This is a genomic window from Aliiruegeria haliotis (genome assembly GCF_003003255.1).
In the GTDB taxonomy this organism is placed as follows: domain Bacteria; phylum Pseudomonadota; class Alphaproteobacteria; order Rhodobacterales; family Rhodobacteraceae; genus Tropicimonas; species Tropicimonas haliotis.
Window position 1 is genome coordinate 113,300 of the sequence record NZ_PVTD01000011.1, and the last position, 40,394, is coordinate 153,693.

General features: G+C 62.4%; 32 protein-coding genes and 1 pseudogene (1 of these 33 cut by a window edge). 9 read left to right on the top strand and 24 right to left on the bottom strand.

The window, feature by feature from the left end:
- Positions 1-76 carry the start of a D-ribose pyranase gene (gene rbsD, locus CLV78_RS19950; RefSeq protein WP_106207419.1) on the bottom strand. It extends 347 nt beyond the left edge of the window, so the window shows 76 of its 423 coding nt (coding positions 1-76); its start codon is at positions 74-76; its stop codon lies beyond the left edge, outside the window.
- A 179-nt stretch (positions 77-255) separates the two neighbouring features.
- Here rbsD and CLV78_RS19955 point away from each other — a divergent pair, with 179 nt between their 5' ends.
- The gene (locus tag CLV78_RS19955; RefSeq protein WP_106207355.1) at positions 256-1,509 is read left to right on the top strand and encodes a DNA polymerase IV; all 1,254 of its coding nucleotides are present in this window, start codon (positions 256-258) and stop codon (positions 1,507-1,509) included.
- A gap of 117 nt (positions 1,510-1,626) precedes the next feature.
- Here CLV78_RS19955 and CLV78_RS19960 read toward each other — a convergent pair whose 3' ends face one another.
- Positions 1,627-3,882, bottom strand: a complete 2,256-nt coding sequence (locus CLV78_RS19960) for a cyanophycinase (protein ID WP_106207356.1) — start codon at positions 3,880-3,882, stop codon at positions 1,627-1,629.
- Between the two features lie 105 nt (positions 3,883-3,987).
- Positions 3,988-6,729, bottom strand: a complete 2,742-nt coding sequence (gene cphA, locus CLV78_RS19965; protein WP_106207358.1) for a cyanophycin synthetase — start codon at positions 6,727-6,729, stop codon at positions 3,988-3,990.
- 251 nt (positions 6,730-6,980) lie between these two features.
- On the opposite strand from cphA, the gene CLV78_RS19970 reads away from it, so the two are divergent.
- Positions 6,981-8,120 carry a succinylglutamate desuccinylase/aspartoacylase family protein gene (locus CLV78_RS19970; RefSeq protein ID WP_106207360.1) on the top strand — a complete coding sequence of 380 codons (1,140 nt, stop codon included), beginning with the start codon at positions 6,981-6,983 and terminating at the stop codon, positions 8,118-8,120.
- Positions 8,121-8,123: 3 nt separating this feature from the next.
- Here CLV78_RS19970 and CLV78_RS19975 read toward each other — a convergent pair whose 3' ends face one another.
- The 4 genes from CLV78_RS19975 to CLV78_RS19990 form a co-directional block, all read right to left on the bottom strand.
- Positions 8,124-8,558 carry a universal stress protein gene (locus CLV78_RS19975; RefSeq protein WP_106207362.1) on the bottom strand — a complete coding sequence of 145 codons (435 nt, stop codon included), beginning with the start codon at positions 8,556-8,558 and terminating at the stop codon, positions 8,124-8,126.
- Complete coding sequence (locus tag CLV78_RS19980) at positions 8,555-11,173, bottom strand: TRAP transporter permease (protein ID WP_106207364.1); 2,619 nt, start codon at positions 11,171-11,173, stop codon at positions 8,555-8,557. Before CLV78_RS19980 ends, CLV78_RS19975 begins: the two co-directional genes overlap by 4 nt.
- Before the next feature lie 89 nt (positions 11,174-11,262).
- On the bottom strand, positions 11,263-12,231 hold the full coding sequence (locus CLV78_RS19985) for a TAXI family TRAP transporter solute-binding subunit (RefSeq protein ID WP_106207366.1): 969 nt from the start codon (positions 12,229-12,231) through the stop codon (positions 11,263-11,265).
- A 99-nt stretch (positions 12,232-12,330) separates the two neighbouring features.
- Positions 12,331-13,215, bottom strand: a complete 885-nt coding sequence (locus CLV78_RS19990; RefSeq protein ID WP_106207368.1) for a MurR/RpiR family transcriptional regulator — start codon at positions 13,213-13,215, stop codon at positions 12,331-12,333.
- A gap of 154 nt (positions 13,216-13,369) precedes the next feature.
- Between CLV78_RS19990 and CLV78_RS19995 the strand changes: the two genes are divergently transcribed.
- The 3 genes from CLV78_RS19995 (at position 13,370) to CLV78_RS20005 (ending at position 17,440) form a co-directional block, all read left to right on the top strand.
- Positions 13,370-15,760 (top strand): GcvT family protein, encoded by a 2,391-nt coding sequence (locus CLV78_RS19995; RefSeq protein WP_106207370.1) that lies wholly within the window; start codon positions 13,370-13,372, stop codon positions 15,758-15,760.
- A gap of 124 nt (positions 15,761-15,884) precedes the next feature.
- Positions 15,885-16,088 (top strand): hypothetical protein, encoded by a 204-nt coding sequence (locus CLV78_RS20000; protein WP_106207372.1) that lies wholly within the window; start codon positions 15,885-15,887, stop codon positions 16,086-16,088.
- Entirely contained in the window at positions 16,085-17,440 is a 1,356-nt protein-coding gene (locus CLV78_RS20005; RefSeq protein WP_106207373.1) for an aspartate aminotransferase family protein, read from the top strand. Before CLV78_RS20000 ends, CLV78_RS20005 begins: the two co-directional genes overlap by 4 nt.
- A 447-nt stretch (positions 17,441-17,887) precedes the next feature.
- Here CLV78_RS20005 and CLV78_RS20015 read toward each other — a convergent pair whose 3' ends face one another.
- From CLV78_RS20015 to CLV78_RS20085, 15 genes are all read right to left on the bottom strand, one after another.
- Entirely contained in the window at positions 17,888-18,616 is a 729-nt protein-coding gene (locus CLV78_RS20015; RefSeq protein WP_106207377.1) for a sulfite exporter TauE/SafE family protein, read from the bottom strand.
- 28 nt (positions 18,617-18,644) lie between these two features.
- Positions 18,645-20,075 (bottom strand): lactate racemase domain-containing protein, encoded by a 1,431-nt coding sequence (locus CLV78_RS20020; RefSeq protein ID WP_106207379.1) that lies wholly within the window; start codon positions 20,073-20,075, stop codon positions 18,645-18,647.
- A gap of 39 nt (positions 20,076-20,114) precedes the next feature.
- Positions 20,115-20,411 carry a putative quinol monooxygenase gene (locus CLV78_RS20025; protein WP_106207381.1) on the bottom strand — a complete coding sequence of 99 codons (297 nt, stop codon included), beginning with the start codon at positions 20,409-20,411 and terminating at the stop codon, positions 20,115-20,117.
- Between the two features lie 16 nt (positions 20,412-20,427).
- Positions 20,428-21,108, bottom strand: coding sequence for a nickel pincer cofactor biosynthesis protein LarB (gene larB, locus CLV78_RS20030; protein ID WP_106207383.1), 681 nt, complete (start codon positions 21,106-21,108; stop codon positions 20,428-20,430).
- Complete coding sequence (gene larE, locus CLV78_RS20035) at positions 21,105-21,932, bottom strand: ATP-dependent sacrificial sulfur transferase LarE (RefSeq protein WP_106207384.1); 828 nt, start codon at positions 21,930-21,932, stop codon at positions 21,105-21,107. The genes larB and larE overlap by 4 nt, the downstream gene beginning before the upstream one ends.
- Positions 21,929-23,242 carry a nickel pincer cofactor biosynthesis protein LarC gene (gene larC / locus CLV78_RS20040; RefSeq protein ID WP_106207386.1) on the bottom strand — a complete coding sequence of 438 codons (1,314 nt, stop codon included), beginning with the start codon at positions 23,240-23,242 and terminating at the stop codon, positions 21,929-21,931. The genes larE and larC overlap by 4 nt, the downstream gene beginning before the upstream one ends.
- Positions 23,239-24,678: an FGGY-family carbohydrate kinase gene (locus CLV78_RS20045; protein WP_106207387.1), complete on the bottom strand. Its 1,440-nt coding sequence runs from the start codon at positions 24,676-24,678 to the stop codon at positions 23,239-23,241. Before CLV78_RS20045 ends, larC begins: the two co-directional genes overlap by 4 nt.
- A 9-nt stretch (positions 24,679-24,687) precedes the next feature.
- Positions 24,688-25,356: a class II aldolase/adducin family protein gene (locus CLV78_RS20050; protein ID WP_106207389.1), complete on the bottom strand. Its 669-nt coding sequence runs from the start codon at positions 25,354-25,356 to the stop codon at positions 24,688-24,690.
- A 2-nt stretch (positions 25,357-25,358) separates the two neighbouring features.
- Complete coding sequence (locus CLV78_RS20055) at positions 25,359-26,534, bottom strand: TIM barrel protein (RefSeq protein WP_106207391.1); 1,176 nt, start codon at positions 26,532-26,534, stop codon at positions 25,359-25,361.
- A complete protein-coding gene (locus tag CLV78_RS20060) occupies positions 26,531-27,511 on the bottom strand; it encodes an ABC transporter substrate-binding protein (RefSeq protein WP_106207393.1) in 981 nt (326 codons plus the stop codon). The genes CLV78_RS20055 and CLV78_RS20060 overlap by 4 nt, the downstream gene beginning before the upstream one ends.
- A gap of 32 nt (positions 27,512-27,543) precedes the next feature.
- Positions 27,544-28,317, bottom strand: a complete 774-nt coding sequence (locus tag CLV78_RS20065) for an ABC transporter ATP-binding protein (protein ID WP_106207395.1) — start codon at positions 28,315-28,317, stop codon at positions 27,544-27,546.
- A gap of 4 nt (positions 28,318-28,321) precedes the next feature.
- Positions 28,322-29,077 (bottom strand): ABC transporter permease, encoded by a 756-nt coding sequence (locus CLV78_RS20070; RefSeq protein WP_106207397.1) that lies wholly within the window; start codon positions 29,075-29,077, stop codon positions 28,322-28,324.
- 350 nt (positions 29,078-29,427) lie between these two features.
- A complete protein-coding gene (locus CLV78_RS20075) occupies positions 29,428-30,168 on the bottom strand; it encodes a GntR family transcriptional regulator (RefSeq protein WP_158263617.1) in 741 nt (246 codons plus the stop codon).
- A 201-nt stretch (positions 30,169-30,369) separates the two neighbouring features.
- Positions 30,370-31,572: a mandelate racemase/muconate lactonizing enzyme family protein gene (locus CLV78_RS20080; RefSeq protein ID WP_106207401.1), complete on the bottom strand. Its 1,203-nt coding sequence runs from the start codon at positions 31,570-31,572 to the stop codon at positions 30,370-30,372.
- On the bottom strand, positions 31,569-32,636 hold the full coding sequence (locus tag CLV78_RS20085; protein ID WP_106207403.1) for a LacI family DNA-binding transcriptional regulator: 1,068 nt from the start codon (positions 32,634-32,636) through the stop codon (positions 31,569-31,571). Before CLV78_RS20085 ends, CLV78_RS20080 begins: the two co-directional genes overlap by 4 nt.
- A gap of 121 nt (positions 32,637-32,757) precedes the next feature.
- Between CLV78_RS20085 and CLV78_RS20090 the strand changes: the two genes are divergently transcribed.
- The 4 genes from CLV78_RS20090 (at position 32,758) to CLV78_RS20105 (ending at position 37,559) form a co-directional block, all read left to right on the top strand.
- Positions 32,758-33,780, top strand: a complete 1,023-nt coding sequence (locus tag CLV78_RS20090; protein WP_106207405.1) for a TRAP transporter substrate-binding protein — start codon at positions 32,758-32,760, stop codon at positions 33,778-33,780.
- A 67-nt stretch (positions 33,781-33,847) separates the two neighbouring features.
- A complete protein-coding gene (locus CLV78_RS20095; protein ID WP_106207406.1) occupies positions 33,848-34,423 on the top strand; it encodes a TRAP transporter small permease subunit in 576 nt (191 codons plus the stop codon).
- Between the two features lie 3 nt (positions 34,424-34,426).
- Complete coding sequence (locus CLV78_RS20100; protein WP_106207408.1) at positions 34,427-35,761, top strand: TRAP transporter large permease; 1,335 nt, start codon at positions 34,427-34,429, stop codon at positions 35,759-35,761.
- 4 nt (positions 35,762-35,765) lie between these two features.
- Entirely contained in the window at positions 35,766-37,559 is a 1,794-nt protein-coding gene (locus CLV78_RS20105; protein WP_106207410.1) for an IlvD/Edd family dehydratase, read from the top strand.
- Positions 37,560-39,113: 1,554 nt separating this feature from the next.
- Here the strand turns inward: CLV78_RS20105 and CLV78_RS23715 are convergent.
- Both CLV78_RS23715 and CLV78_RS20115 read right to left on the bottom strand, forming a co-directional pair.
- On the bottom strand, positions 39,114-39,677 hold the full coding sequence (locus tag CLV78_RS23715; protein ID WP_146136738.1) for a hypothetical protein: 564 nt from the start codon (positions 39,675-39,677) through the stop codon (positions 39,114-39,116).
- A gap of 593 nt (positions 39,678-40,270) precedes the next feature.
- Positions 40,271-40,394: pseudogene (locus tag CLV78_RS20115) on the bottom strand (IS5/IS1182 family transposase); the annotation flags it as partial.

Below are 40,394 nucleotides of genomic sequence, written 5' to 3' on the forward strand. Positions count from 1 at the left end.
TGCACAGGGTATCCGTGTGGCCCATAAGGGCAACGGCGCGGGCAATAGGGGCGTTCAGCAGAACAGCCTTTCGCATGATCTCCTCCATCATGTGGCTGCGATTCGTCTATGATCCTACGCCTGCGAAAACGTTTGCGCAAAGGTTTTCTATTCCCTTGTCGTTGCTTTGTTGACGCAGGGGGCGCTGGTGCCCCGGCTGTGCCTGCAATCGTTCACGGCCCTTTCGGCGTTGGCGGACACGGGGTAGATTGCCCCATGCCCAGCCTCTGTCGCGATTGCCTGAAGGACTTTGACAACGGTGCGCGTTGCCCACTCTGCGGCTCACCGCGAGTGGTGTCGCATCCGGAGTTGTTCGCGCTGTCGATCGCCCACATGGATTGCGATGCCTTCTACGCCTCGGTCGAAAAACGCGATGATCCGAGCCTTGCCGACAAGCCGGTGATCGTTGGCGGGGGAAAGCGTGGCGTGGTCTCTACCTGTTGCTACGTGGCGCGCACCTACGGCGTGCGATCCGCCATGCCAATGTTCAAGGCGCTGAAGCTCTGCCCCGATGCGGTCGTGATCAAGCCGCGCGGGAAGGCCTATGTGGAGGCATCGCGGGCGATCCGGGCGATGATGGAGGAGATGACGCCGTCGATCGAGCCATTGTCGCTCGACGAGGCTTTTCTGGACCTGACGGGGACCGCCCGCCTTCACCATGCGCCGCCTGCTGTCATGCTGGCACGGCTGCTCCAACGAATGGAGGAGGAACTGGGGCTGTCCGGTTCCGTTGGCCTCAGCCACAACAAGTTCCTCGCAAAGGTCGCATCCGATCTCGACAAGCCGCGCGGCTTCTCGGTGATCGGAAAGGCGGAGACAGAGGACTTCCTGCGCGACAAGCCCGTGCGGATGATCTGGGGTGTGGGGGAGGCCTTCCAGGAGTCTCTCTCCCGCAGCGGCATTCGCACATTCGACGATCTGCGCCGCTGGGACCGCAAGGAACTTCACGCCCGCTTCGGCGCCTCGGGCGAGCGGCTGTGGCACCTGGCCCGCGGGGAGGATCACCGAAGGGTTCACCGAAATGCACCGGTGAAGTCGATCTCCAATGAAACCACCTTCTTCGAGGACACCTCGGACCCTGACATTCTCGATGGGCACCTCTGGCGCCTGTCCGAGAAGGTCACCGACCGCGCGAAGGCCAAGGGGATCGCCGGGCGCGTGGTCGTGCTCAAGCTAAAGCGGGCCGACCATTCGCTGATCAGCCGACGAAAATCGCTGGAGGACGCCACCCAGATCGCCGATCGGCTCTATCGGACGGCGCGGGGGCTTTTTGACCAGGTCGAGGAAACGGCACCCTACCGTCTGATCGGGGTTGGCCTGTCGGACCTCGTGCCCGACAGCGCCGCTGACCTGTCGGGCGACCTGCTGGACCCGCAAGCAGGCAAGAGGGCAAAGGTGGAGCGCGCCAGCGACGCGATACGGGAGAGGTTTGGCTCGGATGCAATTCTCAAGGGGCGGGCACTTCGCTAGCCGCAGCAGCGTCCGACCGTCATGTGCAGTCAGCTTTGCCACGCGCAAGAACGCGGCCCGCCAGGTTTCCTCGAAAGGTCAGTCGTTTACACCAATGGAAAGGCTTTTCCGCCGGCGCTATCGGATCGCGGCGGTCATCCGTGCACGGTGGCAAGAGATGTCCAGCGAACAGGCACCGGCTTCGCGAAGGTGCGCGCGCAGCAGGACATCCCGTCCGAGCCAGGAAATTCCCGCCCCTTCCGGCTCCCGTGTGGCGCCGATCTCTTCTGCGAAGTGATCCACCAGCGCAAGAATAGCGTCATGTGCCGCCTCTCCCGTCGCCGGCCGGCCGCCTGCGCGCAAGGGAACGATATAGATATCGCGGATATCGAGATCATGCTGGGCCGATCGCACCTTGTCCGGCTCCACCCACACCTGGATCGACATTTGCCCGGAGCCGTATTCCATCCGGCCCTTCGCGGCATCGAAGGTCAGGACACTGTCGCGCTGCAATCCCCAGCCGACGCGCCGCCGCTCCGCGCATGCGATCAGCAGCCGGCCAATCCCGACGCCGGCTTCCCCGATACCGGGATGCACGATGCCCGGCACCAACCCGAGGGCCGGCTCCACAACGACGCCCTCGACGCCGGCGTCCGACGACACGCCCCAGCGGATTGCGGCGCTGGCATCCCCGTAGGTGATAGCTTCCTCCCCGAACGCCGCCGCGGCTTCGTCGGCACCGAAGATCGCAGCGCCGGATTGGAGTGCGCCCTGCAGGGCATTTCGATAGGGTCCACTTTCGCCGAGCCGTGTGACCCGGTGAGTGATGTGATCGCGCAGGCGGGTTTCGACCACGATCTGCCGGGCTGTCGACACCTGGAGCAGCGCGGCGGACCCTGTATTGCCCCTGGTGTCTGGACGGTGAGTGACGACCGGCTCTGACACCCTTCGAAAGCTGACCTCGACCGGCTCGGGCTGCAGGGGCGCCATTGCATTGCACCCGGCGATTGCGACGGTGCCGTGACCCGCTTTCGGTGGAAAGACGGGCCGCGCGAGAACGCCGGGAAGGGGTGAGGAACCCTTGCGAAAGCTTGCGTCCGGCGCCTTGGCGGGATCTGCCCCAAACCCGGCCGCGACCGGCGTCGAAGGTAGATCGTTGCGGGGCTCACGCACAGCTTCGACATGCGGTGGCGTCCCCGCTGGCTGCCGCACGTCCTCGACAGCAAGCGACAGCAGGAAATTGTGCATCGACAACCGCTCCTGCGCGTCGCGATACACAAGCGAAACCCTGGGCCGGCGGCGCAATGTCAGGGTCACCCGTCGCCCGTTGCGTGGGTCGCGTACGCTGGCCTCCTCCCGGTCATAGACCCTGGGGTCGCCCAGAGCGAGACGCTGCCACAGCTCGTGCAGGGCATAGGCCCCGAAGACATCGCGCGGCATATCCGCAGGGGTCCGGAAGGCGCCTGGTCGGTTCGGCCGCAGCCGTTTCTTCCCGGCCCCGGGCCTCGCCTTGCCCCGCATCAGGTCGAACCGGTCGCCATCGTCGAGGTAGGACACGCGAATGTTCGAGAGCGCCCCCTCCGCGGGGCCCTGCACGGCGTGTTTCATATCGACGACGACCAGACCGGTCTCCCCGATCACTTCGGCAATACCGTTTCGCACGAGAATGCCGGTGTTCTCGTCGATCCCGAATCCGAACCGTTGTCCCGTCAGCCGGACACCCGCCACGAGCCGCCCGATCCGGGCGCGTTCAATGAAATGCTGATCGATCAGGCCCAAAGGGAAAAAGCCGAGTCCCGGACCGACGGAAATTCCGGGTGTGTCCGGATCATCCACCGGCCCGATGGTCAGCGCATCGAGCGAGGAACCGCCGAGCAGCATCGGGTCCGATTGCATTGCCGCGCCGGCCGAGGAGCCGGCGATCAGCCCCCCCCTCGCATTGAGGGCACGCAGTGCTGCAAGAACCGGCGTCTCCCGTCCGTCCCGGATCAGGCTTTGCGTGATACGCAACTGGTCGCCGCCGGTGAAATAGACACCGCCGCATTGGGCCACGCGTGCCACCAGCCCCGGATCAAAGGCCATCCGATCGCTGTTTTCCAGCGTCAGATCGACATATTCCGCCGACGTGCCACGCTGGCGGAGATCCTCCACCATGCCCATGCCGACTTCCTCGGGAAAGCCTGAAGCGGTCGCAAAGACCAGCACATTGCCGCCGGAATGGTCATGGATCGCCTGAAAAAGCCGGTGGTTGTCGTCTTCGAAACGGCCACCGATGATGAGCAGCGGGCCAGTTGCCCAGCGCTCCACCTTCGCCAATCTCGTTGCCCGACGTGCCATGTCGCTGGCCATGCTCCCTGCGCCTTCGCGGCTGCCGGATTCGCCATCGCCGGTCATGCCTGATCCGGCGGACTCTCACCTGACCGGGCGCGGAATGGCAACACCCCGCGACCCGTTTGGCGCACGCAGCCCTGCCCGCGTGGCAGAGGCGTCGCGCTGCCTTCAGCCAGTGGCGACAAGCCGGACGCCGCGATCATCACTGACCAACTTGTAGCCCTCCGGCACATCGAAGCCCTGCACCTCCGCCATCTGCTCAGGCGGCACGGGCTGCGGTGCTTCTTTTGGCTGGAAATAGATGATCTTTTTCCAGGACCGGGTGATGCCATCACAGAAGATCAGCACGAGGTCATGCGGCCGCGCCATTTCCAGCGCGGTTTGCACCGATTGCTCTTCCTCGGGCACGATCTGGATCTGCGCTTCGGGTACGCCCGCCTCCATCAGCGTGGCTTTCAACATTTCCGGCACCTCGGTGGCCGTGCGCCCGCGTGGATTGTCGTCGCTGTGACAGATATAGTGGTCGAACCGGCCCGCCGCCTTCATGGCGATAGCGTGGATGTCCTCGTCGCGCCGATCTCCGGGACAGGTCAGACAGACGATGCGCTTGCCCATCGGTTGCAGCCGGTCCACGAGATCCACCATCGCGCCCACGGCTGCCTCGTTGTGTCCGTAGTCGAGGATCACCCGGAAACCGTGCTCGTCAAAGACGTTCATCCGGCCGGGACTCTGGTAGAAGGAGCTGTCGAAGGTGCGCAACCCATTGCGGATCTGGTCCAGCGTCAATCCCATCGAATACGCCATGGCAGCGGCGAACATGGCGTTCTGCACGTTGTGCGTGGCCTTGCCCTCCAGCGTCGCGGGAATGAGATGGGTCCAGATCAGCTGGATCTGCTGGCCATGGTCGTAGATGACGATCTGGTCGCCATTGAGCCCATGCTCCAGCACCACCGCGTGCTTTCCCAGATTGATATGCTGGCGCACGAGGGGATGACCGGGATCCATCGTGACATAGCAGATCCGCTCGGCCGGAGTGTGATCTGCCATCTTGAGGGTCTGAATGTCGTCGGCATTGAGAACAGCGACCTCCTTGGCCACCTCCACCACCAACCGTTTGACCTCGGCCAACTCCTCCACCGTTTCCACACCGCCAAGCCCAAGGTGGTCGGACGTGACGTTCAGAACGGCGCCCACATCGCAATGGGAGTAGCCCAGACCGGCGCGCACGATGCCGCCACGCGCGGTCTCCAGCACTGCCATGTCGACGGTAGGGTCCCGCAACACCATGGACGCCGCCGTCGGCCCGGTCATGTCCCCCCTCACGGTCATGTTGCCGTCGATGTAAACCGCGTCGGTTGAGGTGTTCCCGACCATGTGGCCCGCCATCTTCAGGACATGCGCCAGCATCCGCGCCGTCGTCGTCTTTCCGTTGGTGCCGGTCAGGGCGGCCACGGGAATGCGGCTCGGCGCGCCCTCTGGGAAGAGCATGTCCATGATCGCACCGCCCACATCGCGCGGCTCGCCCTCGCTGGGCGATATATGCATCCGCAATCCCGGTCCGGCATTGATCTCGCAGATCGCACCGCCGGTCTCCCGGTAGCTTTGAGTAATATCGGTGGTCAGGAAATCCACGCCCCCGATATCCAGACCAACGGCAAGGATGGCACGTTCCGCCATCAGCCGGTTGTCGGGGTGGATCACATCGGTGACGTCGATCGCGGAACCGCCGGTTGAGAGGTTTGCGGTTCTGCGGAGGTAGACCACTTCCCCGTCGGGCGGGACACTTTCCTGCGTGTATCCCTTGTCCTCCAGCAGCTTGTCCGCCGTATCATCGAGTTCCAGCAGGGTGAGCATGTTCTCATGGCCCCGCCCCCGCCGGGGATCCTCGTTCACCACATCGACAAGTTGCCTGATCGTGCTGGCCCCATCGCCCACGACATGGCCAGGCATCCGCTTGGCCGCTGCCACCAGCTTGCCATCGACCACCAGCAGCCGGTGGTCGTCCCCGGGGATCATGCTTTCGACCACGACGCCGCTGCCCTCCGCCTCGGCGATCGCATAGGCCTCCATGGCCTCTTCCTCGGTCTGCACGTTCACGACCACGCCGCGACCGTGGTTGCCGTCAACTGGCTTGACCACGACCGGAAAGCCGATCCGGTCGGCAAGGTCGGCGGCATCCTCCGGATCGCGGGCGAAGCGCTGGTCGGGCACCGGCAGGCCCAGATCGCCCAACAGCCGCATGCAGAGTTCCTTGTCCGCCGCAATCTCGACCGCGATCTGGGAGGTCTGGCTCGACAGCGCCGCCTCGATCCGTTTCTGATATTTGCCCTGCCCCACCATGATCATGCTGGCGTGGTTCATGCGCACCCAGGGAATGTCTCGCTCCTCGGCGGCCCGGACCAGTGCCAACGCCGATGGCCCCAACGCACGGCGATCAGCGTAGTATCGGAAGTCCTCCAGCATCTCCTCGATGCCGTCTTCGCTGGTCTCGTCATCGGGCGCGATCAGGTCCAGGATCAGGTCGCGTGCAACGTCGCCCGCCTCCAGCCCGATTTCTTCCGATTCATAGCCCAAAAGTACCTCGACCTCGTCGTCATGCGTCGACGGCCGGACGAAAGCAGTGGTGGCCGGGGCGCCGGCGTGGATCTGCAACGCCAGTGCAACCTGCCCCATCAACTCACCGAGCGAGCAATCAGGCGCCGAGCGCGCACGTTCGAGGAATGGCGTTCCGTCTTCCGCAACCGCGTGCTCCAGTGGCGGTACATATTTCAGGAGCGGCGCGATCACCTCGTCTGCATAGTCCGCGACCGGCCTTCCGGCCCGCCGGTGCAGATCGACGGTCAGACGGATCAAAGGCTGTTTGGAGTAGATGTTCGGCCCGACGTAAACGGCAGTATTGACGATCTGCATGCGGTCTCCCCGGTGGCGTCCCGGCCGCGGCATGGGCGGGATGGTCAATTGCATTGGTAGCGCGCCCCCCGGCATACGGGAAAGTTTTTCTGTTCCCGGAGAAGCTATTGCTTCCAAATCAGGGCGGAAAGGCGGGGTTGTGCGTGCGGGAGAGGCTTGACCGCGATGACACCTGTGCCAAGAGAGACCATCGCCCAGGCAGCAACACACCGAGTCGCACCATGCCCCCCATCGACACACCGGACACTCCCATGGCACCGAAGCCGTCACCCGCCGCACGCGAAGAGTTTGCCCTGCCGCAGGTCGCGTCCGGAACCAGCCGCGCGCTGAGCGTCCAGCGCTTTGGCTTGCCCGGCGCACGCCCGAAGGCCTACCTTCAGGCCGGACTGCACGCCGACGAGTTGCCGGGGATGCTGGCGCTAAGGGAGCTTGCGCAGAGCCTGCGCGCGGCCGCAGAACGCGGGGAGATCCTTGGCGAAGTCATCGTTGTCCCCGTCGCGAACCCGATCGGGTTCGCCCAGCATCACTACGCGCACTTGCAGGGACGCTACGAAACCGGCAGCGCGGGCAATTTCAATCGTGGCTATCCCGACCTGGCAGCGGCTGTCGCGGCGCGCATCGATGGCAAGCTCGGACCGGATGCGGACGCCAACGTGGCGACGATCCGGACGGCGATGTCGGACAGTCTCGACGAAATGGCACCGGAGAGTGAACTGGAGGTCCTGCGTCATCGGCTGCTTGCCCTTGCGCATGACGCCGACATCATGCTCGACCTGCACGCCGACAATCAGGCGCAGGTCCACCTGTATACCGGAACGCCACTGTGGCCCGACGCGCGCGATCTGGCGGCTGAGATCGACGCCCGGGCCGTCTTGCTGGCAGAAATCTCGGGCGGGAACCCGTTTGACGAGGCCTGTAGCGGCCCGTGGTGGTCGCTGGCTGCGGCCAATCCTAACCACCCCATTCCGCCAGCCTGCCTTGCCGCGACAGTGGAGCTGCGCTCCAACAACGATGTCGACGAAACACTCGCCCGGGACGACGCGGCGGCGCTCTACCGGTTTCTGGTTCGCCGTGGCGTCGTGGCGGGAGACGCCGGCGCGTTGCCACGGCTGCATTGTGAGGCGACCGATCTGACCGCGATGCAGCAGGTGAAAGCCCCCGTGGCCGGGCTAGTCGTCTACAAGGCCCAGCTTGGCGACGTCGTTCGCGCCGATCAGGTGGTGGCCGAAATCGTCGACCCGCTGGGCGATGTTACCGAGGTCCGGGCCCGCACCGAAGGTTGCCTGTTTTCCCGCCACGACCAACCCGTCGCCTGGCCGGGCAAGATCATCGGCAAGATCGCCGGCACCGCCCCGTTGCCGGATCGCAAGGGCAAGCTGCTGTCCGATTGAGCCCTAGACGGAGTTGCGCACGATGTAGACCGAACAAGTGGCATAGCGCGCAACCCGTGCCGCGTTCGGGCCGATCACGAAATCGGTAATCCCGGGTTTGTGCGCCCCGATCACGATAAGGGAGACATCAAGTTCCTTCGCTGTTTCGAGGACACCGTCATAGACATTCCCGACCCGCACGATGTGCCGGGTCTCCCGGTCGTGTCCGACGGTTTCGGCAATGAACGTGTGCAGAGCGGTGCGCGCTTCCTGAACCATCTTGTGGGTATGGTCTTCCGGAAAGAAGCTGCCCACGAAGCTCGAATGGTAGTCCGGCAGGACCGTCACGACGGCGAGCGTCGCCTTGTCGAGATCGGCGAGTTGCCGGGCGCGTTTAAGAACCCGGGCCTGATCCTCCGGATGGGTGAGATCGATCGATGCGAGAACCGTGCTGGTCATGCCGTGGCCTCCTCTGCGTCCAGTCTGTCCTTTCTGCGGCGTTGCAGGAAAGCGACCCCGCCCAGCAACAGCAGCGCCGGGATATAGAAGATTTCCTGAGGCGGTCGGTCGGCCGGCACCTCGATCTCCACGACCTCCCAGTCGAAATCGATCTTGAGCTGTTCGGCAGGGCCGCCAAATCCGAGGTTGTCGACAAAGGTCTTGCCGTCCTCCTCGCGGAACTCGATGCCGGCGCTGTCCATCAGGCGGGTTGCGCCATCCGGTCCGGTCGGCCCCAGCGGCAGAAGGTAGCGCGCGTCGATGGGATCGCCCTCAAGGCTTTCGCCGACCATCCGCACCCGCAAAGTGGCCCCGTCCGGGCTCGCCTCGGCGAGTTGGTACATCTCTGTTGCGGGACGGGTTTCGAACTCCGCAACCATCTGGTTGAGGAAGAAATCCGGCCTGAACAGGGTGAAGGCGCAGAAGATCAGAAGGACGCTCTCGTAGACGCGTGACCGAGTGATGAAATACCCCATCGTCCCGGCGGCGAAGAGCAGCATCGCAATCAGCGCCACGATGAAAACGAAGATGGCCTGAACCGGGCCAACATCAATCAGCAACAGGTCGGTGTTGAAGATGAACAGGAATGGCAGGAGCGCGGTCCGGATCGAGTAGAAGAAGGCCTGGAAGCCGGTTTTCAGCGGGTCGCCCTTCGAGATCGCCGCCGCCGCAAAGGACGCAAGTCCCACGGGTGGCGTCACATCCGCCATGATCCCGAAGTAGAAACAGAACATGTGAACCGCCACGAGCGGCACGATCAGTCCCGATTGCGCGCCAAGCTCGACCACCACACCCGCCATCAGAGAAGAGACGACGATGTAGTTCGCCGTGGTGGGCAAGCCCATCCCGAGAATGATAGAGATGACCGCCACGAAGAACAGCATCAACAGAAGGTTGCCGCCAGACAGGAACTCAACGAACTCCGCCATCACCTGACCGATGCCAGTCAACGTGACCGAACCGACGATAATGCCAGCGACACCCATCGCGGCGGCAAGGCCGATCATGTTGCGCGCGCCGGCAATCATGCCCTCCGCGGCCTCCGAAAGACCATGCAGGAAGGCATCGCCGATGGAGCCGTTCCGACGGAAGAACGCCTTGAGCGGATCCTGTGTAAGCAGGATCATCAGCATGAAGCAGGACGACCAGAAGGCCGACAGCCCCGGCGATTTCCGCTCGATCATCAACAGGTACATCAGCAGCAGGATCGGCAGGATGTAATGCAGACCCGTCTTCAGGATGACCCTTGCAGGCGGTAGGTTCTGCATCGACTCGAGGCTGGTGTCGAGGTCCTCCCGCTGCGCCGCGAAGCGCACCGAGGCGACATATGCAGCCAACAGCAAGGCGACCAGAACCGGAGTGGACATCGGGCCGATCACGTTGTCGGCCAGCGCCACGATCTGCCCGGCCAGGAACAGGGTTCCGCCGGCGATGACGATGGAGACGCAGATGGTGAAGATGGCACCGAGGATGAACTTCACATTGCCCGTCGTCGACGTGCCTTTCATGCCCATCTTCAGCGCTTCGAGGTGCACGATATAGACCAGCGCAACATAGGAGATCGCCGCGGGCACAATCGCCGTCTTGACGACCTCGACATAGGAAATGCCGACATACTCGGTCATCAGGAAGGCCACGGCCCCCATGACCGGCGGCGTCAACACGCCATTGATCGAGGACGACACCTCGACCGCGCCGGCCTTGTTGGGTCCAAAGCCGACCTTCTTCATGAGCGGAATGGTGAAAGTGCCGGTGGTGACGACGTTGGCGATGGAGGAGCCGGAGATCAGCCCCGTTGCGGCGGAGGCGATGACCGCGGCTTTTGCCGGGCCGCCACGAAGGTGTCCCAATGCAGAGAACGCGAGTTGCAGGAAGTAGTTGCCCGCACCCGCCTGGTTCAGCAGGGCGCCGAACAGCACAAAGAGGAAAACGAACCCGGAGGAGACACCGAGCGCCACGCCGAAGACACCTTCGGTGGTCAGCATCAGGTGGCTCATGGCCTTCTGGAAGGAGGCGCCTTTCCAACGCACGACATCGGGCAGCCATTCCGAAGAGCCGAAAAAGACATAGGCAAGGAAGAACAGCGCCACCCCCATGAGCGGGAAGCCGAGCGACCGACGGGCCGCTTCAAGGAGCAGCACCATGCCGATCCCCGCCATGACGAGGTCGACCGTGTTCGGGACCCCCGTCCGGGCGGAAATCCCGGAGTAGTCCCAGGCAAGGTAGGAGGCAGTTGCGGCGCCGAGCAATGCAATGCCCCATGTCAGCAAGGGAATGCGATTGCGTGGGCTGGAACGGAACGCCGGGAAGGCGACAAAGGCAAGGAAGACAGCAAAGCCGAGGTGGATTGCGCGGGTCTGGGTGTCGTTCCAGACACCGAACCCGAGAATGAACGGCAGCGGCGAAGCGATCCAGAGTTGGTACAGCGCCCAGATCAGCGGTGTGTACCACAGAACTTTCCGCGAGAAGGTATCGTCGGGAATGCGTGCCCCGGTGTCTGCTTCCGCGAGAATGTCGTCGAGGTTGGAATCTTCGACCTGTGCCGTCCCGGCACCATTCGGCTGGTCTGCGCTCATGCTTGGCCCCCCTTCATCGGCTTGAAGTCTGCAGGTTGGAAACCGCACCCACCGGGGGCGGATGCGGTCCTGTCAGGATAGGGGACGGATTACATCCAGCCGCGTTCCTTGTAATACTTCACCGCGCCCGGGTGCAGGTCAGCCGTCAGGCCGTCCTTGATCATTTCCTCTTCCTTGAGGTTGGCAAAGGCCGGGTGCAGCTTCTTGAAGGCATCGAAGTTCTCGAACACGGCCGAAACGACGGCATAGACGATTTCATCGGAAGCCTGCGCCGAGGTCACGATGGTGGCCTTCGGGCCCCAGGAGGCGATGTCGTCGTCGTTGCCCGGGTACATGCCGCCCGGGATCGTGGCCGCCGCGTATGCAGTGTTCTCGGCCAGCAGCTTGTCGATACCTTCGCCGGCCAGCGGAACGATGTCCACGTCGCAGGTCGAGGTGGCTTCCTGCGAGGAGCCATTGGGCAGACCAGCGGCCCAGATGGTGACGTCGATCTTGCCATCACAGAGCGCTGCGGCCTGTTCGGAGGACTTCAGCTCCGCGGCGAGCGCGAAGTCACCGGCCGACAGACCTTCGTACTTCATCAGCGTCTCGGCCAGAACGCGGGTTCCGGACCCCGGGTTGCCGATGTTGACTTTCTTGCCTTTCATGTCCGCGGTGCTGGCGACGCCAGCATCGGCACGGGCCATGACGTGCAGCGGCTCCGGGTGAACCGAGAACAGCGAACGGAGGTCGGCGTAGGGGCCATCCTCTTCGAACTGGTCGGTGCCTTCGATCGACTTGACCTGAACGTCCGATTGGATAACGCCGAAGTCCAGCTCGCCCTGACGAATGGTGCGGGCGTTGTAGACGGAGCCGCCGGTCGACTCGACCGAGCAGCGGATGCCGTGCTCCTTGCGACCTTTGTTCACCAGACGACAGATGGCGCCGCCAGTCGGGTAGTAGACGCCGGTCACACCACCGGTGCCGATGGTAATGAAGGTCTGATCCTGAGCCATGGCGCCACCGGCGCTGAGGCTGGCGGCGAGCAAGGCGCCGGCGAAGATCGAGGATTTACGCATTGGAGATTCTCCCATCTGTTGGAACATCCAGTTTTTTTTGGCCGTTTGGTTCGGCTGAGGCAAACTAGTCTGGACTCAAGATAACACACAAGAAAATCGTTAGTTTTTTTTCGGCTTCCAATAAGCGGCATGCGCCTTTCGCACCGCCTCGTAGGACTTGATTCGCTCTGCGGTCTCCTCTCCGCCACGGTGGAGCAGCACCGAAAGCACTCCTTCGAGCACTGCGGCGATCCCCGAGTAGCAGGCAAAATGGTGGGTGCTGATCGCCGAAACCGGCATCGATATCTCGGGGCGAAGGTCCGGGAAAGAGATTTCCGAATCGGAGACAAGGATCAGCGCCACGCCTCGAGACTGCGCAAATCGGCAGGTATCGACGGTCTCTCGGGAATACGGGGTCGTCATGATGGCGACCAGGACGTCCCCCTCGCCGGCTTCGTTCAATTCGTCCACCGCACTGCCGACATGGCGCGGAATGAGGTCCAGAGAAGGCAATGCCATCCTGCCGACATAGTGGAAATAGTAGGCCATCGCGTAGCTTGCCCGGGTTCCGGTCACGAACGCCTTGCGCGCAGAGAACAGGACCTCTGCCACCCGGTCGAGCGTGTCCGGCGATTGCCGTTCGAGGGACCGTTGAACGATCGCCAGAGAGTTCAGCGCGGCCTCGGCCTGGATCCTGCCGGTGTCTCCCGTGTCGGGAAGTTCTGCCAGCCACCCCGGCAAGTCGACAAACTCCGCGCTGGACACCAGCGCATGACGAAACGGGTCGCGCAGGGCGTCATAGCTCTCGAAACCCAGTTGCCGGGCCGTACGGACAAGCGTGTAGGTGCTGACACCGGCCTTCTGTGCGGTCTGCCGGACAGTATCGAGCCCAAACTCAGCCGGGTTGTCCAGAATGTACTTCGCAACCGTCCGCATTCTTGGCGTGAACCCTTCCAACCCCTCCTTGAGTCTTGAAATCGTTTTGGTTTTCAACGTCGGGTCCATGGCGACCACTCCCGGGACTGCTCAGACAAATGCAAAACATCTGTTTTATCGAGGAGGCATTGACCACATTTGTGTTTCACCGTTCTACTCGTGTCAATTCTCTTCCCTGCCGGGCCAACTTGCAGCCACCGGCACGACACCGAAGGACCCTCCGATGCCCAGCCCGCTCCCCGCATTTGCACCCGTTGTCGTGATCGGCGGCGGCATCATGGGATGCTCCACGCTCTATCACCTGGCACAGATGGGTGTGACGGACGCCATCCTGCTGGAGCGGAACAAGCTGACCTCGGGTACCACGTGGCATTCCGCGGCACAGGTGCGGGCGTTGCGACACTCGCGCAACCTCACACGGATGATCCAGTATTCGGTCGACCTCTATGCCAGGCTCGAAGAAGAGACAGGCCAGAGCGTCGGTTGGATCCAGCGCGGCTCCCTCTCGATAGCCGCCAACGAGGACCGCCTCACGCATGTCCGACGGCAGGAGGCGCTCGCCCATGCATACGGAATCGATGCCTGGTCGATCACGGCCGGTGAAGCGAAGGAACGCTGGCCGATGATGAATGCGGACGACGTGCTGGGCGCTGTCTGGTCACCCGACGATGGACGCGTGTCCCCGTCCGACGTCTGCGCGGCGTTGGTAAAAGGGGCGCGGCAAAGGGGCGCGACCATCTTCGAGGACACCGGTGTGACCGGCATCCTGACAGAGAATGGTCGTGTGAGAGGCGTCGAGACCGATCGGGGCGTGGTAATGTGTGACGCGATCGCGGTCTGCACGGGCCTCTGGTCACGTGAGATCGGTCAGATGGCCGGAACGGATATCCCCGCCCAAGCCTGCGAGCACTTCTATCTGCTGACACGGCCGGTCGATGGGGTAACGCAGCACCTGCCGACCCTTTCGGACCACGACAGTCACCTCTACTGCCGCGACGAGAGCGGCGGTTTCCTCGTCGGCTGCTTCGAACCCATGGGCAAGGCCGTGCCGCCGGGCGTGCTGGACGAAACGTTCGAGTTTGCGCTGCTGCCGGAGGACTGGGATCACTTCGAGCCTATGATGATGAACGCGCTGCACCGGATCCCGGCGCTGGAAACGGCCGAGGTCCGGATGCTGCTGAACGGGCCGGAGAGCTTCACGCCGGACGGGATGTTCATGCTCGGCGAAACAGCGGAAACCCGCGGGCTGTTCCTTGGATGTGGACTGAACTCGGTCGGCATCGCCGCCGGTGGCGGCGCGGGCATGAACCTCGCCCATTGCATCATTCACGGCCACACCGCCTATGACCTCTCCGAAGCGGACGCCAAACGGTTCGCCCCGGTCTACAACACGCTCGACCATCTCATGGCGCGCGCGCCAGAGATCCTTGGCACCCATTACGAGATTGCCTACCCCGGCCGCCAGCTGGCAACGGCGCGGAACCTGCGCGCATTGCCGCTCGACGCCGAGCACCGCAAGGCCGGCGCGCATTTCGGGCAGGTCTACGGCTGGGAACGCCCGCTCTATTTCAACAAGTCGGCTGAACCGAAGATGACCTTCGGCAATCCGGACTGGTTCGAGAACGTTCGGGCCGAGGTCATGGCCGCCCATGAGAAGGCCGCGATCTTCGACGCGTCGCCCTTTGGCAAGATCGAGGTGACGGGACCCGACGCTGCCACTTTCCTTGAGCATGTCTGTGCATCCAGAATGGACAAGCAGCCCGGCACCGCGATCTACACCGCGATCCTCAATGAGCGGGGCACCTATGAGAGCGACATCACGGCCCACAGGATTGCAGAAGACCACTATCGACTTTTTGTCGGTACCGACGCCATTCGCCGCGACTTCGCATGGTTCAAGCGCCATTCAGCGGGGTACGCAGTCACGCTCACAGACAGCACCGAGGCCTATGCCGTGCTCGGGCTGATGGGCCCGGACAGCGCGCGCATTGCCGTGGAGGTTGGGGCGACTTCCTTAATTGACCTGGGGTATTTCAAGCTCGGCGAAGCCAGTGTTGCCGGCCGTCATGTCCGCGCGGTGCGCATGTCTTATGTCGGCGAGGCAGGGTGGGAGATGACCTGCAAGGCCGAAGAAGCCGCGACGATCTACGCCGCGCTGACAATCGCCGGCGCGGTGCCTGCCGGCATGTACGCCCAGACATCGATGCGGATCGAGAAGGGTTTTGCCGCCATGGGGCACGAGCTTGACGGCGACCTGACGCCAGTCGAGGCCGGACTGGCGATGATGTGCTCGAAGAAGAAGCGCTTTATCGGCTCCGATGCCGTCAATGCACGGCGCGAGGCGGGCAAGCAGACCCTGGCGACGCTGATCATCGAGGACGAGAGGGCAGTGCCTTTGGGCCACGAACCGATCTATCTCGGCGACAGGATCGTGGGCCACACCACGTCTGCCGCCTTCGGCCACCGGATCGGCAAACCGGTCGCGCTGGCCCATGTCCACCTCGACGAGATCGATGGCGCGGAGGTCACCATCGACATCGCCAGGGAGACTTTTTCAGGCAGCCTTCAACTCGCACCGGCCTTCGATCCGACCGGCAGCCGCATGAAGGCGTGAGTCCGGTGTTCCCCCAAGGGCGCAGGTGGCACACCGTTCCGGGCTGGCCGCATGGGGTTTTCCGTAACGCCCTGAGACAGCAAGTGGCCTTGACCTGCTGCGTCCGGCGCTGGAAGGTCAGGCCATGGTCCTGATCCCCTGCGGCGGAGACCGAGACAAACGCCTGGGGCCGCGCGATACCGTCGGGTGCGGCAGCAAAACCCGCACCGGATTCGAGACCGCCTTTGATACATCGGATGGTTTTCTGGCCGCCGAGAGAAGCGCCGCGCAGGCACAGCATATCGGGCCAGAGCGCCCGTCCCGGATAAGAAAAGAGGGCCTGAAATGAGCCACGTGTTCCCACGCCACACCAAGGTGCAGCCCCCCGTCGCCGTTGCAGGCGAAGGATGCTACCTGATCGATTCCACCGGCAAGCGGTATTTCGACGGTTCTGGGGGCGCGGCGGTGTCCTGCCTCGGCCACGGCGATCCGGAGATCATCGCGGCCGTTCAGGAGCAAGCCGGAAAGCTGGCCTTCGCCCACACCGGCTTTTTCACATCCGAGCCGGCAGAAGCGCTCGCCGACAAACTTGCGGCTCTGGCGCCCGGCAATCTTGACCGGGTCTACCTTGTTTCCGGCGGTTCCGAAGCCACCGAGGCCGCGATCAAGCTTGCCCGCCAGTATCACGTCGAACGTGGCGAGACGCAGCGGCGCCACGTCATTGCACGCAAGCAAAGCTACCATGGCAACACGCTTGGCGCCCTGGCCGCGGGCGGAAACGCCTGGCGCCGGGAACAGTTTGCACCGCTACTGGTCGACTTCAGCCACATCTCGCCCTGCTATGAGTACGTCCTGCGCCGCGACGACGAGAGCGCTTGTGACTATGGACAGAGGGCCGCCCAGGAACTCGAAGACGAGATCCTCCGGCTCGGAGAGGACAGCGTGATTGCCTTCATGGCGGAGCCCGTTGTCGGCGCGACATCAGGTGCGGTTCCGGCGGTGGAGGGCTATTTCGAACGCATCCGCGAGATCTGCGATCGCTACGGCGTCCTTCTCATTCTCGACGAGGTCATGTGTGGCATGGGACGAACCGGCCATCTCTTCGCATGCAACCATGATGGGGTGGTGCCGGATATCCTGTGTATCGCCAAGGGGCTCGGCGCCGGCTACCAGCCGATCGGTGCGATGCTCTGCACGGCCGAGATCTATTCCACGATCGAGAACGGTTCGGGGTTCTTCCAGCATGGGCATACCTACCTGGGCCACCCGGTGGCCGCCGCCGCCGGTCTCGCCGTGCTGACCGCCATCGAGGAAAGAAACCTCGTAGGTCGCGTCCGGGCAAAGGGAGACGCCCTCGACGCCGCGCTTCGGGAGGCCTTCGGCCAGCACCCGAATGTCGGCGACATCCGCGGGCGCGGGTTGTTCCGCGGGATCGAACTGGTCTCGGATCGGGAAACCAAGACTCCGTTCGACCCATCGCATCGCCTCGCCGCAACGATAAAGAAAGCGGCCTTCGCGGAAGGCCTCGTCTGCTATCCGATGTCAGGCACCCGCGATGGCCGCGTTGGCGATCACATCCTGCTTGCACCGCCATTCATCATCGAGGACGCCCAGATCGACGAGGTTGTGGGGAAACTCACGCGGGCAATCGCGCAATCCCTGCCAAAGGGCTCAACCGGCCGCCGTCAGCGCCCAGGCTGACCACAGGATCACACCCGCCGACTGGCTTCCACTGTCGGGGCCGAAAATCCACGACGCGCCGGGGCGAACAGAAGCCGACAGCCGCTGGCCTCACGCACAGGTTCATTGCGCGCTCCCGGACGGCGGCGAACGAGCCGTTCTGACCCGCCCTTCGTCACCCTCCACCTCGGCTCTGACCATGGGTTATTTCCGAGCGGTCTTTCGAACAGCGCCGACATCGGACGTTCGCTTCACCAGCCCCCGGACAATCAACACCAACAGAAGTCCTCCGGCGCCGACGAGCGCCAGGTGCAAGGGAGACGACAGGATATGACGCGCCTCCGTTGCGAGGGACATACCGCCGTGGTCGCCACTATGCGCGATCGCCGCAGATGGGAGCACGAATGCCGAAAATGCGATTGGCCTGATCATGGGATTTCCTCCGTTGGTGAGTTTTGGTGAACGCGGCTAGCCGCCAATCAGAACGGCAATAGACACCGTCGCCAGACTGCTGAGCGTGACCAACCGGTACAGGCTTTCCCTTTGGGGATCGAACAACACGCCACCAATCCAGGTGCCGGCCATGAAAGCAGGCGCCAGGGTGGCCGCACGTAAAAGGATGTCGGGTCCGATCATTCCCTGCATTGCAAGGTTCAAGAGGGCAAATGACGTGGTCGCGAGAAACAGGCCGGTCAGGGAGGCACGCGCGGCACCCGCATCGAGATTTGTGGACAGGACGAAGGCGACGGCTGGCGGTCCCCCCATGCCCGTCCACCCGACCAGAAGACCCACGATGGCCCCCGCCGCTGCCGAGGTCGCCCGGGTGATCGGGCCGCGATACCGCCAGCCTGCTGCCAGGACGACGGCAAACAGCATCACCAGAACCGCAATCATGCGTCGGCTCAGGTCCGGGTCGAGCCAGGCCAGAAGCCCGACGCCAAGCGGAATGGTGGCAAGGGCCAGGATCCCCATGGGAAGGATCAGACTGCAGCAGATATGCCGCCGGATCCGCGGCAGCAACAGGAGCCCGGCGACAAGATCCATGAACAGGCCAATCGGGACCGCCGCCCGCACATCGTCGAAGAGAGCGAAGGCCGGCACGATCATCATGACCGCGCCGAAGCCGGTGAACCCCCGCAACAGGCCGGCGATGAAAACCACGCCGAGCGACAGCGCCAGCTGAAAGTGCATTTCCATCGCTGCCGGTCCCTTCGGCGTTCAGACGTCAGGCGTTGCGGTGCAAGTGCACACCGACGCCGCCCGAGAAGGCCTCTGGCGTGCAGAGGATCTTCGGGTTCTTGCCGACATAGTTCTCGGCTTCCGCCATCGCTTGCTCGAACGTGCTTCGAGGCTGAAGCCCCATGCCGCGAGCAAATCCCGGCGCGCGGCCCCCCACCAGATAGATGGCCGAGGTCCAGAGGTGGGCGGCGCTGCCGCCCGAGATCATCGACATGGCATGGAACGGGTGATAGGTGAAATCGTTCGAATACCGGTAGCGGTAGCCGGTATCCATCGACAAGGTGTAGGCGTCCTCGGACTCTAGGAACTCGCGCGGCGTGTTGTACGCCTGAAGGGCCTGGTAGGTTTCCGCATAGGACGGGAACCAGAGTTCGTTGAACCAGCCGTCGCACTGCGCCGCCGCGATCACGACGCAGCCCGGGCGCAAGGCATTCCAGCAACGGGACAACTGGCCCGCGATCGCGAGGTTCATCAGGATCGGGTTGGTGCCCATGCCGGGGCCATAGTGGAAGTCGCGCGGCAGACCGATCACCAGCACATCCGCCGGTTCGGCCATATCCTCCAGCACGACGTTCGTCCGCTTGCCGGCCAGCGGCCAGGTGGCCTTTTCAACCTCCTCGAGAGTTCCGGCCTTTACATCCAGGATCTGCGAGTGCTGGCCAAGCACCGCATCGACTTCGAAGAAGGTCTTCCCGATCCGGGCTTCGATGGTTTGCCCGATGGATTTGAACTGGTCGCGCATGCGGGATTTGGGCGAGGCACCCATCCAGTCCTTGCGATGCATGGTTTGCGGCACATGGTGCGAGGCGATGGATTTCCAGCCCGCCAGTCCGGTGACCAGCATCTTGTAGCCGCCGGAGTAACCGCCGTATGGATTTCCTGCACAATGGCCGACCATGATCGGAATGTCGGCCTCGGCCATGATCCGGTTGGTTTGGACGATGTTGCCCATCTCGTCATTGCCAAGTTCGAGCAGGTTGGCGCCTTCGGCATCGTGGTTGATCAGCCGGTCCGGCCAGAACTGGTCGACGATCTTCTTGCCGAGATAACCGTACCATTCCTGAAGCGTATTCTGCCGGTGCAGGCCCATGGCGCAGATCAGAGTGATGTCCTCGATCCGGCAGCCACCGGCCAGCAGATCCTCGACAATCATCGGGATCGAGACCTTGCGGTGCGCGGTCGCGTGTGCGCCGCCCTTCACCCGGTCGGGAAAGGCAATCACCGCCGTCTTGCCCGGCCCTGCCATGTCCTTCAACGGCGGCAGGCCAAGCGGGTTGTCCAGAGCCTTCCGGGTGGCCTCATAGGGGTCAACGCAGGGCGGATCCTGATAGGTTTCGCCATAGCGCACGATGGTTGCCGTATCAGGCAGTTCCACCTGCATGTGCCCTTCGCCATAATCCAAACGGACCTGCTGCATGGCCTTGCTCCCTTCCACAGTTTTTAGGTGGCTGTCGTGTTACAGGTCGAGCTTCGCGCAACGCTGCCAGATCCGCTCGACCATCATGTCCTTGGCTTGCGCGAAATAGGCCTGGAAGTGATCGCTGGCCTGATGCGCCTTGAAGGAGTCTTCGCTGTCGTATTCTTCAACGAATCCAAAAGTATCCTCTGCCTCGTTGTCTTTGTAGACGTCGAAGCGCAGGCATCCGGGCTCGGTGTCGCGGCTCATGCGCTGGTTCTCGCGGATCAGGGGCAAGAACGCCTCCGTACTTCCCGGCTTCAGCTTCAGCTTCACGATCAGGGTGAAATTGGACATGAGATCCTCCTCGGAATTAACTTGGTATCTGGCGAGATGCCTTCAGGATCCGCAGCGCCGCACAGGCGGCGCCGTATCCGTTGTCGATGTTGCAGACGACGACCCCCGACGCGCAGGAGCTGAGGCAGGCATGCAGAGCGGTGTCACCCCCGCGGGCGGCTCCGTATCCGGTGGATGTGGGCACTGCGATCACAGCGCCCGGAACCAATCCGCCGACCACGGTCGGCAGCGCCGCATCCATACCGGCAACGGCGATGATAATCGGGTGGCGAGACAGGTCATCGACCCGATCCAGCAGGCGCCACAACCCGGCCACGCCCACGTCGAAGATGACTGTCGGATCAACGCCGTTGAAGTTCAGGGTACGCACGGCCTCCATCGCGGGGCCCGCATCCGAGGTTCCGGCCGCAACGACGGCAACCATGTCCCGCACCGGCTCATCGCATTCCGTATCGAACCGAAGAAACGCTGTACGGGATACCGGATCGTAGTCCAGCATATCGCGGAGGTCCGCGGTCAGTTCCGCATGGCTGTCCACATTCAGATGGGTCAGCAACATCGGATGCCGGCGTGCAACCACCATTTCCAATGCCGCGTTGATCTGCGCAACGCTTTTCTGGGCACAGAAGATCGCTTCTCCGATCCCCTGCCGTTTGTCCCGGCCATAGTCGAGATTGAACTGGTCAGCGGCGTTCATGGGGCGGGCCTCACGAAGGCACTGCCACGCCGGTAGGGGGCGACAGACACCGGGGTTTCCGAAATCTCCGGAAAGGCGGCCCGGAGGGTGGCGACAAGGTCGTTTCGGCCACAGGTGTCGAGTTGCTCCAGCGCGGTGCTGTCCAACTCAACGACCCAACCATCGTGACGATGGCGGAAACGGATGTCAGCCAGTTCCCGCTCTTCCCTGAACCAGCTCTCGACCCGGTCGATCAGGAGAAGATGCTCTGGCTCCACACGGAGCCCTGTCTCGACCCGGGAGGCGAGACAGGGCGTGGCCGGGAGGACAGCCACATCGCCAAGCCCGAGACTCCGGGCCAGGCGGCGAACGTCATTCTTGGCGAACCCCACATCGACATAGGGATGCCGCACCCGGTTCTCGGATGCTGCCGTCAATCCGGGCCGGAAATCCGTCAGATCGTCCGAGTTCGTACCGGACAGGACCACCCCGTCGGCAATCCGGTGGAGAGTTCTGTAGAGGTTCGTCTTGCAGAAGTAGCAACGATTGACCGGGTTGGAGCGATACCGCTCGTCGGCAAACTCGCCGGCATCGACCACTTCAAGCCGCCAACCCTCCTGCCGGGCCAGATCGCGCACGCGTTCGGTGGCTGCTTTCGGCACGGCCGGGGACACCGCATGCACCATTTTGACCGCCTCGCGGCCGAGCGTTCGGTGGGCGAAAGTGGCCAAAGTGAGCGAATCCACGCCGCCAGACAACGCCACGGCGGCTCGGCCGTAGGTTGCAAGCACCCCTTTCAATGCTCGTTGCCTCTCCGCAAACACATCGGAAACAATCCGGTTCATTGGGTCGCTCCTGCTGCACGCGCGTTGGACTCCGCGAGCAATCGCTGCCGCTGCCGGTTCGAGACACCCCTGATGTCATGAAGGTGATCCGCCTCGGCCTTGGCAGAGGGACCCGACGGGCGGTTCGCCATCTTGACCGGCGTGCCATCAACGTCGAGCATTTCCCGCGCGACAAGTCTGCGGCCAAGGATCTGGCGGCGCACACCAAGCGTGGTTGTCTCGTCAAGAATGGCGTCGCAGATCGCGTCGGCGCGCTCCGGTTCCGCCAGCACTTGCACTGCTGCCGCCATCCGCCCCTTTTTCCCGAACACCGGCCACTGGCAGACGTCGATCACGCCGTCCTCGGCCCGGATGTGCTCGATCGCGGTGGCAAGGTCTTCACCGGTCTGATCGTCGATCTCGCAACGCAGGACCGTGACCCGATCGGCCTGCACCTGTGTTTCAGCGTTCTGGTAAAGGCAGGCCCGCAGGATATTGCTGCGCCGATCCAGCTTCCGTGTGCCGAAACCGGCCCCGGAGCCCAGGAGCGTCAAGGCAGCAGGGTCCGCGTCCTGGGACGGGTTGAGGAACTTCAGGATGGCAGCCCCGGTCGGCGTGACACGCTCCCCGGTCTCACCGTCATCGAACAGGACAAATCCGGTCAGCAACTCCATTGTCGCTGGCGTCGGCACCGGCAGGTAGCCATGCGCGGTCCTTGCGAGGCCACGCCCACGGGGCAATTGGCCGATGGTCCAGCGGCAGGGCGAGAGAGCCGTGACGAGCGTTGCCGCAGCGAGAATGTCGGCAATCGAGTCTAGATTGCCAACTTCGTGAAAGCTGACATCCTCGGTCGCCACGCCATGCACCTTTGCCTCGGCCTCGGCCAGCAGTTCGAAAATGGCGATGGCCACATCCCGTACGTCTGCGTTCAGCGGCGATTGCTCAAGGCTGCGACGAATATCCCGCCAGCTGTTGTGGCTGTGGTCGCCATGGGCATGGTGGCCATGTCCGTGCGAACCCCGGCATGCCCCGTTCACCTTGCCGTCGTGGCTGTGCTCGCGGCTGGCGTCGGGGTGCTCTGCTTCGACGATAAAACGCGCACCTGTCAAAACGCCATCGGTGTGGGGCAACGGGCAAATCCGGTGTCCTGAGCCCAGGGACATCGCGGCGAGCTGCGCCTCGACCTCGGGCCACAATTCGGGGCACGCATCGAGGAGAGCTGCGGCGAACATGTCGCCTGCGACGCCACCCAGGGCGTCGAGGTGGATCACGTCCACTGCTTTGGGAAATGGCCGTCGCGAGGTGTCCCGTTTGGTCTGGTTACGGCTCATTCGATGTCGCTCCCGCAGCGCGCCGCCATCGTCCGTGCGCGGAGTTCGAGGTAGCGCGCATGGGCTTTTTCGAACGCGGCCACGTCCCCGGCGTCGGGGTCGATGACCTCTTTCACCGGGTTCACCCGGTCGAGGTCCACCCCATCCGCACCGAGGGCCCGGAACGCCATCAGGGCCGCTCCGATCGCGGCGCAGTCATGGTGTTTCCGGCATGTCACCGGCAGACCAAAGGCCGCCGCGCGCATTCGGTTCCAGTAGACCGAGCGACTTCCACCGCCGGCAAGAGCGAACCCGTCAAGAAAATCCACCCCACGGCCAAGGAGGCTGGCAGCATGTCGGGTTTCGTGGGTTATGCCCCGCACCGCCGCGCGAGCGAGTTGACCGGCGTCGGTGCGATAGGTCAATCCAGCGATCAATCCCGATGCCGCCGTATCGAAATCCGGCGCACCGGTCGTCCCCAACGTGGGAACAAATATGGTATCGTCGCGATCGTCCGCAGGACCAGCGTCGAGCAACTCACCCGGATCGTCACGTCCCAGCAGCCCGCATAACCAGAACAGCACCTGCCCACCATTCAGGTTGGGGACGGGGGAGACCCAGACATCCTCGTCAACCGGATAGGTCGGCACACCTTCACGCAGGCTCGCCTTGGGCGTCACGACGGTCAGGCTCTCGACGGTTCCGCTGGACCACATCGGGAAGTGCTCTCCGGCCCCTGCGCCGACAGAGGCAAGGTACTGGTCATGTCCGCCACTGACGACGCGTGCACCGCGCGGCAGGCCAAAGCGGGAGGTACTCAGCTGTCCGACCTCCGTACCGGGCAGTGCAATCCGCGACAGCAACGACGGATCGACCCCGGCAACGCCGGCCTGGCTGTCAGACCATGCCAACTTGCGACGATCCAGCAGGCCGGAACGTGCGGCCTGTGACAGAGCTGTTGCCGGTTCGACCCCAAGAGCCCGATGCACGATTTCTTCAAGGGTGCAGAAACCCGTGATTCGTCCAGAAATCCCGGTGTTGCGGAGGTGCACCCGCATGGCATGCACGCTCCACATGTCACGCAGGGGCAAGCCTGTCGTATCCACGAAATCGAGCGCTGCATCTGCCTCGTCCCAGACCCGGCACTCCCCGGATAGACGTGTGTCCGCAGTCAGCATTGCAGGCGCCAGCGGCGTACCGTCCTGATCGACGGGAACGATTGCCTCGCCGACACTTGTGATGGCGACCGCATCGATTGGCGACGGCGACTGGGCTACGGCGTCTTCGATCAGGCCTGCGACGCGGTCCGCAAGAAGGGATGCATCAAGCTCGACTGTCCCGCCGTCCCCATGTCGGGGGAGATAGGACACTCGCGACACCGCGGCGATTGCGCCATCGTCGTTCAGCACAAGCCCCTTGGCGCCCGAAGACCCGATATCCAACCCGAGAACGGCCATCCCCTTGCCTCAGCCCGCGGCTGCAACAGGCGCGGCACCGTAGCCGGCGGCGAGATAGGGTTTGTTGCGCAGGGCGCCCAGATCCGCGCCGAGCATGCGCATGTCGAGGATCATGCGCGCCGCGTCGTTGACCACGAAGGCCCGGTGCGTCGCCTGGTCGAGACTGTCGGCTCCGACAAAGAGCCCGTGCCCGCGCACCAGAACCGCTGGCACGTCGGCCAGCATGGGAGCAAGCGCATCGCAAAGCTCCTGCGAGGCAGAGGCATTTGCGACCTCCAGAACGGGAACGTGGCTGGGCAGTGCGCCGTGCCCTTCAATCTGCAGGGGCAGGATGACGTCCTCGATCAGGGCCAAAGAGTTGGCCGCGCAGGGATGGCAATGCACCACAGCCCGGTGATCGGAGGCTTCGTAGATCGCCTTGTGAACCATGAACTCCCGCGACAATTGGGAGGTGTCGCCGGAACCATCCTCGGTGGCCCAGATCACATCGTCCTTGCGGGTGATATGGCCCATGCTGCGCGTGCGCGTCACCCAGTATCCGCCCGGTCCGCGTACGCTCAGATTGCCCGAGTGGCTGTTGTTCAGCCCGCCCTGAAACAAGGCGCCACCGTTGCGCTGGAATGCGTCCAACAGCGGTTCCGACAGCGTCTCTGTTTCGATATAACCCCAACCGGCCATCTCTATTTTCTCCTGATTTCGTTTTCGGCGAGCACGCCGGATGCGGCGAGCGCCGCCATGGGATCACGCGGCAGGCCACGCTCCTCCCGCCATTCTTCCAGTATCGGGCGCACATCGGTCCAAAAGGCCGATTGCAGCACCTCTTCGGAAGCGACCGTGTCATGGTTCTCCTGCGCCTCGGCCAGCGCCGCGCGATCCACAAGCAGCGCCTTCAGCCACAACTCCTGCACGCGGCACACCGATTGCACCGTCGCCATCAGCGGCGATTTGGTGGTGTGGTGTTGATCGAACCCGAACCGGATGTCCTCGTGCATCCCCGAAGCGGCAAGCTCACAGAAGGACAGGAACATCATGTAGGGGTTGATCGCCCCCACCGTCAGATCGTCATCGGCGTTCAGGCGGTCGTTGATATGCAGCGCACCCAGACGCTTGCGTCGCATCAGTAGCGCCAGAATTGCGGGAATGTTGACACCCTGTGCGTGATGCCCGAAGTCGACCAGCACCGTGCAGTTCTCGCCGGCGGTTTCGGCCAGCATCAGGGCGGTGCCCCAGTCGGGAATATCGGTATAGTAGGGCGCGGGCTCGAAGAGCTTGTACTCCAGCAGGAACTGCAAGCCGTCGGGCACTTGCCCCGAAATCTGCGCCAGTTCGTTCGCGAGATCTTCGTAGCGTCGGGCAATATCGGCCTGCCCGGGATAGTGCAGCCCGTCCGGCAACCACAGGGACAACGCGGTCGCGCCCAGTGTATCGGCATGTTCGAGGCAGCGTGTCACAAGGTCCCGCGCCGTGGCCCGGATCCCGGCATCGCTGTTGGTGAGGGATCCGAAACGGAACCTGTTGTCCCGAGACAGGTTCGGGCACAGCGATCCGATGCGAATACCGGCCTCATCACAGGCTGCGCGAAGGTTCGCCGGGGTTTCGTCGACCAGATCAACAAGCGTGTTGATAGCCACTTCGGGTGTGACCCCGGTCAGCCGGTGGACCAGGCCCGCGTCGGCAATCTTTTCGAGGGGCGTGCGCGCGGCTCCGGCGGATGCGTGAATGTGAAAGCGGCTGCCCGTTGCGGTGAAACACCAGCCTGCGGTCTCGATCGGGCGCGCCCAGAACGCATCCTTCACCTCGGTAGGTAGTGTGCCCCCTGCTTGGGGGGGCACATGTTTTTGGGCACTCGCGCTCATTCCGGCAGACCGTTCTGGGCTGCTTCGATGTAGGGCGCGCCGTTGACGAAGTTCTCCGACGGAATCGGCTCTTCGAGGTTACCGATCAGCATCAGCTGCTTGTTCACGCCCGCCATCCAGCGATCCACGGTGCCATCGGTGAAGGCACTGGCGATCTGGTCGGCCGTGAAATACTCGGTGTTCTCGATTGCGAGTTCCACCGAAAGCGGGCTCAGATCAAAGGCCTTGGCGGCCATTTGGGCTGCTTCATCCCGGTTCTCCGCCCGCCAGTCGGTTGCCTTTTGCAGAGCCCAAAGCGCCCGATGCAGCAGTTCCGCCTCATCCTCGACGAAGCCTGGGTTGGCGATCCACATTCCCGGCCAGACATAGTCAGGATAGAAATCGCGGCCGGAGCTCAGGATCTTGGTGTTCGCCTTGTCGGAAATCTCGGCGTTGAAGGGCGACCAAAGGGCTGCGGCCGGTGCCTGCTTGGAAATCATCGCGCTGACGATGGTTGCCGGGCTTCCGCCCAGTTCCTCGATGTCGTCGGGCGAGAGGCCTGCCTGCTCAAGCGCGAGGTACAGAAGGATCTGCGACCCCGAGCTGCGTGGCGCCATCACGGTCTGGCCTTTCAGGTCAGCGATCGTTTCGATTCCGCTGTCGGGTTGGACCAGCACCTGGTCCGAGTAGGTCACGTTGTCGAAACCGACGAGCGTCGCGACGCCCTTCATGATCGTCGGCATCGGCCCAAGACCGACATAGGACATGTTGAGCTGACCCGAGGCAAGCGCGGCAACGGCCGGTGCGCCGGCCGTGAACCGTTGCAGTTCGGCGGTGATGCCGGCCTCTTCAAAGAACCCCATTTCCTGGGCAATGGTCACGGTACCACCGCTCCAGATGTCCGGGAAATAACCGATGGAAACCGTCGGCAGGTCGTTGGCGGATGCGCCTCCGGCAAGTCCAACCGCGACCAATGCGGCCGAAACAAGTGCTTTCATTTTCTTTCCTCCTCGTTGAAATGGGTCGTTCTTCAGGCCGCCGCGTTGTGCTGGGCTTCAATGAGCTGCCATGCCTGCGCCTTCATCTCCGTGAACTGTTCGGTGAACCGGATTTCCGGCGTGCGCGGATAGGGGATATCGACCTTGATGTCAGCGACGATCGTTCCCGGCCGCTTGCTCATCACCAGCACCCGGGAAGCCAGGTAAAAGGCCTCGTCCAGATCGTGCGTGATGAACATCACCGTCTGACCGAGTTGCTGCCAGCTTTTCAGAAGGTCGTCCTGCAACACCGCACGTGTCTGGGCATCAAGCGCGCCAAACGGCTCATCCATAAGCAGGACTTCCGGCTCGACGGCATAGGCTCGGGCAATCGCGGTGCGTTGCTTCATCCCGCCGGAAAGCTGGCGCGGATACAGGTCTTCGGAACCTGACAACCCCACGAGATCGATATGGTGCTGGGCGATCCGTCGCCGCTCTGCCCGCGGCACACCCTTCATGCGCAAGCCGAAGTCGATGTTGCCGAGAACGGTCTTCCAGGGCATGAGCGCGAATTCCTGAAAGATCACACCCCGCGCTGGCGACGGGCCCTTGACGATTTCGCCGCCCACGTCGATCTCGCCCTCCCGCGGCAGGACAAGCCCAGCGACCATGTTCATCAACGTGGTCTTTCCGCAGCCGGACGGGCCAAGGACACAGACGAACTCTCCGGCGTCGATCTCCAGCGAAGTTGGCTCCAGCACCGGCACTTCGGATTTCGTCGGGCCAAATCCGTGCGCGACATTGCGAATGCTGATGGATTTGGTCATGGGATCAGTCCTTCCACGGGGTCAGGCGGGATTGGGCGTAGAGAAGGCCACGGTCCATCAGCACGCCGATGATGCCGATGGTCAGGATGCCCACGAGGATGTCCGGAACCCGGAAGTTCTCCTGAGACGACATGATCATGTAGCCAAGCCCCTTCGACGAGGCGATCAGTTCAGCCGCCACAAGGCTGCCCCAGGCATTCGCCAGCCCCTGACGCATGCCAACCAGGATGTAGGGAAAGGTCGCCGGAACCACGACCTCTGCAAAGATCGACGTCTCCTTGGCGCCGAGCACTCGCGCCGCGCGGACCAGGACCGGGTCAACCTCCCAGACACCCTGGTAGACGGCGACGACGATCGCTAGGAAAGCCGCGAGAGCAATAACGAATATCCGCGCCGGCTCACCGATGCCGAGGTAGATAATAAGAAGCGGAATCAACGCAATAGGCGGTATGACACGCATGAACTGGACATATGGCTCTGCGAACCGGCGCACCGCCGGATACCATCCAAGAAGAAAACCGAACGGAATGGCGAGCACCGTTGCAATCGCGAAACCGACGAAAACCCGGTAAAGGCTCGCCCAGAGGTTTTCGAAGAGCGCACCGCTCAGGATGTTCTTCCATGCGGCCTCAGCAATATCACCAACGCCCGGAGCGATAAGCGGTTGGTCGACCATGATCGACAGCCCCTGCCAGGCCAACGCGGCAGCGACGATCGCGACAACAGTGGCAACCCACTGGGACTCATAAAGCGACTTCATCAGACCCAGGGCCTCGCCACCTCTATCCACCGATGCACTAAGTCTGTCATCAAGCCGCCTCTCCCTGCTTGTTCAACTCGACCGAGGACGCCCTGCTGGCGCTTCCGTCGCCCGGTTGGTTGCAAGGTATTATACATAGAACCTTTGTCAAGCAAAAAGCCGCGCCACGATCGCCGAGGGGGACTGTTTTGCAAAGTCGGGATGGTGTGGTGTTGGCGCGCCCGGAGCACGCCAGAGCGGTTGCGCCAGGCATGCACAATCGCCCCGGCTGCACGCTGGCACCAAATGCCCACGCCCCAAAAGGCTACTAGAAATCGACGATCAGGGACGCCGGGCTGGCCCGGCTTCAGTCATTGCTCGAAATGGATATGGAACGAAATGAAGGAACTCGGGTATTTGATTCGGGCAGCATAAAAAACATCGCCACTCGTATCCCGGAATGTCCGGTTGACGTCGGCGATGGGTGAATTGACATCGACCTTGAGCAAGCGCGCATCCTGCACATCCGCAGAGGCAATCGCCAGTGTCTGGTCGGCCGATGACATTTCGATCGAAAGCTCGGCCAGCACCTCAACGGCGATCCGGTGCCGAAAATCGTCCGGCGCCAGCGAATAGACATCGTTTCGAACGAACACATCCACCAGCGAGAAGGGCATTTTTCCCTTGCTGTGGATGCGGCGGAAGAAGGTGAACCTCTCCTTCAGTTGCACCGGGTCGACGCCGTCAAACTTCGGCACGGAGGGCGAATCCTCCAGATTGGTGGAAATGATCTCCGCCTCGCCCCCTCTGACAAGCGCCGTGAGGGTGTCGAGCTTCGCACTCATCCGAAACACTTCATGCGGGGCGACCGGACGGTCATTGACAAAAGTCCCGCGCCCAGACCCTCTTTCGATCAATCCCTCAGATTCAAGGATGTCCATGGCCTGTCGAACGGTCACCCTGGACACGCCCATCTCAAGCGTCAGGTCGTTGAGCGTCGGGAGCCGTTCGCCCGACTTGAAGGACCCGTCCAGAATGCGGCTTCTCAGGATTGCAGCCAGCTCCACATAAAGTGGCACCGCTTTCCGGCGCAGATTCTTCAGATCGGCCACGACAAACATCCCAAGTAAAATACCTTACCACCTTACACGCGGAAGACACATCGGGGAAGCCCGAAACCACGTGGAAGGGCGCGTGCCGAAAATGGTCAAGGATTTCACGGCACGAAGTCACCAAGCCGGAAACCCGGGAAACCGCCCTGCCCTGCGCAACCGCGTGCCGCTGCGGGCGCCCGCAGAACGCCCCCGGAAAGCTCAGATATCCGCCTCGGTGGTGGTGCGGCGACCAATCCTGAACGCGCGGTCAAGATCGGGCGACAGCTCCATGCCGAGACCCGGCCCCGGCGGAACGGAGATCATTCCGTCTCTGACCTCCGGAAGTGCCGTGACAAGATCGCGGTACCAGGTCTTGTAGAAGGCGCGCACGCTTTCCTGAACAAGCGCATTCGGCGCGTTCAACGACAGATGCGTGCTTGCCCCCAGAACCACGGGCCCAGTACAATCATGCGGCGCAACGGGCAAATGCCAGGCTTCGGCCATGGCGGCGATCTTTCGCGCTTCGCTCAGCCCGCCGCACCAGGACAGGTCCAGCATGATGACGCCGGCAGCATCCGTTTCGAGAAGATCGCGGAACGCCCAACGACCTCCCAGCGTCTCACTTGCGCAGATCGGCGCCTGGCTGACCTCGGCATAGCGCTTCAGGCTGCCGAGACTGTCCATCCGTATCGGGTCCTCGTGCCAGAATGTCTTGAACGCGGCCAGCTCGCGAGCGATCTGCATCGCGGGCAGCAACTGCCACATCGAGTGGAATTCAACCATGATATCCATCCGGTCACCCACGGCGGTCCGGATCTTCTCGAAAGGCAGCAATGCCTTCTTCATGTCTTCGGCCGAGATGTAGTGCCCGCGACTCTTTTCGGCGGCCATGTCGAAGGGCCAGATCTTCATCGCGGTGATGCCTTCGGCCAGAAGAGACTCGGCCAACTCGTCGGCGCGGTTCAGAAACCCGTTGAGATCGTCGAAATCCTCGGTCGCGCCGAGCCCGAAATTCCCGGATTGCTGCCCGGAGGCGTTCTTTATGTACTCGACACCAGCGCAGGTGTTGTAGGTGCGGATCTCCTGGCGGGTAAAGCCCCCAAGAAGCTGCGCAACAGGTTGCCCAACCGCCTTGCCGAACAGGTCCCACAGAGCGATATCGAATGCGGAATTGCCGCGCATCTCCACCCCGGTGGAGCGAAACCCGAGATAGCCAACGAGATCGGCCGACAGCAGATCGATTTGCAGCGGATCGCGTCCGATCACGCGCGGCGCAACATATTCGTGCAGATATGCCTCCACCGCCTGGGCAACAAAAAAGGTCTCGCCCAACCCCTTCAGGCCTTCGTCCGTATGGACCTCCAGCCAGAGCAGATTCGGCCGCTCCTCGATCCGAATGGTCTCGATCGCAGTAATCTTCATGTCGTTTCCCCGGAATGGATACCGACCGACGGCATCGGCCGGCGGCGTGTGGACTGGCGTGGAACGAGTTTGGTCCCGAGAATTACCGGCGGCGGAGCCGCCTCTCCCTCCGGATCCAGGGCCGCATTGATCATCTGGACTGATTGCAGGCCGACCTCATATCGTGGGGTCGCAATTGTCGTCAGCGACGGATTCACTTCGGCGCTGATATCGAGGTCATTGTAACCGCAGACGCCCAATGCTTCCGGCACGCGGATATTGCGGCGCGCGGCCTCGAAGAGAGCCCCTGTCGCAAGGTCATCGTTGTTGCAAAACAGCGAATCCGTGTCCGGCGCCTGGGCCAGAAGGTCGCTGAACAACTGCGCGCCAAGCCCTACCGACGAATGCAGCGGAGTCGAGACCACCCGCGCGGGTTCAAAGATCCCAAGCTGCTGCGCTTCCTCCGTGAAACCGGCCAACCGTACCCGCGAGCGGGGATCCATGCGTGCAGTCAGAATACCCGGGCGACGATACCCCATGTCGTGCAGATGCCGAACGGCTGCCTTCGCGCCCTCGAAATGGGAAAACCCGACGAGCCGATCAACGGGCTTGTCGGTCACATCCATGATCTGGACCACTGGACAGCTGGACGCTTCCAGCATCTTTCTCCCCGCCTCGGTATGATTCACGCCCGCCACGATCAGACCGGCAGGCCGCTGCTGAAGAAAGGTCCGAATCAAGTTCTCTTCCTTGCTCGGGCTGTAGCGAGAGTTCCCGATCTGCACCGTAAGGCGCGTCTCTTCTATCGCATCGTAGACGCCCTTGAGCACATCCGTGAACACGGAGTTGGTCAACGAGGGAATCACGAGCCCGACCACGTTGCTGCGCTTCGACGCCAGTGCCGAGGCCGCCATGTCTGGCACATAGCCGAGGTCATCGATGGCGCGAAGAATTCGTACCCGTGTATCTTCCGAGACCCGTTCCGGGTTCCGGATGCAGCGGGACACGGTGATTGCGCTAACCTTGGCGAGCCGCGCAACATCGCTCAGCGTGACCCGGGAGGAATCCCTTTTTTTGCTGCCCATTCCTCCTCCGAAGCCAATTGTCGCACGGTTTGAACTTGACGTGTGACAGCGCTGTCATTACCGCTACGCACACTTTGCGTCAAGCGCGCGAACGATCGCGTGCAGATTGGGAGGATCATCTATGCTCAAAACTACTCATCTGGCCCTTGGTACGGTTCTGCTCGGCCTCGGGCTTGCCAGTTCCGCCATGGCGCAGGACTTCGCACTGAAGTTCCAGTCGTCGGACCCGGCTGGCAACGCCAACTTCATCCTCCAGCAGGAATGGACCAAGATGGTCGCCGACAAGACCGGCGGACAGGTCACGGTGGAGCTGCTGCCTGTGGGATCGATCGTGGCTCACAACGAAACGCAGGACGCGATTGCCGCGGGCATCATCGATGGGCACATCACCGACACGTCCTATTTTGCCGGCAAGGATCCGGCTTTCGGCCTGATTGCAAACCCTGTCGGGGCATGGTCGTCGCCGGACGAGATGTTCGGGTTCATGTACGACGGCGGCGGCAAGGAACTGATGAACGAGATCCTGGAGCCCTATGGGCTGCACTTCATCGGCCCGACCACGCCCGGGCTCGAAGCCTTCCTGTCCAAGAAGCCGCTCGACGGCGTCGACGACCTAAAGGGCCTGAAGCTGCGCGCACCTGAAGGCATGGTGCAAAAGGTCTTCCAGGCAGCGGGCGCCGCACCTGTGAACCTCCCCGGCTCCGAAGTCTTCACCGCACTGGACAAGGGCGTCATCGACGCGGCCGACTATTCGGTCTTCTCGACAAACAACGACCAGGGCATGCACGATGTGGCGACCCATCCGGTCTTCCCGGGCTTCCACTCCATGCCGCTTGTCGAGATCTCGATCAACAAGGCCAAGTGGGATGCAATGTCGCCCGAACTGCAAGCGGCACTTGAAGAGACGGTAAAGGAATTCGCCCAAATGCAGGTCGCGACGCTCGCAGAGCGTGACATGACCGCCGTCGAGGCCGCCAAGGCAGGCGGCAAGGTCACCGTGCACGACTGGCCGGCGGAAGAACGCGCCAAGTTCCGTGGCATCGCCACCGGCGAATGGGAAAAAGCCGCGTCCGCATCTCCGGCGTCCCAAAAGGTGTATGACACGCTCGTCGCCTACCTGAAGAGCGCCGGCCTTCTGAACTGATCCCGTATGCTCCTTTGCCCCGCCGACCGTTGCGTCGGCGGGGCACACATTCCCCCAGGAGAAAGAGATGTCGGACCCCAATATCCCCAAGGATTCCGTGACGCCGACCGAACCCGTCGAACCATCGGACGAGGCGATTCCCGAGGCGGGCCTGCTCGGTCGGGTGATCAACAGCTTCGGTATCCTCTTTGCGCTCGGCATTCTTGCGTCGGCCTTCATCCTGATGATCGAAGTCGTCATGCGGTACGGCTTCAACGCACCGACCTTCTGGGCTCACGAAACCGTGATTTTCATCAATGCCTGTGCATTCGTATTCGGTGGCCTCTACGTCGTCGCCCGCAATGGCCACATCCGCGTCGTCCTGATCTACAACCACCTTTCTGGTGGTCTGCGCCGGGCCTTCGACGTGGGCATTTCCATCACATGCCTTGTCGCCACGATCTTCTTTGGCTGGGCTGCCTGGGCCGTACTCGTGCGTGCCGTTTGGACCCCCACCGGGGAGCTCAGACTGGAAACCAGCGGCAGCGCCTGGAACCCGCCGACACCGGGAATGCTCAAGATTTTCCTGTTCGTCATTCTCGTCATGATGGCGGTTCAGTTCGCCGTTCTGACCGTCAACTACTTCAGAAAGCCCGGACGCTAAGCCATGGAATTCCTGTCGCTTCTCCCCGAATTCAAGTCCATGGGCATCGAGTGGGGCACGCTCGTGATGTTCGCGATGCTGTTCGGCCTCTTGCTCACCGGGATGCCGCTGGCGTTCGTAACCCTGCTCGTTGCGCTGATCTTCGCACTGGCGTGGTTCGGCCCGATGTCGGTGCCGCTGATCACCTCGCGGATCTTCAGTTTCGTCAATTCCTTCGTTTTCGTCTCGGTGCCGATGTTCGTGCTGATGGCGGCAATCCTCGACAAATCAGGTATCGCGCGCGACCTCTTCGACGCCATGCGCCTGATCGGGGGCCGGTTGCGCGGTGGTGTGGCGGTACAGACGCTGCTAGTCGCGGTCGTGCTTGCGGCCATGTCCGGGATCATCGGCGGCGAGGTTGTGCTGCTCGGCCTGCTCGCGCTGCCTCAGATGCTTCGGCTGGGCTATGACCGGCGCCTTGCCATCGGCGTCTGTTGCGCTGGCGGCGCGCTCGGCACCATGGTGCCCCCCTCCATCGTGCTCATCATCTATGGCCTGACTGCCAGTGTCTCGATCGGCGACCTGTTTACGGCAGCCTTCATCCCGGGGTTCATGCTCGCCTCCTTCTACGTCGCCTATGTGCTGGTTCGTGCCTATCTCAACCCGGAAATCGCCCCCATTCCCGAAGCCAGACATGTGCCGCGGGCCGAAAAGCTTCGCTTGCTCAAGGGCCTGCTGCTACCGATCATGGTCGTGGTCTTCGTGCTCGGCTCGATCTATGGCGGCATTGCCTCCGTGACCGAAGCCTCGGCGGTTGGCGTGGGGGGCGTGATCCTGTCCACCATCATCCGCGGCGAGTTCTCAACCCAGCTTCTGGTCGACGCTGCCAAACGGACGCTCTCCACTGTCGGGATGATCGTCTGGATCGGCATCGGCGCCTCGGCCCTCGTGGGCGTGTTCAACCTGATGGGCGGTATAAACTTCGTCTCCAGCCTGATCACCGGCGTGTCCGAGAACCCGACGGTCATCGTGCTCTTGATGATGCTGATCCTCTTCGTGCTCGGCATGTTCCTCGACTGGGTGGGCATCGCCTTGCTCACCATGCCGATCTTCGTGCCCATCGTCCGCCAGCTTGGACTGGACCCGGTCTGGTTCGGTGTCGTGTTCGCGATGAACATGCAGGTCAGCTTCCTTTCGCCGCCCTTTGGCCCGGCGGCCTTCTACCTGAAGTCAGTGACGCCAGACGACATCACCCTGGGCGAGATCTTCCGCTCCTTGCTGCCGTTCATTTGCCTTCAAATTCTGGCCCTGGCGCTCCTGATCGCTTTCCCCGGGCTCACTCAAATCCTGCGAGGCTAACCCAATGTCCAACAAGAAACCCGACCTTCGGTCCCGCAAGTGGTTCGACAATCCCGACGATCTGGAGATGACGGCGCTCTACCTCGAACGCTACCTAAATTATGGGCTGACCATCGATGAACTGCGGTCCGGAAAGCCGATCATCGCCATTGCGCAAACCGGGAGCGACCTGAGCCCGTGCAACAGGCATCACCTGGAACTCACCAAGCGCGTTCGCGATGGCATTATCGCATCCGGCGGCGTGCCGTTGGAAGTTCCGGTGCACCCAATTCAGGAGACCGGGAAGCGGCCCACGGCGATGCTCGACCGCAACCTCGCCTATCTGAGCCTCGTGGAGACGTTGTTCGGCTATCCGCTCGACGGCGTGGTGCTGAACATCGGTTGCGACAAGACCACGCCGGCGCTGCTCATGGCAGCGGCGACGGTGGGAATCCCGGCCATTGCATTCTCTGTCGGACCTATGCTCAACGGCTACTACCATGGCAGCCGTGCGGGCTCCGGCACGGTTATCTGGGCTGCCCGGCAGGACCTCGCCGCCGGCAAAATCACCGCAGACGAGTTTCTGGACATCGCAGCCTCGTCGGCGCCCAGCGTCGGCTATTGCAACACCATGGGCACCGCCAGCACGATGAACAGTCTGGCGGAGGCGCTTGGCATGCAACTTGTCGGGTCGGCCGCGATCCCAGCGCCCTACCGCGAACGCGGCCAGATGGCTTTCGAGACCGGTCGTCGCATCGTCGACATGGTGCACGAGGATCTGGTTCCCGACCGCGTGATGACTCGTAAGTCGTTCGAGAACGCGATCGTGGTCTGCTCCGCACTCGGCGGATCGACGAACGCTCCGATACACCTCAACGCCATCGCCGCCCACTTGGGCCTGCCCCTGACAAATTCAGATTGGGAGACGTTCGGCTACGAAATTCCGCTGCTGGTCAACTTGCAACCGGTGGGCAAGTACCTCGGTGAGGATTTCCATCACGCTGGTGGTGTTCCTGCCGTGGTGGCCGAACTGCTGCGCAAGGATCTGCTGCCGCACCCGGATGCCCTGACCGTCGAGGGCAAGACCGTGGCCGAGCTTTATGCCGACTTCGCGATCCTGACTCCGGACGTCATCCGCACCACCGACGACCCGATCCTCGAACGCGCCGGATTCCTGAATCTGGGTGGCAACCTCTTCGACAGCGCCATTATGAAAACTTCGGCAATCGATGACGAGTTCCGCGGTCGCTACCTTGAGAATCCCGAGGACCCGATGGCCTTCGAAGGGCCGGCGGCCGTGTTCGACGGACCGGAGGACTTCCACAAGCGGATCGATGATCCTGCACTTGGCTTGACCGAAGCCTCCATTCTGGTGATGCGCGGCGCCGGTCCCATCGGCTATCCGGGCGGTGCCGAAGTGGTAAACATGCGCCCGCCCTCCTACCTTATCAAGAAGGGTGTGCACGCGCTGCCTTGTATCGGTGACGGAAGGCAATCCGGCACCTCCGGCTCGGCCTCTATCCTGAACGCATCGCCCGAGGCCGCGGCCGGTGGCGGACTGGCCCTGCTGCGCGATGGTGATGTGATCCGCGTCGATCTCAAGTCCCGCAAGGTCGATGCCAAGGTTGCACAGGACGAATGGGACGCACGGCGCACAGAACTCGACGCGCTGCTCGCAACGCTCACACCGGAAAGCCAAAGCCCGTGGCAGGCACTGTTCCGCGAAAAGGTCCGCCCCTTTGCCGAGGGAATGGTCCTGGACAACGCCACGGACTATCGGTCCATTGCCCGGAAAACCTTGCCACGTAACAACCACTAAGCCGACAGACCGAAAGCCGGCGCCCCCCGACAGCCGAGTGTGCCGCTTGGCTAGCGGCTTCGAACGTTTGTCTTCGTAGTCAAGGCCGGCCCCGGCGGCCTCATCATCGATGCCGGCAGTGCCGTCGTCCTGGATACCGGGCGGCGGATGTGGCTGAAGACCGGGGCGCCATCGGCACCTTGGGCGGCGGGAACCGGGCTCACTGGGACCGGGCGACCCACAATCTGGATTGCGGTAAGTGGCCGACACGATGGGCAAACTTGCACACCGCGGATGGGAAAACGCGCCAGACAATTCGTGGAAAACGGTGCCCAATATCATCGAATATGTCGACACGCAGTTCATCCTTGAGATCTACTGCCTACCGCATCGGGATGCCGGTCGCGTCCGGTGGCGAGGATTTCACCGCTAGAACCAAGGCCCGTTGAAATCCACTCTCGTGGAGATCGTGGCCGAGTCCTCCGCCGCGACCGTCCCGACCACCGGACAACCGTTCCGTCGCCTTACGGAACACAAGCCCTGCCGACAATATGCACCCTGCTCAGCAAAGCGATACTGATCGCATATTACTCGTCAAACGGAGCAGGCGGCACAGGAACCTGATCTAGCGATCCACGCATGAAAACACGATCAGGCTCAGCCCGTTCAGAGATCCACTGTGCATGCCGGCGTGCTGGAGTGATGATTGAACGCGGCACCGCCTGACTAACCCACACCCGCGGGATGATCGAAGCGTCCGTGTGGGATATTCGCAGCGAACAGAATCGACAGCGAGTTCGGCGCAATACGTCTGCTGGTAAATCGGGAACTCCCATTCGGAAGGTAAGCTCGAACGCCTCGTGGTCAGCTTCCTCTGCCGCTATGTGGCCCGGCACCGGTTGCCTTTTGGTGCCATTTCAAAGGCTTGAACCCCTGAAGAAATCCCATCGGCGAAACGGATATTTCGCCTTTTCGATCCTATGCTTGCCCCGCTATACGGGTCGGCGGAGACGTGGCCAAGTGGTCGAAGGCGCTCCCCTGCTAAGGGGGCGCCTCCTTCTTTTATTGTATTGTTTTTCAACATTTTATCGGACCTCCAATCTGACATTGACCATATATTGCCTATAGTCCCAATCGGTCTTCAGAAGCTCGTCGCCGATGTCGGCTGGGGTGAGCTTTGCATAGCGAAGGGCCGTCCTGGTGTTGTTCCATCCACCGAGTTGCATGAGACGGTTCAGGTCGCCCGTCTGCGCGTTATACTAGGTTGCAAAAGTGTGCCGACAGGTTGTCGGCGTCACATCGGCATCAAGTTCTGCGGCCACCCGAATGACGTCAAACTTCTTCTCGAGGAAACGTGTCGGCTCTTGGAGTTCCAAGAAGCTCCGTCCATCGGGCATACGGAAGGCCGACCCTTCAGTTTCGAGATTTGACAACTAGGACAGGCTTTCTCAACCACAGTAACGAGGCGGCGGCGGTACTTGTTCTTGGTCCCTTTGATCCGAATCTGTCGAGTAGTCGGGTAGAAATGGCTCGCATCAATACCAAAGGCTTCCTTCGGTCCGGGGCTCGCACCAATCATGACAGCAATAATTTGCCGTATTCGACGCTGCTGGTCCCAAGATCCGACGACGCTCTCCAAGCTGGCCGTCTCCTGCAACCTGCCGCCTCGTCGGGGAGCAAAAACCGCTCACGCCGCCGATCGTCGCGTCGCACTGGGGAGGATCCGAGTTGCTGATTGATTGCGGCGTGCGCTGGTCCGACGAACTCACGTCCAACAGTTTCCAAGGACCCATTGGGGAAGTGTTTCCTACCGGCCTTCCAGAAAGATTCCTTGGATATCTTGCTGACCGGGACGGCCTCGAAATGCTCCAGTGCATTCGCCAGTTTTCTGCGTTGTTCCTCGGAAGCGTCGTAGTTGCGTACAGCCTCCGCGAAAATGACATCGCCGTCTTCAGATGTCTTGGCGAGAAGTTCGTTCAGTAGCTGGCGATAACGAAGTTCGGCAGCCGGGCCCGTTACCTTTTGTTTCTTCGAGTCACGGATTCCCAAGCGCCAGCGATGACGTCTGCCTGATTCGTAGAAATCGCATACCCAGTCGCCCTGCGTTTCGCTCCACTTTGGTGCATAATTCGTGAGCAACGGTCTATTTCTCCTCTTAGCGCGTGCAACTGCTGCTCGCCGAATGAAAGTATAATTCCATTCCTCGAAACAAACTTGTCACTGCAATCGACGTGTTTCAGACAATCTGTGAGTATTCTGCGCGACATATTCAGTTCACTTGCGGCCTGGTCGGCATTCAGTGGGTAGCGAAAACCCTGCGATGAGCGGTTGCTTGTTGATTTTGGGGGCATTTTTAGTCGTTCTCGGAGGCGATCCGCGACGAGGTCCAAGATCTCCACAAGCAAACTCACGAAGAATGAATGCGGTGACCATGGGTCAACCTTTCTCGGCATTTTGCCTCCGCAGCATTTCGCATTGGCGTACTGCACATTCCGACGGATATCACTTCGTCGGCCACTGTTTTCCAGCGGAGTTAGGTCGCGACAAATCAACAAACCCTATGGGCGTTCACGCTGATCAAGGCGGCAAAGACTTCGCGCTTCGACCCAATAGCTTATTGCCGCGGCGCTATTTCATGAAAATGTACTAGGAGTGCCGAGTTCACGAAGCCAAGATGCGACTCGGCTGCTGGATAGAAGGAAGGGTCCAATTTTGTTCCCTAGGGTCAGGACTCATTTTGGCAGCCAAAAGAAGACGATGACTGCGATGCAGATGGCAGACAGGAACAGGTCTCCGCATCTTTCGTAGCGGGTGGCGATGCGGCGCCAATTCTTCAAGCGAGCAAAGGCATTCTCG

What these genes read in the sequence shown, in the direction of transcription:
- CLV78_RS19955 (WP_106207355.1), top strand. Translation starts at nt 256, where the DNA reads ATGCCCAGCCTCTGTCGCGATTGCCTGAAGGACTTTGACAACGGTGCG.
- CLV78_RS19960 (WP_106207356.1), bottom strand. Translation starts at nt 3,882, where the DNA reads ATGACCGGCGATGGCGAATCCGGCAGCCGCGAAGGCGCAGGGAGCATG.
- cphA (WP_106207358.1), bottom strand. Translation starts at nt 6,729, where the DNA reads ATGCAGATCGTCAATACTGCCGTTTACGTCGGGCCGAACATCTACTCC.
- CLV78_RS19970 (WP_106207360.1), top strand. Translation starts at nt 6,981, where the DNA reads ATGGCACCGAAGCCGTCACCCGCCGCACGCGAAGAGTTTGCCCTGCCG.
- CLV78_RS19975 (WP_106207362.1), bottom strand. Translation starts at nt 8,558, where the DNA reads ATGACCAGCACGGTTCTCGCATCGATCGATCTCACCCATCCGGAGGAT.
- CLV78_RS19980 (WP_106207364.1), bottom strand. Translation starts at nt 11,173, where the DNA reads ATGAGCGCAGACCAGCCGAATGGTGCCGGGACGGCACAGGTCGAAGAT.
- CLV78_RS19985 (WP_106207366.1), bottom strand. Translation starts at nt 12,231, where the DNA reads ATGCGTAAATCCTCGATCTTCGCCGGCGCCTTGCTCGCCGCCAGCCTC.
- CLV78_RS19990 (WP_106207368.1), bottom strand. Translation starts at nt 13,215, where the DNA reads ATGGACCCGACGTTGAAAACCAAAACGATTTCAAGACTCAAGGAGGGG.
- CLV78_RS19995 (WP_106207370.1), top strand. Translation starts at nt 13,370, where the DNA reads ATGCCCAGCCCGCTCCCCGCATTTGCACCCGTTGTCGTGATCGGCGGC.
- CLV78_RS20000 (WP_106207372.1), top strand. Translation starts at nt 15,885, where the DNA reads ATGGTCCTGATCCCCTGCGGCGGAGACCGAGACAAACGCCTGGGGCCG.
- CLV78_RS20005 (WP_106207373.1), top strand. Translation starts at nt 16,085, where the DNA reads ATGAGCCACGTGTTCCCACGCCACACCAAGGTGCAGCCCCCCGTCGCC.
- CLV78_RS20015 (WP_106207377.1), bottom strand. Translation starts at nt 18,616, where the DNA reads ATGGAAATGCACTTTCAGCTGGCGCTGTCGCTCGGCGTGGTTTTCATC.
- CLV78_RS20020 (WP_106207379.1), bottom strand. Translation starts at nt 20,075, where the DNA reads ATGCAGCAGGTCCGTTTGGATTATGGCGAAGGGCACATGCAGGTGGAA.
- CLV78_RS20025 (WP_106207381.1), bottom strand. Translation starts at nt 20,411, where the DNA reads ATGTCCAATTTCACCCTGATCGTGAAGCTGAAGCTGAAGCCGGGAAGT.
- larB (WP_106207383.1), bottom strand. Translation starts at nt 21,108, where the DNA reads ATGAACGCCGCTGACCAGTTCAATCTCGACTATGGCCGGGACAAACGG.
- larE (WP_106207384.1), bottom strand. Translation starts at nt 21,932, where the DNA reads ATGAACCGGATTGTTTCCGATGTGTTTGCGGAGAGGCAACGAGCATTG.
- larC (WP_106207386.1), bottom strand. Translation starts at nt 23,242, where the DNA reads ATGAGCCGTAACCAGACCAAACGGGACACCTCGCGACGGCCATTTCCC.
- CLV78_RS20045 (WP_106207387.1), bottom strand. Translation starts at nt 24,678, where the DNA reads ATGGCCGTTCTCGGGTTGGATATCGGGTCTTCGGGCGCCAAGGGGCTT.
- CLV78_RS20050 (WP_106207389.1), bottom strand. Translation starts at nt 25,356, where the DNA reads ATGGCCGGTTGGGGTTATATCGAAACAGAGACGCTGTCGGAACCGCTG.
- CLV78_RS20055 (WP_106207391.1), bottom strand. Translation starts at nt 26,534, where the DNA reads ATGAGCGCGAGTGCCCAAAAACATGTGCCCCCCCAAGCAGGGGGCACA.
- CLV78_RS20060 (WP_106207393.1), bottom strand. Translation starts at nt 27,511, where the DNA reads ATGAAAGCACTTGTTTCGGCCGCATTGGTCGCGGTTGGACTTGCCGGA.
- CLV78_RS20065 (WP_106207395.1), bottom strand. Translation starts at nt 28,317, where the DNA reads ATGACCAAATCCATCAGCATTCGCAATGTCGCGCACGGATTTGGCCCG.
- CLV78_RS20070 (WP_106207397.1), bottom strand. Translation starts at nt 29,077, where the DNA reads ATGAAGTCGCTTTATGAGTCCCAGTGGGTTGCCACTGTTGTCGCGATC.
- CLV78_RS20080 (WP_106207401.1), bottom strand. Translation starts at nt 31,572, where the DNA reads ATGAAGATTACTGCGATCGAGACCATTCGGATCGAGGAGCGGCCGAAT.
- CLV78_RS20085 (WP_106207403.1), bottom strand. Translation starts at nt 32,636, where the DNA reads ATGGGCAGCAAAAAAAGGGATTCCTCCCGGGTCACGCTGAGCGATGTT.
- CLV78_RS20090 (WP_106207405.1), top strand. Translation starts at nt 32,758, where the DNA reads ATGCTCAAAACTACTCATCTGGCCCTTGGTACGGTTCTGCTCGGCCTC.
- CLV78_RS20095 (WP_106207406.1), top strand. Translation starts at nt 33,848, where the DNA reads ATGTCGGACCCCAATATCCCCAAGGATTCCGTGACGCCGACCGAACCC.
- CLV78_RS20100 (WP_106207408.1), top strand. Translation starts at nt 34,427, where the DNA reads ATGGAATTCCTGTCGCTTCTCCCCGAATTCAAGTCCATGGGCATCGAG.
- CLV78_RS20105 (WP_106207410.1), top strand. Translation starts at nt 35,766, where the DNA reads ATGTCCAACAAGAAACCCGACCTTCGGTCCCGCAAGTGGTTCGACAAT.